Source organism: Streptomyces melanogenes, assembly GCF_014649795.1.
GTDB lineage: Bacteria > Actinomycetota > Actinomycetes > Streptomycetales > Streptomycetaceae > Streptomyces > Streptomyces noboritoensis.
Window position 1 is genome coordinate 1 of the sequence record NZ_BMTS01000026.1, and the last position, 57,671, is coordinate 57,671.

Below are 57,671 nucleotides of genomic sequence, written 5' to 3' on the forward strand. Positions count from 1 at the left end.
GTGGAGCGCCCGGTGCTCGGAAACGGGCACGCCGGGTGCGGGAAGCGGTCTGGGGAAACGGGCCGGTCGACAAGACCGGCACCGCGCCCCGGATCGACTTCACCACCCACAAGGCTGCCTGGAGCCTGGGTGCTGGCTGCGCCTTGGCCTGGCGTCAGATCAACACCGTGCACATGCGGGGCATTGACCGCGTCGACCCGTACCCGGGCCTCGTGCTCCGCTTCGAGCCGGCCACGGCCGAGCCGCTATGTTGTTGGACTTTTGGGGCGGACGGTTGGACGTTAACCCAGGGGGCGCGGTGGGGTCTTCTGGTGGTCACTCCAGGTCAGTAGCGTTCTCCCCGTACACACCTCACACGACTCAGGAGTATCAGTTGGCCACGGACAACGCAGGCGGCATCTCACGGCGGGGGCTGTTCGCACTGGGCGGCGGCGCCCTCGGCGCGGCCACGGCCGCCTCCCTGCTGCCACCCTCGCTGCAGACCGCCATGGCCGCGGGCCCCCCGGCCGGCGGCCTCGGCGCGGTCAAGCACGTTGTGATCCTCATGCAGGAGAACCGGTCTTTCGACCACTACTTCGGCACCCTGCGCGGAGTCCGCGGCTTCGGCGATCGCAATGCCCTTCAACTCCCGGGCGGCAAACCCGTGTTCGAGCAGCCGGGGCCGCTGGGCAGCACCGTGCTGCCCTTCCCCGTGCGCGGCGCCGCCGCCACCCAGCACAAGGACCTCCAGTACATAGGGGCCCTCGACCACTCCTGGAGCGGCGGGGCCAAGGCCTGGAACGGCGGCTGGATGGACAACTGGGTGTCCGCCAAGACCTCGGCGACCATGGCGTACTACGACCGCCAGGACATCCCGCTGCACTACGAGCTCGCCGACACCTTCACCGTCTGCGACGCTTACCACTCCTCCATCCACAGCTCCACCAGCCCCAACCGCAACCACCTGTGGAGCGGGAAGACCGGGTTCGAGCCGGGCGGCCAGCGGGCCGTCGGCAACGACGCCTACGACGAGGGCACCCACCCCGGGTACGACTGGGGCACCTACGCCGAGCGGCTGGAGAAGGCCGGGCGCAGTTGGAAGACGTACACCGAGTGGGAGAACTTCACCGACAACCAGATCGAGTTCTTCACCACGTTCAAGGCGATCGCGCGCAAGGCGCTGGCCAGGACGGGTGGGCACACGTTCATGGAGTCCTTCTACTCCGTCGTGCGCGACGCCCCGAGCGACGCCGAGCGCCAGCGGCTCCTCGGCCTGCTCGACCAGGGAGTCGCCACCCTCACCACGGCCGAACGCAGCCTGTTCGAGCGGGGGCTGAGGCGGGTGCCGACCGGTACGCTCGCCGACGCCTTCGGTAAGGACGTCGCCGCCGGCACCCTGCCGGAGGTCTCCTATCTGGTGCCCTCGGCGCTGGACTCCGAGCACCCGAGCGTCTCCTCGCCCGTGCACAGCGCCACCATCGTCTACAAGGTGCTCGACGCGCTCGGAAAGCACCCCGATGTGTGGCGGCACACCGTCGTCCTCATCAACTACGACGAGAACGACGGTTTCTTCGACCACGTCCCGCCGCCGGTGGCCCCTCCCGAGGTGACGGACGAGCAGTGGCAGGGCAAGCCGACCGGCCTCGGTGCGCGAGTGCCGATGCTCGTGGTCTCGCCCTGGAGCGTCGGCGGCTACGTGTGCTCCGAGGTCTTCGACCACACCTCCGTCATCCGCTTCCTGGAGCGCTGGACCGGGGTGCGTGAGCCCAACATCAGTGCCTGGCGGCGCACCGTCGCGGGCGATCTGATTTCGGCCTTCGACTTCAAGCGTGGCAGGCCGCGGCCTGCGGTGCAGCGGCCGGGTCCCATTCCGCCGATGAGCGGCCGCTGGCGTCCCGAACCGCCCGCGCGGCAGCACATGCCCGCCCAGGAGGAGGGCACCCGGCCCGCCCGGCCGCTGCCGTACCAGCCGGACGCGTACGCCAAGGTCGCGGGCGGCGCCCTCCAGGTGCAGCTCAGCAACACCGGCCGGGCCAGCGCCCACTTCGCGCTCTACCCGTACGCCAAGGAGTTCGCCGCGCCGCAGCACAAGGACGTGCGGGGCAACGACCACTGGACCGTGCCGCTGACTGGCGCCTACCGGTTCACGGTGACCGGGCCGAACGGCTTCCGGCGTGAGTTCGAGGGCGCCGGCGACGCGGACGGCGCCGAGGTGACCACCCACCTGGACCACCACGACCGGGACGTCCACCTCACCCTCCGCAACCGCGGACCGCGGCCCGTCACCTTCGTCGTGCGGCCGCTCGGCTACGCCGACGAGACCGACCTGCGGGACTGGGAGCGTTCCGTGACGGTCAAGCCGGGCCGCAGCCGCGCCGTGGTGCACTCGGCCGCCGACGCGCACGGCTGGTACGACCTGGAAGTGACCGTGGATGGCGGCAGCCCGTTCCGTAGGCGCCTGATGGGCCATATCGAGAACGGCCGCCCGAGCGTCTCCGGCTGACCGGCCCGTCCGGCGGTCAGCCGGGCGAGGCTCTGTGTGTGGGGTGTGGCGGTCGCCGCGGGACAAGGTGTGCTTGTCCCGCGGCGACCGCGCTTACCTGTGAAAACGCCGTATCCAGGCGGTCATCCTGGCCGGGCTAGGGCTGGAACCAGGTCTGCTCGGCTCCGCGGGTGCAGTCCCACTGGATCACGGGGGCGCCGGAGACCTTGCTGCTGGCTCCGACCGCCGCGCACAGGCCGTTGAGGTTTTCCAGCATCCATCCCCCCTGGTCGGGGTTCCGGACCAGTTTCCACCAATGGTCGTTCCAGTCACCGCAGGGCCATTGCATCAGCTGGGTGTTCCATGCGGTGGTGCCTCCGGGAACGGCGAGGCACATGGGGGTTCCTCTGACGGCAGTGCTGTTCGAGTTGACAACGTGGTAGTACGTCTCGCCGTTGACCACCTTGCTTGGCAGTTGGTTGAACGACCAGTACTGCTCCGTGCCCCCGTAAGTGCAGTCCCACTGGATCACGCCGGCGCCGTTGTTGGCGCTCGCGGCCCCGACGGCCATGCACTTGCTGCTGTTCGCGTTCTTGAGGAAGTAGTACGTGCCGGTGGCGGACGCGGTCGATGCTTCTGCGCCGAGGACCAGCGCGGGTATGCAGACGCACAAGGCGATGATCTTCGCACGGGCCTTGCGGAGCTTGAACATGGTTGCTGTCTCCTGACGCTGGCATCTGCTGACGGACCCAAGCGTCGTCACCGACCCTGTTGTCCGCCTTGCTCCGCCACAAGGACGCAGGTAGGCCTCGGCCTGCGGGTGGACAACGGGACTTGTCCGCGGACAACCGGCCCCGCCCTTCGGGGCTTCTACTGTCTCGCGGGTACTGGTTCAGGGCGTAGAGGCGGCTCGCCTCACAGGACGGATCTTCCCGGCCGACTGCGCCGAATCACGTAGCTCTCGTGCACACGCCAAGGACGGGACAGGGCGGCTGGGCCCGCCCCGCCCGTTGGGGTCAGGCGGCGGACGGCTGTGCGGGCAGTACATGGTCGCCGACCTTGTCGGTGCTCAGGCACAGGGAGCAGACGTGTGCGGCGTGGGTCTGGCAGGCGGCCAGGTCGGGGCGCTCGTACGGCTGGTGGCAGACGTGGCAGTCGTACGTCGTCGCGCTCGGGTTGCCCTCCTCGTCGAGCAGCGGCTCGTCGATGCCGTCGTCGGTGCGGCGCAGGTAGTACTTGCCCGAGGTGACCACGGCCATCAGTGGGGTGAGGAGGAAGGCGAGGACGGCCGCGGCGACGGGGGAGTACGGCTGGAGGGTGTCGCCGAGGGCGTGGAAGTACATGGCGATGGACAGGCCGGAGGCGACGACGAAGGCGACGGCGCCGACGGGGTTGACGGCGTAGAGCATGCCGCGGCGGAACTCGGGCTGGAGCGGGGAGAGCTTCAGCAGGTACTTGTTGATGCCGATGTCGGTGGCGACGGTGACGATCCAGGCGATCGCGCAGTTCGAGTAGAAGCCGAGGATGTCGTTGAGGAAGCTGAACATGTCGGCTTCCATCAGGGCGAGCGCGAAGCCCAGGTTGACCAGGACGAAGACCATGCGGCCGGGGTAGCGCTTGGTGACGCGGGTGAAGGAGTTGGTCCAGGCGAGTGAGCCGGAGTACGCGTTGGTCACGTTGATCTTGATCTGGCTGATGACGACGAGGGCGACGGCCAGTGGGATGACCAGCCAGGACGGCATCATCGCGTCGAAGGCGCCGCGGAACTGCCGGATCGGTTCGGTGGACGCGGCCGGGCCGACCTTGGCCAGGATGTACACGGCGAGGAAGACGCCGATGGCCTGCTTGAGCGCGCCGAGCACCACCCAGCCGGGCCCGGCCATAACCACCGCGGTCCACCAGGTGCGCTTGTTCGCCTCGGTCTTGGGCGGCATGAAGCGCAGGTAGTCGATCTGTTCACCGATCTGCGCGATGAGGGAGAGGCAGACACCGGCGCCGAGGAGCACGGAGGCGGTGTTGACGCCGCCGTCGCCGTCGGTGCCCGCGTAGTTGAGGAAACGGTCGACGGTGCCCGGGTCGGTGGAGACGAGGTAGACCAGTGGGGCGACCATCAGCAGCAGCCAGACCGGGGTCGTCCACACCTGGAGCTTGCTGAGCGCCTTCATGCCGTAGATCACCAGCGGGATCACCATCAGCGTGGAGATGGCGTAGCCCAGCGAGAGCGGGAGTCCGAGGCCCAGCTTCAGGCCCTGGGCCATGATCGAGCCTTCGAGGGCGAAGAAGATGAAGGTGAAGCTGGCGAAGATGACGCTGGTGAGGACCGAGCCGTAGTAGCCGAAGCCGGAGCCGCGGGTGATCAGGTCCAGGTCGATGTTGTAGCGGGCGCCGTAGTAGGCGAGGGGGAAGCCCGTGATGAAGATGACGACGGCGGCCACGGCGATCGCCACGAGCGCGTTGCCGGTGCCGTGGGCCAGGCCGATGCCGGCGCCGATGGAGAAGTCGGCCATGTAGGCGATGCCGCCGAGGGCCGTGGTCGCCACGACCATCGGGGTCCAGCGGCGGTAACTGCGGGGCGCGAAGCGGAGGGTGTAGTCCTCCAGGGTCTCCTTGGTCGCCTGGCTGGTCGGGGAGATCGGCGCGGTGACTGTCTGAGGTGACTCGGTGGTGCTCATGGCCAGCCCTTCGGGGGTGCGGGGGCGGAGTCGGTTGCGGTGAGCGGTGGGGCACCCGCGGTCGGCGTCGTCGGCAGCCGGGGGCCAGGGGCCGGGGTGGGAATCCCCGGGGTGTCAGAGGCGGCCTGCGTGCGGGGCCGTTTGCGTCGTGGCGCGTTGGGCGCGTTGCATCACCACGGCCATCGACACGCTGGCGTGGGTGTGCGGGTCCGGTAGCCCGTGTCGAGTGGTCCGTCGCGGACGAGGTCCATGCGCTCGATGTGTTGGTGATCGTCGTCTGCCCACCGGTCCTGGGTGAGGAGGTCGTGCATCCGCACCCGGCGGATATAGTCGCTGACCGTTGCGGGCGCGTCGGTGAGGGCCGGGGATGCCGGACGCGCGGGAGAGTTCGGTGTGGAACTTCTCGTCCTGGGAGACGAACCGCGGGTCCGGCGTCGGCAGTTGGTCGCGCATCGCGTAGCAGCGGTCCCGATGAGCCCGGTAGATGTCGGTTGGGCCGGGGACTGTCCTGGCGGTGTCCGTGACATCCCGAACCGCTTCCTCAGCCGCATCTCGGCCAGCCGCTCGCGAGGGTCGGCCGCGCCGTCGAGCACGGCCGCGCGGAGCTGGGCGTAGATCGCCTCGCACAGCGAGGAACCCGCTGACGGACCGTCGGTGTGGCGGGGGCCACCGGCTGTGCTTCACCTGCGTCCGACTGCGTATACGGCTCTGGATCCATGAGCGGACACGCTAGAAATCGCTTGTTTCCCGCAGCCCCCTGAAGTTGTGAACTGCTCGTTTCCGGGATCTCACTGGTGGCTGCGGCGAGCAATCGCCGTCCCTCAGCTCGCATCCGTACTGCAACGGTCTTTGTTTTGACGGCTTATCGGCCTCAGGTGGGGTGTAGCCGCGTCGTGTTCCTCCCTTGGGGGCAGGCAGGCGCGGGAGACGCCGGACTCGGCGGCGGCGCGAGCGATGGGGCGGGTGCGGCATCGTTCGATGGGCCTTCGGCGTCCCCTCGATGTTGAAAGGGCGCGTTCGTATCGTCACTGGAGCACCTCGGTGCTCGAGCCCTCCGTGAACACTGTGCGGAAGGGGAATGCGATGAGCAGCGCAAGGGCGATCAGGAATCCGCTCGACCACAGCGGACCGAGGTTCCCGGCTCCGGTGTTGAGGGTGGTCGCGGCGATGAGGGGGCCGCCGGCGGCGCCGACGTTGAGTGCCGCGGTCGCATACGAACCGGCCATGGCGGGGGCTCCTGCGGCCTCGTAGAGGACCCGTGTGATCAGGGTGCTGCCCAGCGCGAACGACAGAGCACCCTGGACGAACACGAGGGCAAGCAGCGCAACCGGCTCATCGGCCAGTACGGCCAGGGTCGGCCAGCCGATCAGCAGCAGCGGACCACCCACCGCGATGACCGGGCCGGGGTTCTGGTCGGACAGGCGACCGGCGACGGTGACTCCAACGGAGGAACCGATACCGAAGAGCACCAGGGCGACAGAGACCCACAGCTCACTCAGCCCGGCGGTGCCGGTCACGACGGGGGCCAGGAAAGTGAAACTGGCGAAGGTGGCTGCGTTCACGAGCGCGCCCAGCAGCATCACCAGGATCAACCGTGGCCTTGCCAACTGGGCGAGCTCCGCTCGCAAGGCCCGCCCGCCACTGGCCTGTTCCTTCACACCTCCCGCCGGGATGCCCTTGAGGATGCCGAGAGCTGCCGGCAGACAGAGCGCGGCAACGGCCCAGAAGGTGGCTCGCCATCCGAGCAGGGTGCCGAGCAGCGAGCCACCAGGGACACCGGCGATCGTGGCCGCCGTCGTGCCTGACAGCAGCACGGCCAGCGCACGTCCCTTCTTGCCGGGCGAGACCAACGTGGCGGCAGCCGTGAGAGCGACAGCGAGGAAGCCTGCGTTCGCGAGCGCGGCGACGATCCGGGTGGCGAGCAGCAGCGGGAAGCTCGTGGTGATGGCGCCCACGGCGTGAGCTGCTGCGAAAGCGAGGATGAACCCGAGCAGGCTCAGGCGCCTGGGCCAGTTGCGGGCAAGGACGGCCACAAGGGGGGCTCCGACGGTCATGCCGATCGCGAAGGCCGAGGTGAGCACGCCTGTTGTCCCGACGCTGACGTCGAGATCCGAGGCGATGTCCGGCAAGAGGCCGGCCAGCATGAACTCCGAGGTGCCCATGGCGAAGACCGCCACGGCAAGCAGGTACAGCGGAAGAGGCATCGAGTGGCTCCGAGGCGAGGAGAAGTACGAGAGGGTCATCTCGTCACCGCGGCCGGCCCCCAAGGGAGCGCCCGTCCGACCGCAGAACGCGGCGCGACGGCAGGGCTATGAGCTCAGTGGTTCAGGGGGCTGACGGCGTGACCGAAAGCCCCCGCCTTGTCTGACTCAGGACTCGACATGATCCGCACGCTACCCGACCGACGCCCGTCGGAGCATCTTGGTTTCACCGGACGAAGTCGAGTTCTTCCGGGGCGGCTTGGCCGAGGCCGCCCTCCTCGATGGCTCTGAGCGCGTGGGCGTCCAGGGTGGCGGAGTGGATGCGGCGCAGCGCGTCGAAGAACACCGTGTCGTCGGGTTCGGTACTGAAGCGCAGGCGTCCGGGCCGCTCGGGCAGACCTTGTTCCGGAGTCCAGCGATACAGGAAGCGTTCCACCAGGGGTTCGTACCCTGCGGCGCGCGCGGCGGCGAAGCGTGCCTCGGCGGCAGCCCCGGCGAAGCGACCCAGTCACGCTCCAGACTCAAGCACTGCACCGATGCCCCACCACCGAGTGGTGCCGCCGGGGCATACCCCGACGGCACCACCTCAACCTCACGCACCTGAGCGGTCAGATCAGGTTGTAGATGTTGTAGCCCCAGCCGATCTTGACGCGGTTGTCGAACGGGTCGGCGGCGTCGCCGTTGCCGGAGTAGCGCCACAGGGTGCCGTCGTTGCCGCGGGCCACCAGGTCGGTGCGGCCGTCGTTGTCGAGGTCGCCGACGGAGAGGATGCGGTTGTAGGTGTTCCAGCCGCCACCGATCCTCGTGCGCTGGTTGAACGGGTCGTTGCGGTCGCCGCTGCCCTTGTAGAACCAGAGCACACCGGCCTTGTCGCGGGCGACGATGTCGGTGAAACCGTCGCCGTCCAGGTCTCCCTGGCCGGCGATCTCGGTGTACTGCCCCCAGCCGCCGCCCACCTTGGTGCGGGCGGTGACCCGGCCGTCGGCGTAGCCGAGGTAGAGCCACAGCACCCCCGCCTTGTCACGGGCGATGATGTCGGCCTCGCCCGCACCGGCGAGGTTGCCGGGGAAGACCACCTTGTCGTACATCTGCCAGCCGCCACCGATGTCCTTGGTGTCCAGGCCGAACTCAGAGACGTGGTACGTGTAAGACAGCCGGCCGCTCGTGTCGATGTGCCAGGTGCTCTCGCCGTAGCCGTCCTTGTCGTTGTCGACGTCGCCCTCGAACACGTTGAAGCTGTAGTCGACTCCGACGTCGTAGCGGTTCTTGAAGCCGCCCTCTCGGTCAGGGAAGTACAGATACAGGTTTCCGGTCCGCTTGTCGACGGCCGTCATCGAGAACGTGGGCGTCTCCACACGCTTCTTCGCGGCGGCGCGCGGGGCGGCAAGGCCCTGGGAGCTGTGGGTGCGGTGCTGGGCCTCGGCCTGGGCGCGCAGTTCCCTGGCGTCGGCCGGGTTCCCGGCCGCGAACGCGGTACCGGCGGTGGTAGCCATGACCGTGGCGATGGCGGTCGCGGCCAGTGCGTGTGGAATGAACTTCATGAACAAGCCCCCCGGCTGTCGTGAATGGGCGCGATTGGTCTGGACCGCGCTGTACGTCGTGCACTCTATACAGGGCCTTCACGTGCCACACGCGCGGGTTCCCTGATGTTCACACAGGCGAACACGCCAGAGTTGCGTGGGTCGCCTGGGCGGAGGGCCGCTGTACGGCAGCGCGCGCGGCCAGGGATGACGTGCGTCCGTGGCAGATCGTGGCCGGGACACGCAGTCCGCCGCCGATCGCGTCATCGAGCACCTCGGCTCCAGGGTCGCGCTGGCCCCGCGCAGGCGCTTCGCCAAGGACGCGGTGCTGATCGTGGACGGGACGCTGGTACCCACCCGCGACCACCAGGTCGCCGAGCAGTCGAAGAGCTATTGCTGCTCGACCAACCACCAGGTGGTCATCGACGCCGACACCCGCCTGGTCGTCGAGTCCGGTGCCAAACGGGTGGTCGGCAACACTGCGACGATCGCGGACGGCGGCTACCTGGGCACCGGGCTGATCATGCCGCACCACCGGCGCAAGGGCGAGGAACTGCCCGGCTGGAAGGAGGCCCACAACAAGAGCCACAGACGGGTTCGCGCCTGCGTCGAGCACGCCTTCGCCCGTATGAAGACCTGGAAGATCCTGCGCGACCGCAGTTTGAGAGGCGACGGTGTGCGCCATGCGATGCACGACGTTCCCCGCCTGCACAACCTCGCTCTCACGGGATGACTCCCGCCGCATGCGGGACCTGAGAGGTCAGGGGAGACCGGCCTTGGGGAACATCGGGACAGCCGATCTCGGCTGCCCGATGTTTCCCAAGGCCGGGGACGGCTCCCCACCTCGCCGTCTCGCAGGGGAATCAGGCGAGGCAGAACTCGTTGCCCTCGATGTCCTGCATCGTGATGCACGACTCGTTGACGCCATCGGCGCGCTGCGTCAGCACGTGTTTCGCGCCGAGCGCCATCAGCCGTGCGCATTCGGCCTCGAGTGTGGCCAGGCGTTCCTCACCCACGAGCCCTGTGCCGACCCGCACATCGAGATGCACCCGGTTCTTGACGACCTTGCCTTCGGGAACTCGCTGGAAGAGCAAGCGCGGTCCCACACCCGAGGGGTCAGTGCACGCGAAGTAGATCTCATCCTCGGGCGGCAGCGAGAGGTGGTACTCCTCCCACGTGGCAAAGCCCTCCGGGACCGTCGGTACGACGTACCCCAGCACCTCGCACCAGAAGGCGGCGAGGCGCGCAGGCTCCGCGCAGTCGAAGGTTACTTGGAACTGTCTGATCGTTGACATCGGCGCACGATAACAGGGGCCCGGCTCATCTCCCCAGGTCGGGAGGTCCGCACGTTGTCGGGGGGAGGCGTCTGCTACCCGCTGCTGTGTCGTGCGGTCGCAGGGGTGAACCGAGGTCAGCGCCTCCCCTAAGGGAACCTGGGATGCGATCCCGGCCGGCCACACTCGTGCTGCCAAAGACTAGTCGCTGCGCTGGAGGCCTTCGCGGCAGTGACGGGAGATGAGGAAATGCGATCCAGGCCGACGGCTTGGCGGATCTCCTGAGTGGTGCTGCCTGTCGTCCGCTGGTCGACGACCCGCTGGCTCTCGGCAGTGAAAGAAGGTGGTCTCTGTGGACGGTTGCCGGGTATCGGTGCGGAGGCGGCGCGTCTATCGGGCAGACGCCGTGGGGGCGGCCAGAGGCAGCTGCAGGTGGAGAATCTGCCGCAGCCGGTCGGCGTCTTCGGGCTGGTGAAACGCTCGCTTGGGCAGGAAGGTCATGCACTTCTGGTCAGCGCTGAGCAGCACGAACAGGTTGGGAGTTTCCAGGTAGCGCGAGAACTTGGCCCAGGCGGACCACTGGTGTTCGTGCTGGGTCGCGGCCGTCACCCCGGAGGCGTCCACGGTGATGTAGCGCGGTCCTTGCGCCTGGCCGTGCCGGTGAGCCTGCCGGGCGCGCATCCGTGGCGCGATCACCAGGAAGAACACCAGGAGTATGGAGCCGAACATCAGTGGGCCCAAGTCCAGTTCAGCGCCTGGGTGGTCGATCCGAAGGCCCAGTGCGAGGAGCACCAGCCCCATCCCGGTAATGAGCCACTGGCTGCGCCGGCCAGCGGGGGAGGCCTTCATCAGGACGCGCATCGCCTCCTGGAACTCCGATGCTGTCGCCTGATAGGCCACCTGCACAGCCGCGACCGTGCCCAGCTGACCGTTATCCGTACTCATTGGTTTCTCTCCTGGCTTGGTGGATCGCCAGTGAGCCGAGCCGGAGCGTGCTTTCTGCCGATTTACCGGACCATTATGCGCGGCCCTTCGGCGGCTGCAGTGCGCAGCCCCGGCACGGCACAGCAGGGGTGGGGCGTGGTGTCTGCGTTATGCCACCGCTCGCCACCCAACCGTGTGCCCGGGGGACTGGAGTCAGCGCTCCATCCGCACCCGTACGACGAAGTCGTGCAGGGCGTCGTGTCCGGCGGGGGCGTCGGGCAGTAGCGACTCCGCCTGCGCCGAGTCGAGCACGCCGTGCAGCGCCTCGATGTCTCCCGCCACCCGCTCGGGGTCGAGCCCGGTCGCGGCCCCGTGCTCGGCCTCGGCCTTCACCGCGATCAGATCGGGCAGATAGGCGGGCGCGGTCACCTCGCCGAGCAGCGTGGGCAGGTCCGCCTGCACCTCGCCGCTGCGCATCAGATGGATGCCGGTGAGCAGCACGCGGAAGGTGTAGAGCAGCGGCTTCAGCTCGCCGGTCTTCTCGTACAGCCGCCACTGGGTGTTCGCGAACCCCCGGTAGTGGTGGGCGTGGTGCGAGGTCAGCACGGACGGGGCGAGCGTCACCAGCTCCGCGTGCGGGTCGGTGGTGTGCACGACCAGCGGTGAGAGCAGCTGCTCCAACACATACCCGTTGCGGCGCAGCATCAGGCGGACGAACTTGCGCAGGTCGTGGGTGACCAGGTCCATCTCGACCCCGTCCCGGTCCCACATCAGGGACCGGCTCTCCTCCGGCTCGCGCAGCCCGAGCAGCGCCTCGGCCGGGAGCAGATGGACGCCGCGCAGGTCGACGTCGGAGTCCCGGGAGGGGAAGCCGTAGAGGTGGGCGCCCGAGACCGTGGCGAAGAGCAGCGGGTCGGGCTGCTCGCGCACCACGGCTGCGAGGTCGATGGTCTGGAGATCCGTCATGGATCAAGCATCCCAGAGCGCCCCTACTGCTGCGTTCCGCAAGGCGGTACTCGAAGGGGCGTCGCAGGTGCCGGGTTGGAGGCTCGGGTCGGCCCCAGCCGGACGTTGCCCGCTGACCGCGGACGAACAGCAGCGATGTCCCCACCGGTCCGGGGGCGCTGGGGCGGACGCTCCGTCGCCGCCGCGGCCTGACCAAGTAAGTGATCCCGCCGTGTCCGGATGGGGAGATCAGACAGCGGCCAGGTTCTTCGCCATGACCCGCTCCCTGCCGACGCCATCGGGCAGAAGATCGCCGGGCTCACCCGTGTCCGTGAAACCGTGCCGCTCATAGAGCGCGATTGCCGTGCGGTTGTCCGGCATAACGGACAGCCGCAGCGCCGTGGCACCGCGCTCCGCCGCCCACCGCTCGACCGCCCGGATCAGGTGGTCACCCACGCCCTTGCCCCGAGCCGTGGGGTCGACCCACATCGAGATCAACTCCACGTTCTGTGCTCCCTCGCCCGGCACTCCGCTGGCCATGCCCACCGGAAGGCCGTCGAGGAGCGCGACCAGATCGTGCGCGCCAGGAATCGACAGGCGGGCACGCCAACGTTCCTCTTGGTCGCCGGAGCCCTGCCACTGGGCCAGTGTCGATCCGAACGCGTAGGGCGCCTCAGCAAGCGCGGCCAGTCGCAACTCACGCCAAAGGGGCCACTCGTCTGATTCCAAAGTGCGTAGTTCAAGCATGATCCAGACCATGCCTGCCCGCCGGGGCGGGCAGCAAGTTGATTACCACCATGCAACCGAGGCCGTTCAGCCCTGCGGCCAACCGAAACCGGGGAGCACATGCCGCTCGTGGTGGTCACCGCCCCTCAAACGCCTAGCCGCTCAGGAGGGCTTCGCCGGCGAGTTCTCTCACCTCCACCGGGGAGGTGGAGGTGGCCAGGGCGGCCGTGTAGCCCGGGCCGCACGCCGTCAGGGGGCGCACTGTGAGACCCGTCGGCAGGCGTACGCCGGTGTCCGGGTTCGTGTGCAGCTTCGGGGCGCTGCCCGGAATCGCGACTTCGAGGTGGCGCGCCGGGATCCGGAGCCCGGTGCCCAGGGCCTTGAGTACCGCCTCCTTCTGGGTCCAGATGTCGGTGAGTACCTGCGGCTGCCGGTCGACGTCGTGCTTGCGAACGTGGGCGGCTTCCAGGGGTGAACAGATGGCGTCCACAAGGGAGTTGGCGTCGCCCACGCGACTCAGTGACTCCACGTCCACACCGACCCGCATACCGTGGGCGACAGCTACTGCCACCCTGCCCCCGGCGTGGGAGACCGAGACGTCCAGTTCGGGGGCGTCGAGGGAGCGCGGGCGTCCGTGGTGCGCGTCGCAGTCCGGGCACTCGCGGGCGATCCGGACTTCCGTGGGCGAGAGGCCCGTATGCCTGCCCAGTGCGCTGCGCAGGAGGACGGCACCGGTCAGGAACTCCGCCTTTAGCACATCGTTGCGGTATTGCGCCAGACGTTTATTTTCCTGTGGGGAGAGGAGTCGGGAGAATTCGGGCAGTCCCTCGTCGGCCCATGCCCACCAGATCGTGACCCGGCCCTCGGTGAGGGGGAAGACCTGTGTCCGGGTAAGGCGGGAGAGAGGGGGTGAATTCATCTTCTGAACCCTAGGATCTCGACCGTCGCGGCGCGATGTGATCGCGGTCACTTGCATGGCGTGCGCTCCGGTCATAGGGTTCTGGCCAGGAGCGGGCGAGTCCAAAGGCAGCCCGGTGGGAGTTTTGGATTCCCTTTACCTTCTGTGTGCCGATCATGGTGCATATTTAAGTCCCTGACCGGGGGCAACGGGGAGAACGTGCAGTGAGTTCATCGGTACCAGAAGTTTCTTTGTACGCGGTTGTCGTCAATGACGAAGAGCAGTTCTCTATCTGGAGATCGGGGCGCGATATTCCCCCCGGCTGGCGGCATACCGGTTTCACTGGAGGCAAGCAGCAGTGCCTCTCGCACATTGCAGAGGTCTGGGTCGATATGCGCCCCGTGTCCCTCCGTGTGAACGCCTGATCGCCCTTCGAGGGTCGTCGCGGGTGCTTCGTGGTAGTCACCCGCCGGTATGTCGTGCTTGACTTCGGGGGAAGTAATGTCTGGCGATGTCGCCATTTCTGAAATGGGCCTCGATCAGCGGCGTGCACTGGAGGAGAAACTCCTGGCCGCCGCCGCCCGCAAAAGGTCGGTGAAACCGGCGGATGTTCTGCCCGAAGTACAGGGCCCGATTCCCGTCTCGCTGGCCCAACGGCGGCTGTGGTTCTTCTACCGGCTCCGCCCGCACAGCTCGCTCTATCAGAGCTCCGCGTGTTTCGAGCTGCTCGGCCCGTGTGACCGCGGGGCACTCGCCGCTGCCGTGAACGCCCTCCTGTCCCGCCATGACGTCTTGCGAACGCGCCTGGTGGAAGGGTCGGACGGGGTTCCGCTCCAGTATGTGGACGCGCCCGGTGAAGTCGAGCGGACCACTGTGGTGCCGCGCCCCGAGGGTCTGTCCGACCCGGCGTGGGAGACCGAGGTGCGCCGGCAGCTGGGCGAATTCGTCACCCAGCCGTTCTCGCTCGACGGGGAGTGGCCGATCCGGGTTTCCTGGTGGGACCTGGGCGCGACGCGGAGCATTGTCGCCGTCAGTCTCCATCACATCGTTTCGGACGGCCGATCCATCGACGTTCTGCTCCGCGACCTCCAGCATCTTTATGCCCGAGAAGCGGGTGCACGTGACGACGGCCCCGCCCCGCTCCTCGCCCAGTACGCGCAGTTCTCCCTCTGGCAGCATCAGCAGGTCGGCACCAAAGGCTGGGAAAGCCAGATCGACTACTGGAAAGAGCAGCTTTCCGGGCTTCCGGGAAGCGTGTGGATCCCTACGGATGGATCCCGGTCGGCGAATCAGTCCTTCCGTGGAAATGCCGTGCAGGTCGATCTGCCGGAACCGCTCGCGGAACGCGTGCGACGTTTCAGCGCGGAACAGTCGAGTACGGTGTTCACCACAATGATGGCCGCATTCCAGGTTCTGCTCCACCGGTACAGCGGAGAAGAATCCCTGGCCGTCGGAACACCGGTCGCCGGCCGCGGGCGCAAAGAGTTCCAGGATGCCATCGGGTTCTTTGTGAATACTCTGGCCATCCGTGCAGATTTCGGGCCTGAAGTCAGCTTTGCTGAATTGGTCCGGCAGGTCAGGGGTGCCGTCCTTGAGGGGCTCGAAAAGCAGGATGTCCCCTTTGATGTCATTGTGAATGAGCTTGGGTTGGAACGTCAGCTCTCGCACAATCCGGTCTTCCAGCACACCTTCCAGTACAACGCCGAAGGCGCTTCGGAGCTGGAGCTGCACGGCCTGGAATGCCGACGGGTATGGCCCCAGCCCCAGGCGAGCGACTTCGACCTCTCGATGTACATCAACGAGACGGCCGACGGCATGGCCGGGTGGCTCTCCTACAGCACCGACCTCTTCTCCGAAGAAACCGCACGGCGGGTGGCGCGGCACTACGTCGCGCTGCTGGAGGAGCTGCTGCGCTTCCCCGAACTGCCGGTGCGACGCGCCGGGTTCCTCGCACCGGACGAGCGCGAGGAACTCTTCGGTGATCTCGCGGGCGGCCCGAGCGGTGAGGTACCGCGCCGGTCCCTGCACACGTGCGTCGCCGAGCAGGCTCTGGCCCGCCCGGACGCTCCCGCGGTGGTGTGCGGGGACGACATCCTCACCTACGCCGAACTGTGGGAGCGTGCGGGGCGGTTGGCGGAGCGACTGCGTCGGCGCGGCGTGGGCCGGGGCGATGTGGTGGCCCTGATGCTGCCTCCCTCGACCGCTGTGAGCGTGGCCGTGGTCGCGGTGTTGCGCACCGGTGCCGGCTACCTCGGTGTCGACCCCCGCTTCGCCGGCACCTGGGTGGACCACGCGCTGGCCGACTCCGGCGCCCGGTACGTCATCACCACCGAGGAACTCCGCCCGCGCGCCGGACTCCTGCCCGCCCTGCTGGTCGACCCGCACCGCGGCACCGCGGTGGCGGAGCCCGGTGAGGGCGCCGACCCTGCCGGGGCACAGGAGCACGAACTTCCGTACGCGCCGGACGACATGGCGTACGTGGTGTACACCGGCGGCTCCACCGGGCGCCCCAAGGGTGTGGTGATCGAGCACAGGAGTCTGGAGTCCTTCATCCAGCACGGGATCGTGCCTATGGGTGTGACGGCCGCCGACCGGGTGCTGCAGTTCAGCTCGATCAGCTTCGACGCCTCCGTCGAAGAGCTGGCCGCCGCCTTCGCGACGGGTGCCGCCCTGGTCGTCAAGGACGAGATGTTCGACCTGTCACCCACGCGCTTCGCCGCATGGTGCCGGGAGCGCGGTGTCACCGTGCTGGACCTGCCCACGGCGTACTGGCACGAACTCGTCGACGCGGGTGCGAGTGCGGCTCTGGACGCCTGCCCGGACCTGCGGGTCCTGTGCATCGGTGGTGAAGGAGCCGCCCCTGACCGGGTACGGCGCTGGCAGGCGGAGGCGGGTCCCCGGATCCGCCTGCTCAACGGCTACGGCCCGTCCGAGTGCACCATCACGGCCACCTGGATGGACCTGACCGAGGCGGAGATCCAGGACGCCGTGCCGATCGGCCGCCCGGTCGGCAATCTGCGGGCCTACGTCCTGGACGCCGATGGCGAACCGGTGGCGCGCGGCAGCGCGGGCGAACTGTGTCTGTCGGGGCCGAGCGTGGCGCGCGGCTACCTGGGCCGGGGCGATCTGACGGCCGCCTCCTTCGTACCCGACCCGTATTCCGGGCAGCCGGGCGACCGGCTGTACCGGACCGGCGACCGCGCCCGTTTCCTGCCCGACGGCACGCTGGCGCTACTGGGCCGGCTGGATCAGCAGATCAAGTTCCGCGGTTACCGCATCGAGCCGGGTGACATCGAAGCCACCCTGCGCACCCATCCCGAGGTACACGACGCGCTGGTCAGACTGCGCGCCGACGACGGTGGCGAGCGCCGGCTCGTCGCCTACGTGGTGACGGACGGCACGGACCCCGGCGGGCCGGGCGGCCTGGAGGACGAACTGCGCCGCCATCTTGCGGCGCGCCTGCCCGGATACATGGTGCCGTCCGCCGTGGTGGCGCTGGCGGAGATCCCTCGCACTCCCTCGGGCAAGCTGGCCGCTGACCGGCTCCCGTCACCGCCCCGCGCCTCGGCGCACCAGGCGCGGCGCACCCCGCCGCGCGACGACCTGGAGCGTACGTTGTGCGGCCTGTGGCAGCAGTTGCTCGGCCTCGACGAGGTCGGCATCGAGGACGACTTCTTCCTTCTGGGGGGCCACTCCCTGCTCGCCGTCCAGCTCGTTCACCGCATCGAGCAGGAGTGCGCGGTCGCGATGTCCGTGTCGGTGCTCTTCCCGTCCGCGACCCCCGAGCGGGTCGCCCGGCTGGTGCGCGAGCGCGGCGAGCTCACGACGGCCGGGACGGCCGCGCTGCTGCGCGACGACGAAGCCGGCGTACTCACGGTGCTGGCGCACCCCGTCGGGGGCGACGTCACCTGCTATCTGCCGCTCGCCAGAGCCCTGCCGACTCCGGCGTCCGTGCTGGGGCTACGCTCACCTGGGCTCGAGGGGGACCTCGGACGGCTGCGTGACCTGGGTGACCTCGCCGGGCTCGCGGCGCTGTACGCGGACGACCTGGAAGCCCGTGGCACGGTGCCCCACGTCTTCGCCGGATGGTCGCTGGGCGGCCTGGTCGCCCTTGAGCTGGCCCGTGAATGGCAGCGCCGGCACGGTACGGCCCTTCCGGTGGTCGCGATCGATTCGACGTTGCGCGGCGAGCGGCCGCCTGCCGGGGGCTGGGACGAGGCACAGACGTTCGCCGCCTTCGCCCGGGACATCGGCCGCATCCTCGGCGTCGACGTCCCGGACACCACTCGTCTGACGGCGCCCGAACGCCTGCGGGCCCTGCACGACTGCCTCGCCGATGCCGGGCACATCGCCCCGGGCAGCGTCGAGCGTTCGGTGGGCCTGCGCTACGAGGTGTTCCGCGAACACCTGCGGCTCGGCGCGGCGTACGAGCCGAGCCCCTACGACGGCCCCGTCACCCTCCTGGTCGCCGAACGGCGCCCCGACGCCCACCAGGTCGTCGAGGAGTGGCGCACCGTCGCGGGAGCGCGGCTGCGCACCGAGCCGCTGCCCGCCGACCACTACGCGCTGATGACAGCGGCGCATGCGCACCGCGTCGCCGGGCTCTGGCCGCACCCTGTGAACGACCCAGAACGGAACACGCATGGCTAGCACCAACCGGTGGGGTGTACTCCGCCACAAGGACTTCAGGCTGCTGCTCGCCGGGCGGCTCACCTCGCAGGTGGGCAACTCCATCTCGATCGTGGCCCTCGCCTTCGCGGTCCTCGACGCGCTGGACTCGCCCTCCGCCCTCGGGCTCGTCCTGGCCGCCGAGGGCGTCTCCCTCGCCGTGTGCCTCCTCATCGGCGGAGTGATTGCCGACCGGCTGCCGCGGCGCACGATCATGGTCGGTGCGGATCTGGTGCGCTTCGCCTCCCAGGGGCTGCTCGCGGCCCTGCTGATCTGGGGCGACATCCGGCTGTGGCACTTCCTGGTGCTCCAGGTCGTCTCGGGAGCGGCGTCCGCGCTGTTCATCCCGGCCGTCGGCGCGGTGCAGCCGGACGTGGTACCCAAGGAGGATCTGCAGGCCGCCAACGCGCTGCGGGGTCTGGTGATCGCGATCGCGGGCATCGTGGGGCCCTCCGTCGGCGGCCTGGTCCTGCTCGTACTCGACCCGGGCCACGCGCTGGCCCTGGACTCGCTGAGCTTCCTGCTGAGCGCTCTGTGGGTGTCCCGGATCAAGGCGGGCGGTACCGCGGGCGCGCGCGGCGGCAGTGTGCTCTCCAGCCTGGCCGAGGGCTGGGGCGAGTTCCGCTCACGCCGCTGGCTGTGGACCGTCACCGTGCAGAGCGCGGTCGTGCGCATGATGGGTCTGGCACCCGTGATGGTGCTCGGGCCGACCCTGTACCACGGCGGCGACGACGCGGAGGCCTGGGGCATGGTGCTCTCCGGGATCGGTCTCGGCGCGCTCGTCGGCGGGGCGCTGTCGATGCGCCTCACGGTGCGCCGGCCGCTGCTGGTGGCCGTGGCGGGCACGTTCACCTTCGTTCCCATGATCTGGCTGCTGGCGGCGGACGCGCCCGCCGTGGCCATCGCCCTGGCCGGCGTGCTGGTGGGCGTCGAGCAGTCCCTGTACTGGACGTACTGGCAGACCGCGCTGCACAAGAACGTGCCCTCGGAGGTCCTGTCGCGGGTGAGTTCGTTCGACTGGCTGGGGGCCTACGCCTTCGAGCCGATCGGCTACGCGCTCGCCGGGCCGGTCGCGGCCCTGGTGGGCATTTCCACCACCCTCGTCGCGGGCGGCTCGGTCGTCGCGCTGGGCACGACGGCGGTGCTGATGGTCCCCGAGGTCAGACAGCTCCAACTGGAGAAGGACCCCGTCGAGAACGAGGCGGAGAAGAGCGCCAGCGGCGCCTGACGGCGACTGTTTCCCACCGCCCCCGAGGGAGCGGTGGCGAGCGCCACCTCCCCACAACGGCCCACGGCCGACCGCGTACCGCCGTCGGCCCGGCCGACGCTGCCCGCGCACGGGGCCGTGCCCAATCCCCGTACGGCCCGCCCCCGAACCCCTTTCCCGATCGCGCAAGGAGACAACTGTGGAATCCGGCGACCGACTCGATCGGCTCTCCGCTGAGCAGAGGCGGCTGCTGGAGGCACGCGTGCTCAACCGCCGCGGGCGCTCCAGAGCCGACGACGGCATCCCCGGCGTCGCGGGCGACAGCGGCCCGCTCTCCTGGGCCCAGCAGGGCATCTGGCTCACCCAGCAGATCGCCCCGGAGTCCGCCGCGTTCCATCTGACCCTCCACACCCGACTGACCGGGCCGCTCGCAGCCGACCGCATGGCCGCTGCCTTCGCCCGGGTCGTGGCGCAGCACTCGGCCCTGCGGACCCGCTTCCCGGTGGACGAGGACGGGACCCCGCGCCAACTGGTGTGCGAGGACGTGACGGCCCGGCTCGAACAGTCCGATCTGTCGGGGCGGTCCGGTGCGGAGCGCGACGAGGCGGTGCACCTGCTGGCGCAGTCGGTCTCCGACGAGCCCTTCGACCTCGCCGCAGGTCCGCTGGTCCGCGCGCATCTGGTGCGGCTGGACGACGAGGAGCACCTTCTGCTGCTGACAGTCCATCACATCGTGTGTGACGGCGGCTCCGCCGGAATCCTGCTGCGCTCGCTCCTGTCCGCGTACGAGCAGGACGAGGCGCCCCCGGCCGCCGGAACCCGGCACCTGGACTACGCCGCCTGGCACCGTGCCAAGCACCGCGAGGACGACGGGCAGGCGGCACAGGCGGACAGCGGCCCCGCGTTCTGGCAGCGGCACCTGGCCGGTCACAGCGGGCTGCTGGAGTTTCCCACCGACCGCCCCCGCCCGGCCCGCTTCGGCTTCCACGGGGCCCGGCTGCGGCTGCGGCTGCCCGCGGACCTCGTCGCCCGGCTGCGCCGCGTGGGCTCCGAGCGCGGGGCGACGCTGTTCATGGTGCTGCTCGCCGGGGTGTACGCGACGGCCGCGCGCTGCTCGGGGCAGAGTGACATCATCGTGGGCACACCCGTGGAGAACCGCGACCACGTTGCGCTCCAGGACCAGGTGGGGCTGTTCGTCAACACGCTTCCCCTACGGGTCGACGTCTCGGACGATCCCGCCTTCGACCAGCTCCTCGACCGGGTCAGAACACTCAGCCTGGAAGCGCTGAGCCACCGCGACGTGCCGTTCGAGCACATCGTGCGCGGCCTCGGGCTGCGCCGTGACGCCAGCGTCTCCCCGCTCTTCCAGCTCGCTTTCACCTTCCAGGAGGCGCCGGGCTTCTCCCTCACCTCCCAGGGGCTGTCCCTGGAGCTCGCCGACTTCGGCACCCGCACCACGAAGAACGATCTGACGTTCTGTCTGATCGGCGCCGAGGACGGGCTCGACGGATACCTGGAGTACAACACCGAGGTCTTCGACGCCGCCCGCGTCGCCGACCTCGCCCTGCACTTCGAGACGCTGCTGCGCGCGGCGGCCGACACCCCCACCGCTCCTGTCGGCGCGCTGCCCGTCCTGACCGACGAACAGCGCGAGCGCTTCCTCGCCCACGGACGCGGGCCGCAGGGATCCGGCGCCGCACTCCCGCTGGTGCACGAGCTGTTCGCCCGGTGCGCGCGCAGCCACACCGAGCGCATCGCCGTCACCGCTCGGGACGGCGAGCTGACCTACGGGGAACTCGACCGGGCCGCCGAGGACCTCGCGCTACGGCTGAGGAACCGCGGCGTGGGGCCCGAGTCCACCGTCGCGCTGGTCCTGGGCGAGTCGACGCGCGACCTCGTCGTCGCGGTGCTCGGCGTCCTGAAAGCCGGCGGAGCGTATGTGCCCGTCGATGTGACCCAGCCGGCCGTCCGCATGGCGCGGATCATCACCACGGCGGGGGCCCGTGTCGCGGTGACCAACGCCGAGTTCGCCGCCCAGGTGCCCGAGGCCGCCGCGGTGGACGTGGTCCGGCTCGACACCGACGACCAGGCCGAGGCCGGCGCGGCGCCGCGGCCCGGCGCGGTCACCCCGGCCAACGCGGCGTACGTCCTGTTCACCTCGGGCTCCACCGGGGTGCCCAAGGGCGTGGCGGTCGAGCACCGCAACCTGTCCGCCTATCTGGCCGCGGTCCTCAAGGACATGGACCCCGCTCCCGGCGACGGCCACGTCATGGTGCAGTCCCTGTCCGTGGACAGCTCCGTGACCGCGCTGTGGCCGCCTCTGCTCACCGGCGGCCGGGTGCACCTGGTGCCGCGCCAGGACGCGGCCGACCCCGCCTTCATGCGGGAACTCTTCGCACGGCACGCCGTCGACCATCTGAAGATCACTCCCTCGCACTTCGCGGCACTGCCCGGTCTGAGCCCGCGCAGGACGCTGATCGTCGGCGGGGAGAACGCGGACGCCGCCCTGCTGGAGGCCGTCAAGCGGGACAACCCCGGCTGTGTGGTGATCAACGAGTACGGCCCCACCGAGACCACGGTCGGCGTCGTCAGCCACATCGTGCGGGAGGGCACGCGCTCCACCTGGGCGGCGACTCCCGCCGGGACGGCCATGGCGGGCGTGCGCGCCTACGTCCTGGACGAGCGGCTCCAGCCGGTGCCGTCCGGCGCGGTGGGGGAGATCTGCATCGGCGGCGACCTCGTCGCGCGCGGATACCTCGGCCGCCCCGAGGCCACCGCGCAGGCCTTCGTACCGGACCCCTTCCGAGGCGTACCGGGCGCCCGCATGTACCGCACCGGGGACCTCGGGCGCTTCCTTCAGGACGGCACGCTCCAGTGCCTGGGCCGCGCCGACGTCCAGATCAAGGTACGGGGTTTCCGCATCGAGCCCGCCGAGGTCGAGGGCGCCCTGGGCGAACACGAGGACGTGGCGGCGGCGGTGGTCGACGCACGCGCGGTGCCCGGCGCCGCCGACCGCATCCTCGTCGCCTACGTCCAACCCGTCCCCGGCGCCCCGTTCGACGTGGACGCGCTGCGCCGCCACGTCGCCGAACGGCTCCCGGCCCAGATGGTGCCGACCGCGTTCGTGGAGATCGCCGCGGTGCCGCGCACCAGCAACGGCAAGGTCCGGCGCGAGGAGCTGCGCGACCCCGCCACCGACGATCTGGCGCGGTCCGCCGCCACGGAGGGCGCGACGGCGCCCGCCGACCAGATCGACGACTTGATGGCGGGCCTGTGGACGGAGTTGCTCGGGGTGCACCCGGTGCCCCGCCGGGCCGACTTCTTCGCCCTGGGCGGGCACTCCCTGCTCGCCACCCGGATGCTCTCGCGCATCAAGGCGCTCTTCGGCGTGGACATCGCGCTGCGCGACATCTTCGACGCGCCCACCCCGGACGGGGTGGCCTCCCTGGTCCGCTCGGCGCTGGCGGAGGCGGGCACGGCGGGAGGCACGGCCCGGCCCATCGAATGCCAGGACCCGACCCGCGACCTGCCGATGTCCCTGGCCCAGCTGCGGCTGTGGTTCCTGAGCGCCTACGACCCCGGACTGCCGCTGTACAACGTGCCCATCGCGCTGCGGGCCGAGGGCGAGCTCGACACCGGGGCCCTGGGCCGCGCCCTGACCCGGCTGACCGAGCGCCACACCGTGCTGCGCAGCGTCTTCCCCCAGGTGGCCGGTGTGCCGGTGCAGCGGATCAACGCCGTGGCCCAGGTCGGCATCGACGTCCAGGACTTCACCTGCCCCGACGTCGCGGCGGCCCGCGCACAGGCGTCGGGCTGGCTGCGCCGGCAGATGGACCTGCCGTTCGACCTGGCCCATGGGCCGCTGCTGCGCGCCCACGTGGCGCGGGTCGCGGACGGGGAGGCGCTGCTCCTGGTCAATCTGCACCACATCGTCTTCGACCGGTGGTCGCAGGAGAACTTCCGCACGGAGGTCTCCGAGCTGTACCGCGCCGAGCTGGAGGGCCGCGAGGCCGTCCTGCCCGAACTGCCCGTGCAGTATGCCGACTTCGCGGTCTGGCAGCGGGACACGCTCACCACCGAGGCGATGCGCGGCCAGCTGGAGCACTGGCGCAGGCAGCTGCGCGACCTGCCCGCCCCGCTGGAGCTGAACGGCCAGCGCGAGCGGCCGCGAAAGCGCTCGCACAAGGGTGACTTCGTGACGTTCACGCTCGGCGCGGACACCCGGGAGCGACTGGTCGAACTGGCCCGCAGCGAGGGCTGCACGCCCTTCATGGTCCTCATGGCCGCCTACCAGCTCGCCCTGCACCGCGCGGGCGGCGGCGAGGACCTGCTGGTCGGCATTCCCATCGCGGGCCGGCTGCGCCCGGAGGTCGAACCGCTCATCGGGTTCTTCGTGAACACCCTGCCGATCCGCGCGGACCTCTCCGGAGCACCGGGCTTTCGCGAGGTGCTGGCGCGGGTACGGCGCACCGCGCTGGACGCCTACGCCCACCAGGAGATCCCCTTCGACCACCTGGTCGGCGAGCTGCGGCCGCCGCGCTCGGCCAACCGGGACCCGTTCTTCGACGTCCTGTTCGCCTTCCAGAACGTCCCGATGGGCGACGGGCTGGAGCTGAACGGGGTGCGGCTGACCCCGCTGCCCTTCGACGAGTGGATCGCCAAGCGGGATCTGACCCTGCGCGTCGAGGACGAGCAGAACGCCTACCAGGGCGTCCTGGAGTACGACACCGAGCTGTTCGCGCGCTCGACCATCGAGGAGTTCGCCCGGGACTTCGCCGCCGTGGTGGACGCCGCGGTCGCCGACCCCGAGGTGCGGCTCACCCACGCGGGCCCCGGCGGCCCGCGATCCATCCGCACGACGACGAGGAGGTCCGGCATGTCGGCCGGTCAGAAGCCGAAGGCAGGCGGGCGGGCGGCGTTCGCCCAGATGAAGGGCGTCAAGCCGGAGAAGGTCCGGGCGGGTGCGGCGCCCTCGGTCCGGCAGGAGTTCCTGCCCGGCCACGAGAACGGGCTGCCCGCCGTGGTGCGGGCCCTGGGCCCGGACGCCGATCTGTCCCTGTGGAGCCAGGAGAACGGCGAGCTCGTCCAGAAGCTCCTGGCCGAACACGGCGCCGTGCTGTTCCGCGGCTTCGCGGTGAACGAGGCCGCGGCCTTCCGCCGCTTCGCCGCCGGGCAGATCGCCGAGCTGATGGACTATCAGGAACGCTCGACACCCCGCCACCAGGTCGACGAGAACAACGTCTACACCTCGACCGAATACCCCAACGACCAGCACATCGAGCAGCACAACGAGATGTCGTACTCGCATGTGTGGCCCGCGCGCATCGCCTTCTTCTCGAAGGTCGCGGCCACCGAGGGCGGCGCCACGCCGGTCGCCGACTCCCGGGCGGTCTACCGCGCGCTGCCCGAGCACATCCGGGCGCCGTTCGAGGAGAAGGGCGTGATGTACGTCCGCAACTACGGCGCGGGCGTCGACCTTTCGTGGCAGGAGGTCTTCCAGACGTCCGACCGGGCGGAGGCCGAGCGGTACGGCCGTGACTCGGGCATCGAGTTCACCTGGCTGGACGGGGACGGTCTGCGCACCCGCCAGGTACGCCCGGCCGCCGTGGACCACCCGGTCACGGGGGAGCGCGTGTGGTTCAACTCGGCGCACATGTTCCACGTCGCCGCCTTCGAGCCGGCCGCGCGGACCAGTCTGCGCTCGCTCTTCGGAGAAGAGGGACTGCCCCGGCACGCCTACTACGGCGACGGCACGCCCATCCCGGACGAGGTGATCGAGGAGATCCGCGCCCTGTACCGCACCCTCGCTGTCGCGTTCCCGTGGCGCCAGGGCGACGTGATGCTCCTCGACAACATGCTCGCCTGCCACGGCCGGGAGCCCTACCGGGGCGACCGGGAGGTCCTGGTCGCCTTCGGTGACCCGCAGCAGGCCACGCGCTAGCGGCCCTCGGGGCCGCGCCAGGCCCGGCCCGTACGCACCGACTTCCACGCACCACACAGGAGAGACCAGGGAATGCGAACCGACTCAGACGTCATCGAGGGCTACCCCCTGTCCGAGCAGCAGCGCCGACTGTGGCACCTCGGCGGCCGTTCGGTGAACGCCCCCTCGGCCCGGCTGGTCCTCGACATCGAGGGACAGCCGGACACGGCCCGGCTGCGTGCCGCGCTCCGCGCGGTCGCCGCCCGGCACGAGGCGCTGCGCACCCGGTTCGCGACGGCGTCGGACGCACCCGGCGCGCTGCCGGTGCAGGTCGTGGCGGATGAGGCGACGCTGGTGTGGGGGGATGGGGAAGCCGCCGGTGACGGGGTGCTGGCCGCCGTGTTGAGGGAGATCGGCCCCCGGCGCCACCGGCTGGAGGTCACCGTGTCGGCCCTGTGCACCGACAGCACCGGCCTCTCGGTGATCGCCGAGGATCTGGCGGAGGCCTACCGGGGCGTCGAGCTGCCGGAGGCCGTGTCCTACGCGCAGTTCGCCGCCTGGCAGGACGTGGCCGCCGAGGAGGCGGGGCAGGACCGGCCGGTGCCGGGCGAGCTCCCCGAGCCGGCCCGGCTCACCGCAAACGGCCCGCGCGCCGCCTTGCCGGAGTTGGCCCTCGCGGCCGGCAGCTCCTCGGCGGTGCTCACCGCCGACGAGCTGGAGCCGCTGGCCCGGCTCGCCCGGGAACGCGGGCTGCCGCTGGAGCAGGTGGTCGCGGCGGCCTGGGCGGTCGTCCTGGGCCGTCGGACCGGCCGTACGGACGTGGTGCTCGGAGTGGTCCGTGACGGGCGCGGCTTCGAGGAGCTGGAGTCGGTCGTCGGCCCCACGGCCCGGACCCTGCCCGTCCTGGTGGACACCGCCCCCGGGCGGGGCTTGGGCGAGGTTGCCGCGACCCTGGCGGAGGCGGCTGAGGTCTTCGGTGAGTATGCCGAGTCCGGCGTCTGGCCCGCCGGCGCGGGTGACGCTCCCGCCGCCTCCTCGCTGCTGCCGCTGCAGTTCGAGTGGCTGCGCGCGGCCCGGATTCCGAGCGCGGACCTCGCCTTCACCGTGGTCGAGTGCACGGTGGACGCCGAGCCCTACGACGTACGCCTGGTGGCAGTTGAGCAGGACGGGGCTGCGGTGCTGGAGCTGCGCGCCGGAGCGGATGCGCAGGCGTCGGCCGAGGACCTCGCCCAGGCACTGCGGGCCTTGGTCGCCCAGATCACCGACCTCGACCAGGACGTCAGTGACCTCGACTGCATGGGCGCGGCCGAGCGCGACCGCCTCCTCGGGCTGCCCGCCGCGGCCCACACGCCCGACCCGCGCCCCGTGCACACCGTCTTCGCCGAAGTGGCCGCGGTCTTCCCCGACGCGCCGGCCCTGGTCGGCGCCGAGGAGCGGCTCACCTATGCCGAGTTGGACGCCCGGGCGAGCCGGGTGGCACACGGGCTGGTGGCGCGCGGGGTGCTGACGGGACAGCGCATCGGCATCCGCGCGGATCGGACGGTGGACGCGGTCGTCGCCATGCTCGCCGTCCTGAAGGCGGGCGCCGCCTTCGTGCCGGTCGACTTCGACCAGCCCGACGAACTCCTCGCCCATGTCGTGCACGACGCGGGTGTCGCCCTGATGCTGCTTCCCGTACCGGACGCCGTCGACCGCCTCGACGCGCTGGGTCTGCCGTGGGCGGATCTGGCCGCGCTCGCCGACGGCAGCCCCGCGACCGGCCCGGCCGTGCCGGTGGGGCCGGACGACCTGGCGTACGTCGTGTTCACCTCCGGCTCGACGGGCTGGCCCAAGGGCGTCGCGATCACGCACGGCAACCTCACCCACTACACCGCGGCGGCCGCCGACCGCCTGGGCTTCCAGCCCGGCTGGAACCACGCGACCATCGCGGCGCCCTCCGTCGACCTCGGCTACACCGCCCTGTTCGGGGCGCTGCTGACCGGTGGCTGCTTCCACCCGGTGGACCGCGACAGCATGCTCGACCCCCGGGCCTTCGCCGAGCTGGTGCGCGACCGGGAACTGGACTGCTTCAAGACGACGCCCTCGCACTTCCGTTCCCTGCTCGCCGCGGGCGGCGGGAGCGGTGCCTTCCCCCGGCAGCTGCTGATCCTGGGCGGTGAGTACCTGGACCCGCGGTGGGCAGCCGAACTGGTCGCCGCGGCCGGGCAGTGCACGCTGGTCAACCACTACGGGCCCGCCGAGACCTGCGTCGGCGCCAGCGCCTTCGTCCTGCCGCGCGAGTGGTCCGCCGCGTACGCCGACGGTGGCTCCGTCCCACTGGGCACCGGTCTGGGGGCGACCCGGCTGCTGGTCCTCGACGAGGCTCGGCGCCCGGTGCCGGTCGGCGTTCCGGGCGAGGTGTACATCGCGGGGCCCGGCGTCGGCCGGGGCTACCTGGGCCGCGCCGAGCTCACCGCCGAGCGTTTCGTGCCCGACGGGAGAGACCCGCGCCCCGGCGCGACGCTCTACCGCACCGGGGACCTGGCCCTGCTCCGGGCCGACGGGCTGCCCGTCTTCCTGGCGCGGGCCGACGAACAGACCAAGATCCGCGGCTTCCGGGTCGAACCGGGCGCCATCCGCTCGCAGTTGCTGGAGCACGAAGCCGTCGAGCAGGCCCTCGTCGTCCCGCGCGAGCTGGCCGACGGCACCACCAGCCTGGTGGCGTACGCGGTGCCGAGCGCCGACTACTGCGCCGAGCGCACCCCGGTCATCGATCAGCAGCAGGTCGGCGAGTGGACGCAGGTCTTCGAGAGCGTCTACGGCGCCGCGGACGCCGACACCTTCGGCGACCCCCTGCTCGACCTCACCGGCTGGAACAGCAGCTACACGGGCGAGGAGATGACCGAGGGGGAGATCCGCGAGTCGGTCGACGGGATCGTGGCACGGGTGGCCGCGCTCGCCCCCGAGTCCGTCATCGAAGTGGGCTGCGGCACCGGCCTGCTGCTCTACCGGCTGGCGCCGGGTACTCGCCGCTATGTGGGCACGGACATCTCCGGGGAAGTGCTGGCCACGCTGCGGCGCACCCTGGACGCCGACGCTGAGCGGTTCGCGTCGGTGAGCCTGGAGCAGCGGGAGGCGGCGGACTTCCGCGGCTTCGAGGACGACAGCGTCGACCTGGTGCTGCTGAACTCCGTCATCCAGTACTTCCCCTCGGCGGAGTACCTGCGCGAGGTGCTGCGCGAGGCCGTGCGCGTCGTACGGCCCGGCGGCCACGTCTTCGTCGGGGACGTACGCGACCTGCGGCTCCTGGAAGCCTTCCAGATGTCCGTCGCCGTCCACCAGGCGGACCAGGACGCCACCGCGGGCGAGCTGCTGCGGCAGGCCGTCGCGGCGGCCGAGGACGAGGGCGAACTCCTGCTCACCCCGGCCTACTTCGCCGCCCTGGGCTCCGAACTGCCCGGAGTCGCCGGTGTGAACGTGCTGCTCAAGCGTGGCCACATCGCCAACGAACTGTCGAAGTTCCGCTTCGACGCCCTGCTGACGGCCGGCGAGAAGCCCGAGTCGGTCGCCTCCGTGCCGGACAGCGCCGCGGAGCGGACACCGCGGGCTCTGGAGCGGTGGCTGGCGGCCGGTGAGCGTCCCCCGCTGCTGCTGCGCGACGTGCCCGACGGCCGCACCCGGCTGGATGTGGAGACGTGGCGTGCGGCGGGCGCGGGCGCCGACGAGCGGCCCGCCCGCGAGCTGTCCGGCAGCCCGGCCGAGGGGGGCGGGCCCAATCCCGAGGAGTGGTGGGCCCTGGAGGCGCCCCACGGGGTCGGCGTGGCGGTGCAGCCGGCCCGTTCCGGCCGCCTGGGCCACTACGACGTCCTGGTCACCGAGCCCGGCACGAGCGCCGTGTGGCACCCCGATGCCCGTGTGGCAGCCGCCTCCCCGCAGCACAACGAGCCGTTCCGGCGCAAGCTCAACCGTGAACTGGGCCAGGACCTGCGCCAGTTCCTTGCGGGTCGGCTGCCCGAGTACGCCGTGCCCTCCCACATCGTGGTCCTGCGGGCGCTGCCCATCGCCCCCAACGGCAAGCTCGACGCGGCCCGGCTGCCCGTGCCCGCGGCGCGCGCCGCGGCCCGGGCCGAGCACGTCGCACCGCGCACGCCGCTGGAAGAGGCGGTCGCCGGGGTGTGGCAGGACGTGCTCGGCGTGCAGCGGGTCGGTGTGCTGGACGACTTCTTCGTGCTCGGGGGCCACTCGCTGCTCGCCGTACAGACGGTGTACCGCATCGGTGAGGAGCTGGGTGTCACCGTCTCGCTCCAGGAGTTCTTCGCGCGCCCGACCGTGGCGGAGCTCACCGTCCTGGTGGCCGAACGGATGCTGGCCGAGCTGGAGTCGGCCGAGGCGGACGGGGCGGACCTGTGAGCGCGACCGAGCGGGTGGACTGGCCGCTGTCCTGGTCCCAGCGCGCCATGTGGCACGTGTACCAGCTGGCACGGGAGAGCTCCGTCTACCACATCGCCCTGCGTGCCGATGTGCTCGGTGATCTGGACGCCGCGGCCCTGCGCACGGCGCTGCAGGCGCTGGTGGACCGGCACCCGGCCACCCGCACCACGGTGTCGCTGCGCGGCGAGGACCAGAACGCCGTCCAGACCGTCCACGCGGCCCTGGCCGTCGACTTCGGCGACCACGAGGGCGCCGTGGGGGCCACGGATCTGGACGCCGCCGTGCTCGCTGAAGCCAACCGCCCCTTCGACCTGACCCGACAGCCCCCGCTGCGCGTACGTCGGTTCGAGGCCGACGGGCAGGAGGTGCTGCTGTTCGTCTTCCACCACATCGCCTGGGACTTCGAGTCGGTGCTGCTCGCCTTCGAGGAGCTGGCCGTGCTGTACCGGTCGGCCCTTCAGGGCACCGAGGCCGAACTGCCCGCACCGGGCACCCCCTTCGCCGAGCACGGCACGTGGGAGGCCGGCTTCTTGGAGGGTCCGGCCGGGCGGCGCGGCCTGGAGTTCTGGGACGCGCAGCTTGCGGACCTGCCGCCGGTCGCGGACCTGCCCGCGGACCGGCCCCGCCTCCCCGCGCGCTCCTACCGCGGCGGTGTGCACCACCTGCCGCTGCCCGCCGAGCTGGCGGAGGAGGTGGAGCGGGTGGCCAAGGAAGCGGGCGTCACCCGGTACGTGGTGCTGCTCGCCGCGTTCAAGGTGTTCCTCGCCAAGATGACCGGACAGCGTTCCGTGGTGCTGGGCACGGCCGGTTCGCAGCGGATGCGCCCTCAAGTGCGCCGCACGGTCGGGAACTTCGTGAACCCGCTGGTGCTGAGTACGGAGGTGACCGGGGAGCTCGCCTTCAGCGAGCTGCTCCACCAGCTGAGCAGCTCGGTGCTGCGCGCCATGCGCCACGGCAGCGTGCCCTTCCCCGCGCTCGTGGAGCGGCTGCGGCCCGAGTACGACCCCAGCAGGTCCCCGCTGTTCGACACGCTCTTCGTGTACGACCGCCCGCAGGACCGCCGACGTGACGGGGTCGCCAAGTTCGTCTCCGGAAACGGTTCCGCGGACGTGGGCGGCCTGCTGCTGCGCAGCACGCCGCTGGCGAACACCAGCGCGGTCTACGACCTCACGCTGTACGTCTTCGACGCGACCGACGCGCTGACGCTGCGCTGGGAGTACAACCGCGACCTGTTCGACGCGTCGACCGCGACCCGCTTCGCCGCGCACTACACGGCCGTCCTGCGGCAGTGCCTGCGGGCGAGCGGGAGGCCGCTCGCCGAGCTGGACGGCCTGCCGGACGCCGAGCGCCGCACCCTGCTCACCGAGTGGAGCGGCACGTCCCAGGACTGGCCGGGCCCCCGCCTGCTCCACCAGCTGGTGGAGCAGCAGGTGGACCGCACACCGGATGCCGTCGCCGCGGTCTTCGAAGGCCGCTCGCTCACCTATCGTGAGCTGGACCGCCGCGCCGACCAGCTGGCCGCCCGGCTGCGCCGTGAGGGAGTGGGGCCCGAGTCCCGGGTCGGTGTCTGCCTGCCCCGGTCCCTGGAGCTCGTCGTCGCGCTGCTGGGTGTACTGAAGGCGGGCGGCGCCTACGTACCCATGGATCCGGAGTACCCGCACGAGCGGCTGCGGCATCTGCTGACGGACTCGTCGGCCCAGGTCTTGCTCACCTGCCCGTCCGGCGGTCTGCCCGACGACCTGCTCGCGGCCTTCCCGGGCACGGTGGTCGTCCTGGACGAGGACCTCGCCGTCCTGGACGGCGAAAGCGCCGAGCGCGTCGACTCGGGAGTGCGGCCGCGCAATCTGGCGTACGTGATCCACACCTCCGGCTCCACGGGCCTGCCCAAGGGGGCGATGAACGAGCACGAGGGAGTCGTCAACCGGCTGCGCTGGATGCAGCAGCGCTACGGGCTCGACGCGAGCGACCGCGTGCTGCAGAAGACCCCGTTCGGATTCGACGTGTCCGTATGGGAGTTCTTCTGGCCCCTGGCCAGCGGCGCGCGACTGGTCCTGGCCCGTCCCGGCGGCCACCGCGACGTGCGCCACCTCGTCGAGCTGTGCCGCGCTGAGGAGGTGACGACCGTTCACTTCGTCCCCTCGATGCTCCAGTCGTTCCTCGACAGCGGCGACCGTGCGCCGCTGCCCGCCCTGCGCCGGGTCCTGTGCAGCGGCGAGGCGCTCACCCCGCGACTGGCGGCCGCCTTCCACCGTGCCTTCGACTGCGAGCTGCACAATCTGTACGGCCCCACCGAGGCGGCCATCGACGTGACGGCACGCCCGTGCCTGGCCGGTGAGGACGCGGCCACCGTGCCGATCGGACGCCCGGTGGCGAACACCGCCATCCGCATCCTCGACGAGGACCTCCAGCCGGTTCCCGTGGGTGTGCCCGGAGAGCTCTACATCAGCGGTGTGCAGGTGGGACGCGGCTATCTCGGCCGCCCGGACCTGACCGCCGAGCGGTTCCTGCCCGACCCGTTCGCGCCCGGCAGGATGTACCGCACCGGCGACCTCGCGCGCTGGAACCGCTCCGGGGAGATCGAGTACCTGGGCCGCGAGGACGGTCAGGTCAAGATCCGTGGCTACCGGGTGGAGCCCGAGGAGGTGCGCCACGGACTGGAGGCCGTGCCCGGGATCGCCGAAGCGGTGGTCGGCGTCCACCGGGTCGCGGAGGAGCCCCGGCTGCTCGCCCATGTCGTCCTGGACACGCCGGGCGCGCTGACGACCACCGCGATCCGGGGCGCGCTGCGCGGCCGCTTCCCGGAGTACATGATTCCCGCGGGCATCGTCGCCGTGGATGCCCTCCCCGTCGGCCCGCACGGGAAGATCGACCGCGGTCGGCTCCCCGAGCCGGGCCCCGAGGCCTGGATCCACCAGGCCGAGCACGTACCGCCGCGCAGCCCGCTCGAAGAGGAACTGGCCGAGATCTGGGGTGAATTGCTGGGCGTGGTGCGGGTCGGCGTGCACGACAACTTCTTCGACATCGGCGGCCACTCGCTGCTCGCCGCGCGGCTCGTGACGCTGGTCGCCCACGCCTTCGCGGTGCGGATGCCGGTCTCGGACATCTTCACCCACCCGACGCTCGAAGCCTTCACGGAGTGCCTGCTCACCCGGGTGCTGGAGGACGAAGACACCGCGCAGGGAGCCGCGCTGTGACGGACACGAGGAGAACACCCATGGACACCACCGACTGGTGGGGCGCCCACCTGCTGCACCGCGGCCGCCCCGACACCCCCTGGGCGCGGGTCACCGACCCGGTACCACTGGGCCGGCTGCGCGAGCGGGTGGCCGAGGCCCGGGCCCTGCTGGCCGCCGAGGGGGTGCGCCGCGGCTCCTCGGTCGCCCTGCAGATGCCGCCCGGCCTGACGGTCCTGCAGGTGATGCTCGCGACCTGGTCGCTGGGGGCACAGGTCATGCTCCTCGACCCGCGCCTGAAGCAGGCCGAGACGGACCGGCTGCTCGCCCGGTGCGAGCCGCAGTTCCTGATCACCTCACCGCAGCTCGGGCAGGTCGTCGCGGGTATCGTCGAGAGTTGCGACGTGGTGGTCGCCGCGCGGGCCTCGGGCCGCCCGGCCCAGGACGAGGTGTGCCTGGTCCAGTTCAGCTCCGGCTCCACCGGTCTGCCCAAGGTGATCGGCCGCACCCCGCAGTCCCTGCTCGCCGAACTGGACAGCTACACCGCCCTCGCCGGCATGCCCGGGGCCGGAGAGCGGATCGTGCTGCTCAACTCGGTGCTGCACACCATGGGCCTGATCGGCGGTGTGCTGCACGGACTCAACGCGGGCGTGGAGATCGTCCTTCCACCGCGCGCACAGCCGAGCGACATCCTGCGGGCCGCCGTCGAGACCCGAGCCGAGGCCGTGTTCGGTGTCCCCGTCCACTTCGACCTCCTCTCGCGGGTGACTTCGACACCGCTGCCCGCGCTCAGGGTCGCCGTCTCCGCCGGAGAGGTGCTCGCCCACGAGGTGTACGACCGATTCGCCGAGACATACGACGTCGCCATCAGCCCCGTATACGGATCGACCGAGACCGGGATCATCGCGGCCGACCTGGCCGGGAGCACACGTCCGCCGGGCGTGGGAACGCCCGTGTCCGGCATCGCTGTCCGGGAGGCGGACGGCGGGCTGGAGGTGGCGCTCGCCCGGTCGCCCTATCTGCTCGACGACGGGGTGGACCGGTATCGCGACGGCTGGCTGCGCACCTTCGACCGGTGCCGGATCGACGCCGTCACCGGCGCCCTGGAGATCCTGGGCCGGGCCGACTCGGTCGCCGTCGTGGGCGGCCTGAAGGTCGACCTGGTCGAGGTGGAGGCCGTCCTGCGGGAACACCCCGCCGTGCACGAGGCCGTAGTGCTGGCCGGAGACGTCATCGAGGCGCACGTGGGCTGCGAGCCGCAGCTGGAGAGCGGCGAACTGGTCCGCTGGTGCCGCGAGCGGCTCAGCGACTACAAGGTGCCCCGCCGCTTCTACCCGGGGCCCGCGGTGCCCCGCAACAGCAACGGAAAGATCATCCGCAGCAGGGAACTCCTCCACGCTGCCTACGCCACCAGCGGGAGCTGACATGCATGAGGAAGTCCGCGCGTTCGTGCGCGCCGCCCTGGAGGCCATGACCGGCGAGCCGGTCGACGCCGCACTGCCCGACGACACGCCACTGGGCGCCGGAGGGCTGGAACTGGAGTCGCTCTTCCTGCTCCAGCTCGCCACCCAGCTGGAGCAGGAGTACGGGATCGCCTTCCCGGACGACCTGGGGCCGCTGCCCCGCTACACCATCGGCGAACTCGCCGCGCACGTCGCCGAAGAAACCACTCAGGACACGGGAGCGAACCACTGATGATCACCACTGCCGACATCCGCGCCATCCTCGTCGAGAACACCACGATCGGCCTGCCCGCCGACCTCGGCGACGACACCGAGCTGGTCGTCGACTCCTTCGCGCTGACCTGGCTCAAGCACGCCTTGGAGAGCCAGTACGGGCTGGTCATCGACCCCACCGGTGAGGACCTCGCAGGCTTCACCTCGGTGCTGGCCATCCATGACTACCTCCAGCGCACCCACCCGGACGCGGTGGCATCCCCGCAGGGCACCAGCGATGGCCGCTGAGACAGTCGTCATCACCGGCGCCGGAGTCCGCTCGGCCTTCGGCCCCGGTGAACAGCGCCTGCTGGACGGGGTGTTCGCCGGCCGGCACGCCTTCGCGCCGGTGACCCGCTTCGACACCTCCCGCTCACGCGGCAACGTGGCGGCCCTCTACGACGACGGGCGCGGGCAGCCCGGCCAGGCGCAGGTTCTCGCGGAGTGCGCCCGCACCGCCCTGGACACCGCTGGGATCCGGGACGTCTCGGCGCTGCCGGTACTCATCGGCACCAAGGGCGACTTCCAGGGGGTGCACACCTTCTGGCGGGACACGGTGACGGGGGACCGGCCGGACCCCGCGGCGACCGCGCAGAGCCTGGCGGGGCACGTCGTCGAGGAGCTCGCCACCACTCTGGGCCTGGGCCGGCCGCGGACCGCCTTCACCAACGCCTGTGTGGCCGCGGCGGACGCGCTCGCGCACGCGTGCCGACTCGTCCGTACGGGCCGTGCGGAGGCGGTCCTGTGCGGCGGCGCCTATCTGGTCGACCCGGAGGTCTTCGCCAAATTCGACCAGGCGCGGGCCCTGTCGTCCGACGGCCGGGTCCGCCCGTTCGCCAAGGGACGCTCCGGGCTGCTGCTCGGTGACGGTGCGGCGGTGTTCGTCGTGGAGTCGGCGCGCCGGGCGTGCGAGCGCGGCGCGCGGCCGCTGGCCGTGGTCTCGGGCTGGGCGCTGACCAACGACGCGCACCACGTGGTCCACCCCCACCCCCAGGGCGCGGGACTGGCCGCGGCTGCGGAAGCCGCCCTGCGCATGGCCGGAGCCGATCCCGCCTCCGTCGACTACGTCAACGCCCACGGCACCGGAACCCCGTTGAACGACCCCGCCGAGACGAAGGCGCTGTACCGCGTGTTCGGCGAGCGGGCACGCACGGTTCCGGTCAGCTCGACCAAGAGCATGACCGGGCACGCGCTGGAGGCCGCGGGAGCACTGGAGGCGGTGATCTGCCTGCTCGCCCTGCGCGAGGGGATCGTCCCGCCCACCGCCGGATTCACCGAACCCGACCCGGAGTGCGACCTGGACTGCGTACCGGAGGGGCCCCGGCACCTGGACGTACGACGGGTCCTCTCGCTCAACGCCGCTTTCGGCGGCGTCAACTCGGCCCTTGTACTGGAGCGTCCGTGACAACGCAGCACCCCACCCAGAAAGCGGCACCCCCGGCCGTCCCGGGCGCGCTGGCCGTCGTCGGCTCCGGCTTCAGCGCCGTGGACGGCGACGGCAAGGCACCCCGGCTGCCCGGTTTCGTGGCGTCCCCGTTCGCGCCGCTGGTGTACGACGCTGTTCGCCGTTGCCTGGGAGCACCCGACAGCGAGGACAGCCCGGTGGCGCACCGGGGCGAGCGTACGGCCATCGTGCTCGGGAGCCTGGCCGGCGACGCGGTCACCGCCGATCTGGCGGGCGAGAAAGTCGCCTGTGGCGGTGTCGCCGAGCCGGTGCTGTTCCACCAGACCGTCACCACCGCCGTGTTGGGCGTGATCGCCCGTGACTACCGCATCACCGGTCCGGTGACCTGTGTCAGCGCGGTCCGCGACACCGGCGCCGCGCTCCTGGACTCCGCCGCGCTGCTCCTTGAGGCCCAAGAGGCCGAGCAGGTCCTGGCCGTCCTCGTCGAGCTCGCCGCGGGCCCGCGCACCCTGGCGGCGCTGGCGGCGCCGACCGCCGACCCGCTCGCCGCGCCCGCCCCCCACCGGTCCACCGCGGTGGCGCTGCTGCTGCGCACTCCCGGCGACGAGCCCGTCGCCCCTCGCGTCTGCGCGCCGCCGGTCCCGGCCACCGCCACCGCCCGTCTCTTCGCGTACGCGGCGACCGCCGCCGACAGAGGTGTCCGTTGAGAACACTGATCATCGACAACTACGACTCGTTCACGCACAACCTGTACCACTACATCGGACAGACCACCGGCACCGAGCCCGTCGTCGTCCGCAACGACGACCCCGCCTTCGTCCTCAACCGGCTGCGGGACTTCGACAACGTGGTCATCTCGCCGGGTCCCGGCAGTCCCGACCGGCCGGCTGACTTCGGTGTGTGCGCGGACGTCATCCGCGACGCGCGCATCCCCGTGCTCGGCGTGTGCCTCGGCCACCAGGGCATCTGCCACGTCCTGGGCGGCCGGGTCGAGCCGGCCCCCGAAGTCCGCCACGGCCGCAGCTCGAAGGTCGAGCACAACGGCCAGGACCTCTTCGAGGGCCTCCCCTCGCCCTTCGAGGCCGTGCGCTACCACTCGCTGATAGCCGCCGCGCTGCCCGAGGAGATCGAGCCGGTCGCGTTCGCCGACGACGGCGTGCTCATGGGGATCCGGCACCGCACCCGCCCCTTGTGGGGCGTGCAGTTCCATCCCGAGTCGATCTCCACGGAGCACGGACTGCGGCTCATGGCGAACTTCGCGTCGCTGACCCGCCGTTGGCAGCAGAGCACCGGTACGCGCCCGGCCGCTCCGGCCGCCGCCCGCACTGAGCCGCCTGCCGCCGCTGACCGGCCGTACACCCACCGGGTGATCGCCCGCAGACTGGAAGGGGGCCCGGCGCTCGACCCGGAGGTGGTGTTCGCCGAGCTGTACGGGGACACGGACCGCTCCTTCTGGCTCGACAGCAGCCTTCACTCCAGCGCCCAGGGCGGCCGGTTCTCCTTCATGGGAGATGCCCGGGGGCCCCTGGCGCGGACCGTCGCGGCGGACGTGTGGGAGGGCTCGGTCACCACTGAGGGGAGCGCGGGCACGAACCGCGCGGACGGTGCGTTCTTCGACTGGATCCGGGCCGACCTGGCCACGCGCCGTGTCGAAGTGCCCACGCTGCCCTTCGGTTTCGCACTCGGCTGGGTGGGATACCTCGGCTATGAGCTGAAGGCGGAAACGGGCGGGGACCGCGTCCACCGCTCGCCGCACCCCGACGCGGGAATGATCTTCGCGGACCGGGCCGTCGCGTTCGACCACGCCACCGGCGATACGTATCTGCTCGCGCTCGCCGAGGCACCGGACCCCGAACCGGCCGAGGACTGGCTGCGCCGGACCGAGGAGCGGCTGCGCCCGCTCGCCGGCCGGGTCCTGCCCCGGGCGCCCCGAGCCGCCGGGGACTTCGCGCAGCCACGGCTGCGCCACGCCAAGGACCGCTACCTCGACCTGGTGGCCGCCTGCCAGAAGGAGATCGAGGCGGGCGAGACGTACGAGGTGTGTCTGACCAACATCGCGGGCGTGGACGGCGCCCTCGACCCGTGGGCGGGATACCGGGCGCTGCGCCGGGCCAATCCGGTCCCGTTCGCCGCACTGCTGCGCCTGGGCGGCCTCTCGGTGCTCAGCTGCTCGCCCGAACGCTTCCTCCAGGTCACCGCCGAGGGAGTCGCCGAATCGAAGCCGATCAAGGGCACCCGGCCGCGTGCGGCCGACCCCGTCGACGACGAACTCCTGCGCACGGACCTGGCGAACAGCGTCAAGGACCGGGCCGAGAACCTGATGATCGTGGACCTGGTCCGCAACGACCTGGGCAGCTGCGCCGAACTGGGCTCCGTGACGGTCGACCCGCTCTTCGCCGTGGAGAGCTTCACCACCGTCCACCAGCTCGTCAGCACGGTCAGGGCCCGGCTGCGGCAGGAGAGCACCGCGGTGGACTGCGTACGGGCGGCCTTCCCGGGCGGCTCGATGACCGGGGCACCCAAGATACGCACGATGCAGATCATCGACCGGCTCGAAGAGGGACCGCGCGGCGTCTACTCCGGCTCCATCGGGTACTTCTCGCTCTCCGGCGCCTGCGACTTCAACATCGTCATCCGCACCCTCGTCACCCACGGCGACCGCGTGGAGTTCGGTGTCGGCGGAGCGGTGATCGCGCTCTCCGACGCGCAGGAGGAGTTCGAGGAGACCGCCGTGAAGGCGACCGCCCCGCTGACACTGCTCGGCCTGACCTTCCCCGGCCGCGACCGCACCGAACCCGACGCCGTCCATCCCCTCGCACCGACCGCGGAGGCAACGCGATGACCCTCGAACTGGGCGACAAGCTGCTGCGCCTGAACCAGGCCAGCGAGACCCGGCCGTCCTCCTTCCACCTCCTGGGACGCGAATGGGACCTGCTGGACGGCGTGTTCGCACCCGTCTACTGCTTCTCCACCCGCCTGTTCGCGTCCTGGATCCCCTACCGCGAGGGCGGCAGCCTCCTGGAGATCGGCTCGGGCACCGGTGTCGTGGCCGTCACCGCCGCGCTGAACGGCTGCAGCCGGGTGACCGCGGTGGACATCAGCGCCGCCGCCGTCGAGAACACCCGCCGCAACGCGCTGCGCCACGGCGTCGAGGACCGGGTGCGGACCCTGCGCAGCGACCTGTTCGCCGCGCTCGATCCGGAGGACCGCTACGACACCATCTTCTGGAACTCCAGCTTCATCGACCCGCCCGCGGACCACGTCCAGGAGACCGACCTGCACCGGGCCATCTTCGATCCCGGGTACCAGGCACACCGCGCCTACCTGCGCGACGCGGCCCGCCACCTGGCCCCCGGCGGGCGGTTGCTGCTCGGCTTCAGCAACCTCGGCAACGACGAGCGCCTGCGGACCCTGGCCGAGGAGGAAGGTCTGGAGATCGTGCCGCTGGAGTCCTCGGGCACCACCCTCGTGCCCGGCGTCGAATACCGCCTCCTCGAACTCGTCTCCCCGCCCGGAAAGTGACCGTGACCGTGACCACCACCTCCATCCTCATGCCGCCGCACCTGCGGGCTCGCATCGCGGGGGACCCGGCCGTCGGCGCGGGCAACGTCCTGCGCACCGCCCTGGAGACGAGCCCCGCCCCCGAAGCGCTGTGCCTGACCGCCGAGCGGCCCGTCACCGACACCGACGGCAGCGCCCGCACCGACTTCAGCCTCCGGGCCATCGACGCCCTGGTCGAAGCCTGGTCCTGCCACTACAGCGACCGCGGCGTGATGCCGCGCGACCGCGTCGCCGTATGGGTCGACGACTCCTTCGAGGACCAGCTGCACTACTTCGCGCTCTCCCGGATCGGCGCCATCGCGGTGCTCATCAACGGAGGCCTGGATGCCGACGTGGCCGCCGGGCTCATCCGCAGGACCGCGGCGGTGGGCGTCCACACCGACGAGCGCCGCCGCCCCCTGCTGGAACGCGCACTCGACGACGACGCGGCAGCGCCGCGCTGGATCCACACCGCGGACCTGCCCAACGGCTACGGGGGGCGCACGCTCCCGGCGTCGGCCCGCTACCGCCACGCCGACGCCGATCCCGTTCTGATCTGCCACTCCTCGGGTACCACCGGCGTACCGAAGCCGGTCGTGTGGACCCACGGCCAGGCCATGGCCGGCATCCGCCACCACCTGCCCGGATTCCTGGAGCAGAAGGAGGCACGGCTGCTCTCGGCCCTGCCCCAGTCCCATGCCTCCGCGGTCGGCTACACCTGTATGGCTCTGCTGGCCGGTGTACCGCTGACCGTGCTGTCCGGCCGCGGCGGAGCCCACCTGGCCCGCGCCATCGACACCCACCTGCCCACCACGGTCGTCGCGTTCGCCGGCAGCTACGCCGAACTGGCCACCCTGCCCGAGGACCCCGGACCGCTGACCTCCGTGCAGACCTGGATCAGCATCGGCGACGCCTCCCACCAGGCCCACATCAAACGTCTGACCGCACGCGGCAGCCATCTGCGCGGCGGCCGGCCGCACCCCGGCTCCATGTTCGTCGACGGCTTCGGCGCCTCCGAGCTGGGCTGGGGCGGAGTGCTGGGCCAGGTCACGGTCCCCGGCACCACGGGCCACAGCCGGTGCATCGGCAGGCCGCAGCCCTACGCCGACATCGCCGTCCTGCGCGCCGACGGAAGCCCCGCCGAGGACCAGGAGGTCGGCCTCCTCGGCGTCAAGGGACCGACGATCACGCCCGGTTACTGGGGCGACTCGGACACCACCTACCGCTCGCAGCTCGCCGGCTACTGGCTCTCCGGGGACCTCGTCTACCGCGACCGGCTGGGGCGCTTCCACCACGTGGACCGGGCGGTCGACGCGATCTCCACCCCGACGGGCCCCGGATACTCGATCCTCATGGAGGAAGTGCTGCTCGCGCACCTGCCGGACGTGGACGACTGCGCGGTCGTCGAGGCGCACGTCAACGGCGGCCCGGCCGCCGTCGCCCTGGTCACTCCGCGCGGCGCGCTCCAGCCGAACGCCCTGGAACGGGCGAACGAGGCGCTGCGCGCCGCCGGTCAGCCCGAGATCGCCCGGCTGACGACGGCCGAAGGCGAGTGGACCATCCCCTTCGGCGCGACGGGCAAGGTGCTCAAGCGAAGGCTGCGGGAGAGGCTTGCCGACGCGCTCGTCGGCCCCGCCCTCTGAGGGGCGGGGTATGTACGCGCCTGCAGGCCCCGACAGCGGACTGCTCACCCCGGTCCGCGCGGGCACGAGAGTGGAACGGATCACCGACGGCGGCGCCTGGCTCCAGGCCGTCCTGGACGCCGAGACGATCTGCGTCCGCGCACGGGCACGGCTGGGACTCACCCCGGCGGCACACGCCGAGCTGATCGCGGCGACGGCGTGCGCGGACCGGTTCCCGCTGGCCGAACTGGCCCGCCGCGCCAGGGGAGCGGCCAACCCGGTGGTCGTCGTGGCTGAGGCGCTGCTCCTGGCGGTGGCGGAACAGGACCCGACGGCGGCCCAGGCACTGCACTGCGGCTACACCAGCCAGGACGTCCTGGACACGGCCACGATGCTGGTGGCCCGGCGGGCGCTGGACGTCATCCGCGCCGATCTGGACCACGCCGCGCAGGTCCTGGCAGACCTTGCGGAGGAACACCGGGCCACGCCCTTGCCCGCGGGGGCCCTCGGGCGCGAGGTGATGCCGGTAACCGTCGGTCTCAAAGCGGCGGGCTGGCTTTCCGGGCTGCTGACGGCGGCGGAACACCTGGACCGCACCGCGGCGGGACTGCCGGTACGTCTGGGCGGCGCGGCCGAGGTACTTGCGGGCTGTCTGGAGCAGGCCCGTCCCCACCCCGGGCCCGGCCTCACCGACCACGACCTCGTCGCCCGCGCACAGCGCCTGATGGCGGCCCGTGCCCATGAAGCGGGACTCGCGGGGGGCCTGACCTGGGCCGCCGGCCGGTTTCCGGTCGCGGAACTGGGCGCGACGCTCGCCTTGGTGGCGGCGGCACTGGGAGAGATAGCCGTCGGAGTACAGGCACTGACCCGGCGGGAGACCGCCGAGGCGTCCGAGCCGGGAGCGATCGCGCACGGCGCCTCCGCGGCGATGCCCTACGAGCGGAACCCGGCTCTCGCCGCGATGGTGCGCGCCGCCGCGCTCCAGGTCCCGGCGCACGCTCTGCTGCTCTTCCAGTCGCTGGCGGCCGAGGAGGAGCGGCCGGGCGGGGCCTGGCACGCGGAGTGGCCGCCGCTCAGGGAGTGCCTGCGGCTCACCGGGGGAGCGGCGGAGGCCATGGCGCACCTCCTCGACGGCGTACGCCCGTACGTCACCGCGATGCGCCGCGCGGCCGAGGGCGGCGGAGCCGAGGCGGAACAGATGGGCCCGCCGGGCCCGTTGTCCCACATGGGCGCGTCCGCGGTACTCACGGACCACCTGGTCGCGCACTACCGCGACCGATCGGCGCCGTCGGGGCAGACGCGGAAGCCTTCCTCATCGCCCGAGCCTTCGTCGGAATGGACGGCCCGGTTCGTGGGGTGAGCGAGCCCCGAACGGCGGCCCAACCGAATCGGTCCTGCTCACGGCTCGGCGGGTGCGATAGCCGCTGTCGGTCCAGGTCCCGTGGTGGTGCTCCGTGAGCCGGTGTGTTCGCACAGCTGCGTTCAGGCGGGCTATTGCTGCTTGTGTGGATGGGCCAGACTCTGTGGGGACGTGTTCCACCTCACTGGAGAGGAGCCGGGCATGGCGAAGCACGGTGACGGCAAGGGTGGGTCCGACGGGGACAAGCAGCAGTCGCCCAAGGAGAGTGACGGGCAGTGGAACAAGCCGGTCAGCGAACCGCCGAAGAAGAAGTGACGGCGTCGTGAGCACTCCGGAGCGGCTGCGGGAGATCCTGGTCAACAAGGGGGCTCTGGCGGCGGGCTCGCCGTGGGAGCGGGCAGTGCTTGAGGTGCCGCGGGCTGTGTTCCTGCCGGATGTGGTCGAGACGCTGCAGCGGGTCATCTCCCGCAGTACGGCCCCAGAACGGTGGCTCACTGCCGTGTACGGTGACCTGCCACTCACCACGCAGGTCAATGACGGGCGGCCGGTCGAGGAGGGCGCCTACGAGCTGCCCACCTCATCGAGCTCGATGCCGTCGGTCATGGTGGAGATGCTGGACCTGCTCGATGTCCGTGACGGGCAGCGGGTCCTGGAGCTGGGAGCCGCTACCGGGTACAACGCGGCGTGGCTGTGCCACCGCCTGGGGGACGCGTGGGTGACCACCCTTGACATCGACCCGGTGCTGGCCGAGCAGGCCGGCGTCAATCTGAAGTCGGCCGGCTACAGTCCGCGGGTGGTGGTGGGCGACGGAGCGGCGGGCTGGTCCGACGGCGCCCCCTACCAGCGGCTGATCGCCACGTACACGGTCCCCGAGATCCCCTACGCGTGGGTGGAGCAGGTCCCCTCAGGGCGGATCGTGGCGCCCTGGGGCGGCAGTTGGTTCTCGCACTCCTTCGCCGTGCTGGAGACCGCCGACGGGATCGGGCAGGGGCGGTTCACCGGCTACCCCGCGTTCATGCGCAGCCGTACCGGACGCCCACACCGCGGCTACCTGTCCGACTTCCTGCACCACACCGAAGACGCCACGACCACCCACACCATGCTTTCCCCGCGCGTGCTGGTGGGCGACAGCGACGCCCTGTTCTTCAGCGGACTCGCCCTGCCCGATGCCTGGTACCTGCTGGCCGAGGCGGAAGACGGCAGCGAGGAGGCGACGCTGTGGCTCCTGGCGGATGACCGTGTTTCCTGGGCGGCGGCCGAATACGTGCCCGGGCACGATGTGTTCGAGGTCGATCAGTACGGGCCGCGCCGCCTGTGGGACGAGGCCGAGAGTGCCTACCGGCGGTGGCAGGAGCACGGCGCCCCGGCCCGCGACCGGCTCGGCCTGACCCTCACTCCCTCCGGGCAAACCGTGTGGCTGGACACCCCCGAACAGCCTCTGTGACCGCGGTGCGCCTGCCGGGGGTCCGGCGCCACCGAGCCTTTTCCGAAACCCGCGTGCTGGAGTGAACGAGGCCCTCCTCCGCGCCGCCGTCAGCGATCGTCCGCCACCCGGTGCACCACATGCACGGTGCCGTCTGCCCCGTCCTTGAACGCCATCCGATCGCCCGACTCGCTGACATGGCCGGTATACGCATGAGGTTGGGCCCCGCTGGTGATCAGCCGGACGGTGTGGCCATGGGTGCGGTACGTGCCCTTGATCACGGCGAGCTTGAACATGGGGCAGACCTTCTGGTTGCACCAGGCGTTGTCGAAGCGCGTGAAGTGGCCGTCTGCGGTGAACGTCAGATCCTGTACGTAGAAGGTGATGCCGGGCTTGTCGCGGCGGAGGGTTTCCGTCCAGCGCCCGACCACGTTCGCCTGCCCACGCGATGTGTGGCCGACCGGGCTCGGTGCCGCGGTCGGCTGAGCCGCGACGGGTGTGGCGGCTGCCGCCAGGAGCAGGATGGCCGCGCCCAGCACCGCTCCTACTTCCGTGCGCACTCTCGCTCCCGCCCCTGAAATCGTCTTCATGGCGCCAGTGTCGACCACTGCTCCGGGGCGGCGACCGGACGCGCGCGGCCAGTCACCCGAACGGGACCAAGGGTGCGCGGTACCCCTGCCGAGGCGCCCGGTCGGGACGCGGTGTGTCGGTGGACCTCGCAGTGGGGTACGCCGAAGCCGGGTACAGACGGCCGTCCGTGGGCCTCGTCAGAACCGCACGGGGCCGATGTCGCGGACGGTCTGGGCGAGGGCCCGGATGAGTTCGTTCTCGGCGTCCCTGCGCCATACCAGGGCGTAGGGGATGGTCCCCATGTCGGGGACGGGGACGAAGCGCACGTGGGACAACGTGTTCCAGTAGCGGGTGACGTGTGAGGGGAAGGGGTGGACGATCTCGCCTGTGATCACCAGGTGGATCAGTTCGTCGGCATTGGTGACCTGCTCGATACGCTCCAGCGTCGTGCCCCGGGGTGAGTAGAACGGCAGGTAGCCGTCTTCCCAGTAGTCGGGCATCTCGGGGGGCATGGCGTGGGCGAAGTCGGCCAGCGCCTCGACCGGCACGGCGGTTCTGCCGGCGAGTTCGTGGACCGCGGAGACGGCCAGGACGCGGCGGTCGTGGAAGAGGACCGGGCCGACGGTGAGATCGGGTTCGTCCACCGGCAGCCAGGTGATGAATACGTCTATGTCGCCCTCGCGGAGTCTTGCGAAGGGGTCGACGTAGGGCGCCCTGCGGATCTGCAGCTCCCACTGGGGGTGGCGGGCCTGGAACGTCTTCCAGAAGTGGTGCAGGTCGAGCACGTTGAAGGGCATCATGCCGACGCGCAGGCGGGCGGACTTGCCGCGGGCGGTCATCCGGGCGCGTTCGAGGCTGTCGCGCAGGCTGGCGTAGACCGGCAACAGGTCGGTACGCAGTTGGCTGCCGAGCGGCGTCAGGCGGATCTGGCGGCGGTTGGAGCGGTCGAACAACAAGCCCCCGAGTTTGCGCTCCTGACGGCCGATCGCCTGACTGATGCGTGCCTGCGTGAGGTGCAGCCGTGCTGCCGCACGGCCGAAGTGCAGTTCCTCCGCCAGCGTCAGGAATATCTCGATGTCACGTACTTCCACGTGTAGCCGACCCCCGTCATAAGCCTGAGTTATCGGATCTTACTGATCTTCGGCGTTGATGGGCGCGGCAGGAAGCTGAAGGATCGACATCGGCCCGGAGCCGCTGCCTGGTGACGGTGACACCGCACTGTCAGCGGGCCGCCGGCGGCCCGCTGGAGCGTGCCCGGACGGGAGACAAGTCCCGGTTGTACGGGGACGCCCCCGCACGCCCACACACTCAGGGAGGAAAACCATCATGAAGCCGCTCGTCGCCGGCGTCGCCGTTCCCGAGGAGGACGTAAGCGCCGTTGTCAGGCTCGTCGCGCAAGTCGAATACGCCCAGCAGAACGGACTGCCGGACGCGTTCACGGAGCTGTTCGGCCAGGAGGCCGTGTGGACCGTTCCGCACGGCGACCCGCTGACCGGGTTGGCGGCGATCAGCGCCTTCGCCCGCAGGTCGCTGCCCGCCACGGTCCACCGGCCGCTGACCGTCACGTGTGAAGCCGAGTCCATCGTGTTCGTCCGGCCCGACCTCGCGGTGGTCAAGATCCGTCAGCGGCCGATCACCCGTGACGGGCGGCGCCTCGATGAGGTGCTCCGCGGTCACGACGGTCCGGGCCTGCGCAGCAGCCGGTGCGACAGACCCAGCGCGGCACAGCGCCGATGGGCATCCGTGGTGGCCGCCCACCCTGACGTGGCACCCGGCACCCCGGTGTACGTCCTGACCAAGGACGACACCAAGGACGACGGCCGATGGCGGATCGCCCTCGCCCAGAGCACCGCCTCCATCGATCACGACGCCTTCGAGGCGGACCGAACCCTACCGACCGGAGCACACTCATGACGATCGCGGACACCACGGAGAGACCCGCCACGCGCGACGACGAGCGGGTACCGCTCACCAGATGGCTCGCGGTCGTCGCCATGGCGGTCGGGACGTTCGCCTTGGTCACGGTCGAATCACTGCCTGTCGGGCTGCTCCCCTTCATCGGAGAGTCCCTCGACGTCTCCGAGGGGACCGCCGGGCTGATGGTGACGGTACCCGGCCTGGTCGCCTCCGTCACGGCGCCGCTGTTCCCGGTGGTGATCGGTCGGCTCGACCGGCGGGCCGCCCTGATCGGACTGATCACCCTGATGGTGTTGGCCAACGGACTGTCGGCCGCAGCGCCCGACTTCGTCGTGCTGCTGGGCTCGCGCTTCCTCGTCGGAATCAGCATCGGCGGATTCTGGGCACTCGCCGTGGGCCTCGCCGTGCGGCTGGTGCCGGAACGGTCCGTGCCCCGGGCCGTCTCGCTCGTCTTCGGTGGCGCGACGGCGGCCAATGTCCTCGGCGTCCCGGCCGGGACGCTGATCGGGGGACTGGCGGACTGGCGCACGGCCTTCGTGGCCGCGGGCGCACTGGGTCTCCTCGTCCTGGTGGCCCTGCTCTTCCTGCTGCCTCCCCTGCCCGCCCAACAGGTCGTCCAACTGCGCACGCTGCCACGGCAGTTCCGCAACCCCGTAGTGCGCGCCGGCGTCCTCTCCACCTTCCTCCTGGTCGGCGGTCATTTCGCCGCCTTCACCTTCGTCAGCCCGATCCTGCGCACCACCGCCGGGATCGGCGAAGGCGCGATCGGCCCGCTCCTCCTCGGCTTCGGCGTCGCCGGTATCCTCGGCAACTTCCTCGCCGCGGCGGCCTCGGAGCGCAACGTCCGCACGACCATCCTCACTGTGAGCGTCCTGCTGACCGCGATCCTCGCGGTCTTCCCCTTCGCCGGCCGCACTCCGGTCGGCGGGGCCCTGCTGCTGATGGGATGGGGTCTGGCCTTCGGCGGCGTGCCGGTGGCCGTCCAGACGTGGATTCTCAAGGCGGCACCCGACTCGACCGAGGCAGCCACCGCCCTGAACACCTCCGTCTACAACCTCGCCATCGCACTCGGCGCCCTCTTCGGAGCCATCGTCGCCACCCACCTCACCCTCAACGGTGTGCTGATAACCGGGGCCGTCTTCACCCTCCTCACCTCCCTGGCCGTGCGGAGCGCGCGCAGGAGCTGACCGGCGGACCGGGCACGCCCCCGCACGCACCCACCCGTAACACCGACACACCCCACCCGGCGGACCGAACCGGGTACCTCACCTCCCAGACAGGAGCCGCGCACATGCACACCCCAGCCGACACCACGAGCCGCGTCTGGTTCATCACCGGCGCCAGCCGGGGCCTCGGCCACGCCTTCGCCGAAGCGGCGCTGAGGAGCGGCGACCGCGTCGCAGGCGCGGCCCGCACCACGGCCCCGCTGGAGGAGCTCGCGGCCGCCTACCCGGGGCAGGTCCTGCCCCTAGGGGTGGACGTGACCGACCGCGACGCGGTGTTCGCCGCCGTGACCGAGGCAGTGGGCCACTTCGGCCGGCTCGATATCGTCGTCAACAACGCCGGAATGCTGTCGATGGGCATGGTCGAGGAGTTCACCGAGGCCGAGGCCCGGGCCCAACTGGACCTCAACTTCTTCGGCGCGCTCTGGGTCGCCCAGGCCGTCATGCCCGTCCTGCGGAAGCAAGGCTCCGGCCACCTCGTGCAGGTCTCCAGCATCGCCGCTCTGGGGGGCTTCCCCAGCACCGGCCTCTACAGCGCCAGCAAGTTCGCCCTGGAAGGCCTCAGCGAAGCCCTCGCCGTGGAGGCAGCCGGCTTCGGGGTGAAGGTCAGCATTCTCCAGCCCGGCGGCTACTGGACGGACCTCTACACCGCCATGCGCAGCACCAGCCCCTTGGAGCCGTACGCGCCGCTGCGGGAGGAACTGGCCAGGCAGTTCGCCGAGGGGTCGGTCGACAGCGATCCGCAGCTCGCCGCGGCGGCGCTGCTCAAGCTGGTCGACAGCGATGATCCGCCGCTGCGTCTTCTGCTGGGGAGCATGGTCTATGACCTCGCGTTCGACATCGCCCACACCCGCATGGACACCTGGGCGGCATGGGAGCACGTCAGCCGCGCCGCCGAACACGCGATTCCCGCGCCCGCGGTCGCGGATGGGGAGACCGGCTCGCAGCGGGAAACGCGATGAACCGGCGGCACCGAGGCCCGGGTCAGGACGGACGGGCAGGGCGAACCGATCATTTCAATCCCGAGGGGGTCGCGACATGTCGTTCCGTACCACGGCCGAGGTCGTCCACCGCTTCAACCGCGCCTTCATCGACCATGACGCCTCCTCGCTCGGCGACCTGATCGCCGATGACTGCGTGATGGAGGCGAAAGAACCGGCCCCCGACGGGACCCGCTACGAAGGCCGCGCCGCGTGCCTGGAGTTCTGCCGGGCACTCGCCGAGGACCGTACGGGCCGGTTCGACCCGGAGGCCGTCGTCGTCACCGGTGAACGGGCGACGGTCCGCTGGCGGTACCGCTTCGGCGACGGACCGGCCGACTCGATCCGGGGCGTGACGCTCGTGCTCGTACGGGACGGGTTGATCGTAGAGTCCCTCGGTTACGGCAAGACCACCGGCGACCTCCCGTCGGCCGGGGCCGAAGTCCACGAAAAGCAAGGGACGTCCTGACGTGCGCGTCGGTGTGCGTCCGCCCGGAAGGTACGCCCCCGCCGGGGCAGGGACCAGACCTTCAGATCCGTCATATCAACGTTCACGAAGATCACATCGGGGGAGTCATCAATGTCGGTGAGTGCAAGAAGTCGGACGTGGACACGGGCGTCCGGCCGTGAGGTACCGGTGGCCGAGAGGTTCGACTGGTTCACCGAGACGGTGTGCACGGACCTGTTGCCCGTGGAGATCAAAACCGATCGGGCGCATGACTTCCACGCCGACATCGGGGCAGTCGAGCTGGGCGCGCTCACGGTGTCGACGCTCGAGTTCTCGCCCGTATGGTCGCGCCGCACTCCGGCGCACATCAGGCGGGGCGACCCCGAGCAGTACCAACTCGCGCTGGTTGAGGACAATGCGATGAAGGCCTGCCAGCTCGGCCGGGACTCCGGCCTGGTCGTCGACGGCTTCATCGTCAGCAACACCTCGGCCCCGTTGGAGTGCGACACCGACCGCGGGGGCGGACCGGTCCGCGTGATCGTCCTTCAGATCCCGAGATCGGAGCTGCCCCTACAAGCCAGGCGCGTCGACCACCTCGTTGCCCGTCGGCTTCCGCGCACCGGCCTCGGGGCGGTGATGGCCGACTTCCTGACGAGCCTTCGCGACAACGGCCCGGATTGCCGGAGCGAGGAGCTCCCGGCTCTCGGGCGGGTGGCCCTGGAGGTGGCCACGGCCTACCTGGCCGAGCAGCTCGGCACTCTGGAGTGCACCGCACCCGAGATCCGTGCCCGTGCTCTTCTCGAGCGGGCGAAGGTCTTCATCGAACGCAATCTGGGTGACCCCGAGCTAACCCCCCGAGCGGTCGCCGACCACCACAGCATCTCGCTGCGCGGCCTCTACGCGCTGTTCGGGGACGAGCCCGAGGGCGTCGCCGCCCTCATCAGGACCCGCCGCCTCGATCGCTGCCGCGCCGATCTCGCGCGGCGCGAGCTGTCCGCGCTGTCCGTTCAGTTGATAGCCGCCCGCTGGGGCTTCTCCAACGCCACCGTGTTCGGCCGCGCCTTCCGCCAGGCCTACGGCCTCACTCCGGGGGAGTACCGCAGCCACGCGCTGGGTCCCGGCTCTGCACGTGAAGTCGAGAGATCGTGCACGCTGCGGCGACCGAGGCAGACCGTGCGCGCCTAGATTCGATTTTGTCGTTGGTGAGGCGGGGAACACCCGCTTCAACTTGTCGAGGAGCAAAGGGGAGTGGGACGTGAAGGTCCTGGTGCTGGGTTCCACCGGCTACATAGGGTCGGCCGTGGTGCAACGGCTCGCGGCGGAGGGCCACCAGGTGGTCCACTTCATGAAGGACGCGAGCCGGCCGCCGACCGACGCGACGATGGTGGTGGGCGACCTGACCGACCCGGCCTCGCTGCGGGCGGCCGTCACCGATGACATCGACGCCGTGGTGAACCTCGCCACGCCGACCGGCGACGAGGCAGTGGACACGGCGGCCGTGGACGCGCTCACCGAGCGGCTGCGCGGCACCGGACGCGCCTTCGTCTACACCAGCGGTGTGTGGGTGCTCGGCGCCACCGGCGACGCGGCGGTCGACGAGGACGCGCCCACGAACGCGATCACCATCGTCGGCTACCGTCCGCGCATCGAGCAGCGGGTTCTGGCCACGGGCGGGGAGGACGTACGAGCCGTCGTCGTGCGGCCCGGCATCGCGTACGGCCGGGGCGGCGGCATACCCGCTCTGATGACCGGCTGGGCGCGCGAGCACGGCACCGGCCGTTACGTTGGATCGGCCGCGACCCGCTGGCCGATGGTCCACGTGGACGACCTCGCCGACCTGTTCGTGCTGGCGGTGGCCAAGGCCGGTGCGGGCAGCGTGCTGCACGGCGTGGCACACGAGGCGGTACCGGTCGCGGCGCTGGCCGCGGCGGCCGACGTCGCCGCGGGCGGCACCGGCCGGGCCGAACCCTGGCCGCTGGAGCAGGCTGCCGAGGCCGTGGGCGGCCCCTTCGCCGAGGCCCTGGGCCTGAACCAGGTGGTGTCCGGGCAGCGTGCCGTCGCTGAACTCGGCTGGCACCCCAGCCGTCCGTCCGTCCTGACCGAGCTGGCCGGAGGCTACCGTGGCTGACCTCACCGGATCGACACTGCCCATCTGCCGCACCTGCGGCACGCAGTACGCTGCCCCGCGCCCCGACTGCCCGGTCTGCCTGGACGAGCGCCAGTACGTGGGACGCGACGGCCAGCAGTGGACCAGCCTCGCCGAGCTGCGCGCCGAAGGCCACCAGGGCCGCTTCGAGGAGCAGGGTCCAAACGTCCTCGGGATCGGCTGCACCCCCGAGTTCGCCATCGGCCAGCGCGCCCTGCTGCTGCGCACGGACGCCGGCAACGTGCTGTGGGACTGTGTGCCCTACCTCGACGACGCCATGATCCGGGAGATACGGGAGCTCGGCGGCATCACCGCGATCGCCATCAGCCACCCCCACTTCTACTCGGCCATGGTCGATTGGGCGCACGCCTTCGACGCCCCCGTCTACTTGCACGAGGCCGACCGCCGCTGGGTCGGTCGCCCCGACCCCGCCCTGCGCTTCTGGAGCGGGCAGACCCACCGGCTGACCGACGAACTGACGCTGATCAACCCGGCCGTCCACTTCCCGGGAAGCACCGTCATGCACTGGGAGAACGGGCAGGGCGCGCTGTTCACCGGCGACATCGTCAACGTCGGCCCCGACCCCCGCTGGGTCAGCATCATGTACAGCTACGCCAACCACATCCCCGAGCGCCCCGACGCCGTCCGCGCCGCCGGCAAACTGCTCGCCGGGTACCGCTTCGACCGGATCTACGGTGCCTGGTGGAACCGCGTCGTCACCGCCGACGGCAACGAGGTCCTGGCACGGTCGGTAGACCGCTACCTGCATTTCGAAGAGGGACTGCCGACGGAGAGCGGTTCATGACCCCCTCCGCGTGGGGATGTCAGCCGAGGACCTGGACTTCGGCGAGGGAGAGGGGACGGTCGGAGCCGACGAGCTGGACGCGTATGTAGCGGGCGCTCTGGCCGACGGGGAGGGTCAGGGTGCTGCCGACAGCGGTGGCCCGGTAGGTGTTCCGGACGCCGGCCTGGGTCTTGGTGACGTCGGGGTCGGTGGAGGTGAAGGGGGTGTCGGAGGTGAAGACGTAGAAGTCGTGCAGGCGCCCGGAGCAGCAGTCCGTGCGGTTCCACAGCTTGATGGAGTCGACGTACTGGCTGGAGCCGAGGTCGACTTGCCACCAGGGGTTGGTGTCCAGGGGCTTGTCGGTGGTGTGGGTGACCGACCCCGCGAAGTAGTTGCCGTTGGTGTTGCCGTCCACGGCCCTGTCCGCGGTGGAGCGGGTGGTGTCCAGCGTGCTGGACTGGGTGGCGGGCCTGCCCAGGGCCAGGTTGGTACCGGTGCCGTCCATGTACAGGGCGAAGGTGGAGATCGCCGGGGGCAGGGCCCGCGAGCCGGTGATCCGCAGGCGGACCTTGCTGGTGGTGACCTTGTTGGAGAGCTTGAGCAGGCGGCGGTGACCGATGGTGGTGGAGTTGCCGGCCTGCTGCCAGGACGTGCCGTTCCAGGTGTCGACGGCGAAGCTCCGCACGCGCTGTCCGACCTGGAGGTTCTCCTGCAGGTCCACGGTGTTGAAGGTCTTGGGGGAGCCGAGGTCGAGCACGAGGCCGCCGGTCGTCCCGGTGGGCTGCCAGGCGGTGGCGTCGTCGGTGTCCAGGACGTTGGCGGGGTTGTTGCCGTTGGTGTTGGTGGTGCCGGTGTCATTTCCGGCGGTCGCTCCGGCCGCATAGTTGACAGCGTGGAGAGCCTTGATCCACTGCCCGAACTCATGCATGCGCGTGACCGCGTCCGCAGGCATGCGGCCGGTGTTGTCCGGGGCGACGTTCAGCAGGAGCTGGCAGTTCTTGCCCACCGAGCCGTAGTACATGTTCTGCAGGGTTCCCAGCGAGACCGGAGTGGTGCCCGGGTGCCAGAACCAGTTGGGGGCCTGCAGTCGCCCGTCGCACTCGGCCGGCTGCCACCGCAGTAGCCTCCACGCGCTGCTGCCGTTGCTCTGCCGGGTCAGCTGGGCATCGTTGCCCAGGTTCAGGTCGGAGTTGCCGTCGGGCACGTTCAGCATCGTGTCGGCGGCGGTCGCCGGGTCGGCCGGCTTGTCGGCGTAGTCGGTGTTGTACGGGAGTGTGGACCACTCGCTCGCGCGTTGGGTGAGGCCCTCTTCGTTGCCGACCCAGCGGACGTCCGGGCCCCGGTCCTGGAAGATGGCGGCGTCCGGCTGGAGGGTGCGGATCATCTTGACCCAGTCCGCGAAGTTGTAGTTCTGGGTGACCTGATCGGCCCACGGGTTGGCGCCGTCCAGCCAGACCTCGGAGATCGAGCCGTACTTGGTGAGCAACTCGTACAGGGTGTTCATGTAGTAGCGGTTGTAGTCGTCGGCGGTGAAGTCGAAGACCGTACCGTTGCCGCCGCCGATGCTGGGGATCCGGGTGGCCTTGGGCGTGCTGCCGTTGCCGTAGGTGCCGGTGGTCGTCCTGGTCTCGAACTCGTGGCCGTCGGCGGGCGACAGGTAGACGCCGACCTTGATGCCGTACTTGCGGGCCGAGTCGGTGAACGACTTGAAGACGTCGCCCTGGCCGTTCATCCAGGCGCTGGACGACACTCCGTGGCGGGAGTAGGCCGACTGGAACATGAGCATGCCGTCATGGTGCTTGGCGGTGAAGACGAGCTTCTTGAAGCCCGCGTCCTTGAACGTCGCCATCCACTGGTCGGTGTCCAGGTCGGTCGGGTTGAACACGTTCGGGTTCTCCTTGCCGGAGCCCCACTCGACACCGGTGAAGGTGTTCGGGCCGAAGTGGACGAACCCGGTCAGCTCCTCGCGCTGCCATGCGAGTTGTCGGCGTGACGGTGTCAGCGTCGCCGCTTTCTCGAGGATCTGCGCGGAGGTGTCGGTCGGGCTGATCGCGACGACGGGATTCGGGGTCGGCGCGGCCGCGGCTGCGGGCACGGCGCAGACGAGGCTGCCACCGAACGCCGCGAGCACACCGAGCCCGGCGATTGCGGACCGCCACGTGCTGCGGTGTGGTGCTGGTTGGTCCATGGGCTTTCTGGACATGCCTTGCTCCTCTGAGGAGGCGTGCAGTTGGCCGGACGGCGCCACCGTAGGGCACGTCAGACATCCGATCAATGCCCTGAGTTCATCGCGTTTATTTGGCCAATATTCGGTGATCGCCCATTGTCTGGGCTAACTGATCGGGTCTCTACGTGCAGCGAGGCCATCTGTTGTCGGGTCTAGCCCCGGACGTTTGGCGCCGATCCGGCGTGACCGCCGACTCGGCCGAGTACGCCACGCTGAGCCCCGAGCACGAGGTCTACCGGCGAGCCCGGATCACGCAGCGATGAGTTTCCCGTGCCGCGCTGGTCTATCCGCCGGACACCCACGAACGGAAGGCTGGGCCGTGCGGAAACTGATCTACGGCATGAACCTGACCCTGGACGGCTACATCGCCGCGGCCGGCGACGACATCGGCTGGAGCGGACCGCCGAGCGACGAGCTGTTCCAGTGGTGGCTCGACCACGAGCGGGCGTGTGACCTGTCGCTGTACGGGCGCAGGCTGTGGGAGACGATGAGCTCCTACTGGCCGACCGGCGACCAGCAGCCGGGCGCCACCCCGGCGGAGATCGAGTTCGCGCGGAACTGGCGGGACACGCCGAAGGTGGTGTTCTCCTCGACGGTGCGCAAGGTCGACTGGAACACCCGCCTGGTCACCGGCGACGCGATCGCCGAGATCACCCGGCTCAAGGCCGAGGACGGCGGCCCGATGAACATCGGCGGCGCAACGCTCGCCGGGGCGGCCATGCGCGCCGGGCTGATCGACGAGTACGCGATCGCCGCCCATCCGGTCCTGGTGGGCAGCGGCACACCGTTCTTCACCGCGCTGGACAGCTGGGTGAACCTGAACCTGGTGGAGACGCGGACGTTTCCCGGCGGTGTGGTCCTGACCAGGTACGAGACGAGGCTCTGAGCAGCAGCACCCAAGCGCTAGTCGTGCAGGCCTGCGGATGGCGCGCTGCCTGAGGCATGCGCTCTCCCCCTGTCGTCGACTCCGTCAAGGTGGGTGCTGCTTTCCCAGACCCCGTACAGGGAGCCCCCAGTGCCGTGGCCCGTAGTGACAGAACGTAATGTCACCGGTTGCCACTCCCTGGGGGTCTCTGTACCTTCGGAGCCGAGATCAACCCCTTGCGATCCCGCAGCGTCGGCTCAGCCGCGCCGTGTCGGATCCTGGCGCCGACAGCCGTGCGCACGGGCAGTGTGTTGCCGGATCGCAGCCAGCGGTCAGTGGACGTTCCAAGCCGCTCGTATTCCCCGCCACGTGCCAGGGGCGGCCGCTCAGGGTCCGAAGGGATCTGCCCGCCGGTCGAGGCGGCGACACGCTCTCCGTAGAGAGGTCCGTGATCATGCGAGCAATGCGCTTTCTAGGGCGGGGAATGCCGCTGCGGCTGGCAGAGGTGGCCGATCCCGAGCCCCGGCCGGGTTGGGTTGTTGTCGACATCGAGGCGGCGGGGATTTGCGGCTCCGATGTCCATATCGTTCGTGGGAAAGGCGACGATTGGACTGTGGCTGTGCCCGTGCCCCTCACCCTCGGACACGAAGGTGCCGGAGTGATCTCGGCCCTGGGTGACGGGGTCGAGGGGTTCGCGGTGGGTGACCGCGTAGGCGTCGCGACCATCGCCCATCCGATGAGCGTGCCGTACGGGGTGGGCGTGGATGGAGCCTTCGCGGAGCAAATGCTGGCTGATGCCCGGACTCTGTTGCCTATACCGGAGAACGTCCCGTTCGCTCAGGCGGCGGTGGCCACGGATGCCGTCGCCACGGCCTATCGAGCTGTGCGCACCGTGGGCAGGGCCTCTCTCGACGACGTTGTCGCGATTATCGGCCTCGGGGGTCTTGGCCTCAACGGTGTTCGGGTTGCGACGCTGTGCGGGGCCACCGTCTATGGAGTCGATGTCAACCCACACACGTTCGGCGCGGCATGGGCAGCTGGGGCGAAGGATTGCTTCCTCGACCCCGACGCCCTGCTACCGGTGGAGCCTGACCTCGTGGTGGACTTCGCCGGCATGGGCGACACGATCGCAGCGGCGGTACGGGTGGTCCGCCCCGGCGGCCGAGTGGTCCTGGTCGGCCTCGGCCGTGATACCTCGACCTTCAACACCGCAGAGCTGGTCATGAAGTATGTCGACCTTCGCGGTTCGATCGGGGCCAGCAAGGAGGAGATAGAGCGTGTGTATGCACTTCTGTCACAAGGCGCGATCAGGCCCGAACTGAGCGAAACACCGTTCACCGAGCTCAACGATGCCATCAAGGCACTGGCTCTGGGCAAGGTCACCGGCCGACTGTTCACCCGTCCCAGGGCGTGAACTCCCCGACATGCCCCTCCACCAGAGGTGTTGCCCCGCGCCTGGCCGGTGGAGTCGGCTGTACGGCTGACAAGGCAAGTTGGGCCCGGAGCGGCTCTCGTGCGATTCCTGAGGTCTCCAAGTCGTACAGACCTTCGACTCCCCTCGCCTGCCCCCGTATACAGTGGGGCAAGATCCCGCATTTCACCAGGGATGCGGGGGCTAAAGATCGATCGAGTGGGGGGCCTGACATGGCACTGTTCGGAAACGCGCACACCGTCGACCCGGCGAAGGCGCAGAGCGAGTACGGGCGGCTGCTCGGCCACGGCGAGCAGGTATACGCCGCGTACACGCTGATACGCGACACCATGCTGTTCACCGACCGTCGCCTGATCATGGTCGACAAGCAGGGGATCACCGGCAAGAAGGTCGAGTACCACTCGGTGCCGTACCGCAGCATCACCCACTTCTCGGTGGAGACGGCCGGGCACTTCGACCTCGACGCGGAGCTGAAGATCTGGATCTCCAGCAACCCGACGCCACTGCAGAAGACGTTCACGAAGGGGGTCGACATCTACGAGGTGCAGGCGATCCTCACGCAGTTCGTGGCCCGCTGACGGCCCCATCCTGCAGGAGACAGCCGTGAACCCCGGGGGACTCCGTGGGTGATCAGACCGATGCCCGGGCAAGTACCAGCTTTCGCAGGGGTTCGGTGTCGGGCTGGTCGGCGACCGTCGCGTCCAGGGCCGCCTCAAGCAGGCCCTCGAAGTCGTCCGTCGGGTAGCTCGGGGCGGCCGGGTGGGACCAGGAGAGCTGCCAGCGAAGGGCGCCACCCGCTGCCAGTTCTACGGTCACCAGCTGGTTCAGGGCGCGCCGCACGACGGGGCGGGCGAACTCGCGGGCCGCGTCGCCCGTCGCGGCTGCCGCCTGCTCGGACTTGGGGAAGCGGTCGGCGATCCGCCAGCGCACCGCCGGGTCGGCGTCGATCGCGTCAAGGAGGGTGACGAGGCCGGGGCCAGCGCCCTCGGCCGCGCAGGCCTCGCGGATCTCCTGG

41 protein-coding genes and 2 pseudogenes (1 of these 43 running past the window's edge) are annotated in these 57,671 nt (G+C 70.6%); 29 read left to right on the top strand and 14 right to left on the bottom strand.

What is annotated here, in order from left to right; all coding sequences use genetic code 11:
• Together IE252_RS43565 and IE252_RS35925 are read left to right on the top strand one after the other, a co-directional pair.
• A partial coding sequence (locus tag IE252_RS43565) for a hypothetical protein (protein ID WP_229849007.1) occupies nt 1-332 on the top strand: 332 nt, incomplete at its 5' end.
• Nucleotides 333-397: 65 nt separating this feature from the next.
• Nucleotides 398-2,482 carry a phosphocholine-specific phospholipase C gene (locus IE252_RS35925; RefSeq protein WP_229849013.1) on the top strand — a complete coding sequence of 695 codons (2,085 nt, stop codon included), beginning with the start codon at nt 398-400 and terminating at the stop codon, nt 2,480-2,482.
• A gap of 136 nt (nt 2,483-2,618) precedes the next feature.
• Here IE252_RS35925 and IE252_RS35930 read toward each other — a convergent pair whose 3' ends face one another.
• From IE252_RS35930 to IE252_RS35955, 5 genes and pseudogenes are all read right to left on the bottom strand, one after another.
• The gene (locus IE252_RS35930) at nt 2,619-3,173 is read right to left on the bottom strand and encodes an RICIN domain-containing protein (RefSeq protein ID WP_190093674.1); all 555 of its coding nucleotides are present in this window, start codon (nt 3,171-3,173) and stop codon (nt 2,619-2,621) included.
• A 304-nt stretch (nt 3,174-3,477) separates the two neighbouring features.
• Complete coding sequence (locus IE252_RS35935; protein ID WP_190093675.1) at nt 3,478-5,133, bottom strand: purine-cytosine permease family protein; 1,656 nt, start codon at nt 5,131-5,133, stop codon at nt 3,478-3,480.
• 1,025 nt (nt 5,134-6,158) lie between these two features.
• Nucleotides 6,159-7,337, bottom strand: a complete 1,179-nt coding sequence (locus IE252_RS35945) for a Cmx/CmrA family chloramphenicol efflux MFS transporter (protein WP_190093676.1) — start codon at nt 7,335-7,337, stop codon at nt 6,159-6,161.
• Nucleotides 7,338-7,569: 232 nt separating this feature from the next.
• A pseudogene (locus tag IE252_RS35950) lies at nt 7,570-7,824 on the bottom strand (GNAT family N-acetyltransferase); the annotation flags it as partial.
• Nucleotides 7,825-7,942: 118 nt separating this feature from the next.
• Nucleotides 7,943-8,875, bottom strand: coding sequence for an FG-GAP repeat domain-containing protein (locus tag IE252_RS35955; protein ID WP_190093677.1), 933 nt, complete (start codon nt 8,873-8,875; stop codon nt 7,943-7,945).
• Nucleotides 8,876-9,095: 220 nt separating this feature from the next.
• Between IE252_RS35955 and IE252_RS35960 the strand changes: the two are divergent.
• Nucleotides 9,096-9,587 (top strand): annotated as a pseudogene (locus IE252_RS35960) (transposase); the annotation flags it as partial.
• Nucleotides 9,588-9,717: 130 nt separating this feature from the next.
• On the opposite strand, the gene IE252_RS35965 reads toward IE252_RS35960, so the two are convergent.
• From IE252_RS35965 to IE252_RS35985, 5 genes are all read right to left on the bottom strand, one after another.
• A complete protein-coding gene (locus IE252_RS35965) occupies nt 9,718-10,149 on the bottom strand; it encodes a VOC family protein (protein WP_190093678.1) in 432 nt (143 codons plus the stop codon).
• Nucleotides 10,150-10,518: 369 nt separating this feature from the next.
• Nucleotides 10,519-11,073, bottom strand: a complete 555-nt coding sequence (locus IE252_RS35970) for a YcxB family protein (protein WP_190093679.1) — start codon at nt 11,071-11,073, stop codon at nt 10,519-10,521.
• Nucleotides 11,074-11,265: 192 nt separating this feature from the next.
• Nucleotides 11,266-12,018, bottom strand: coding sequence for a nucleotidyltransferase domain-containing protein (locus tag IE252_RS35975; protein ID WP_190093680.1), 753 nt, complete (start codon nt 12,016-12,018; stop codon nt 11,266-11,268).
• A gap of 228 nt (nt 12,019-12,246) precedes the next feature.
• Nucleotides 12,247-12,744, bottom strand: coding sequence for a GNAT family N-acetyltransferase (locus IE252_RS35980; RefSeq protein WP_190093681.1), 498 nt, complete (start codon nt 12,742-12,744; stop codon nt 12,247-12,249).
• A 133-nt stretch (nt 12,745-12,877) separates the two neighbouring features.
• Nucleotides 12,878-13,642 carry a 4'-phosphopantetheinyl transferase family protein gene (locus IE252_RS35985; RefSeq protein WP_190093682.1) on the bottom strand — a complete coding sequence of 255 codons (765 nt, stop codon included), beginning with the start codon at nt 13,640-13,642 and terminating at the stop codon, nt 12,878-12,880.
• 203 nt (nt 13,643-13,845) lie between these two features.
• Here IE252_RS35985 and IE252_RS35990 point away from each other — a divergent pair, with 203 nt between their 5' ends.
• The 16 genes from IE252_RS35990 to IE252_RS36065 all read left to right on the top strand — a co-directional run bounded on the left by IE252_RS35990 (nt 13,846) and on the right by IE252_RS36065 (nt 44,085).
• Nucleotides 13,846-14,046 (top strand): MbtH family protein, encoded by a 201-nt coding sequence (locus IE252_RS35990; protein WP_190093683.1) that lies wholly within the window; start codon nt 13,846-13,848, stop codon nt 14,044-14,046.
• Between the two features lie 103 nt (nt 14,047-14,149).
• On the top strand, nt 14,150-18,271 hold the full coding sequence (locus IE252_RS35995) for a non-ribosomal peptide synthetase (protein ID WP_229849014.1): 4,122 nt from the start codon (nt 14,150-14,152) through the stop codon (nt 18,269-18,271).
• Nucleotides 18,264-19,517, top strand: coding sequence for an MFS transporter (locus IE252_RS36000; RefSeq protein ID WP_190093685.1), 1,254 nt, complete (start codon nt 18,264-18,266; stop codon nt 19,515-19,517). The genes IE252_RS35995 and IE252_RS36000 overlap by 8 nt, the downstream gene beginning before the upstream one ends.
• A 178-nt stretch (nt 19,518-19,695) precedes the next feature.
• The gene (locus tag IE252_RS36005) at nt 19,696-25,437 is read left to right on the top strand and encodes a non-ribosomal peptide synthetase (protein ID WP_190093686.1); all 5,742 of its coding nucleotides are present in this window, start codon (nt 19,696-19,698) and stop codon (nt 25,435-25,437) included.
• A 72-nt stretch (nt 25,438-25,509) separates the two neighbouring features.
• A complete protein-coding gene (locus IE252_RS36010) occupies nt 25,510-29,805 on the top strand; it encodes a non-ribosomal peptide synthetase (protein WP_190093687.1) in 4,296 nt (1,431 codons plus the stop codon).
• Complete coding sequence (locus IE252_RS36015; RefSeq protein ID WP_190093688.1) at nt 29,802-33,020, top strand: non-ribosomal peptide synthetase; 3,219 nt, start codon at nt 29,802-29,804, stop codon at nt 33,018-33,020. Before IE252_RS36010 ends, IE252_RS36015 begins: the two co-directional genes overlap by 4 nt.
• 20 nt (nt 33,021-33,040) lie before the next feature.
• Nucleotides 33,041-34,423 (top strand): class I adenylate-forming enzyme family protein, encoded by a 1,383-nt coding sequence (locus tag IE252_RS36020; RefSeq protein ID WP_190093689.1) that lies wholly within the window; start codon nt 33,041-33,043, stop codon nt 34,421-34,423.
• Between the two features lies 1 nt (nt 34,424).
• Nucleotides 34,425-34,694, top strand: coding sequence for an acyl carrier protein (locus IE252_RS36025; RefSeq protein WP_190093690.1), 270 nt, complete (start codon nt 34,425-34,427; stop codon nt 34,692-34,694).
• On the top strand, nt 34,694-34,963 hold the full coding sequence (locus tag IE252_RS36030) for an acyl carrier protein (protein WP_190093691.1): 270 nt from the start codon (nt 34,694-34,696) through the stop codon (nt 34,961-34,963). The genes IE252_RS36025 and IE252_RS36030 overlap by 1 nt, the downstream gene beginning before the upstream one ends.
• Nucleotides 34,953-36,119 (top strand): beta-ketoacyl-[acyl-carrier-protein] synthase family protein, encoded by a 1,167-nt coding sequence (locus tag IE252_RS36035; RefSeq protein WP_190093692.1) that lies wholly within the window; start codon nt 34,953-34,955, stop codon nt 36,117-36,119. Before IE252_RS36030 ends, IE252_RS36035 begins: the two co-directional genes overlap by 11 nt.
• Nucleotides 36,116-36,826, top strand: coding sequence for a beta-ketoacyl synthase N-terminal-like domain-containing protein (locus IE252_RS36040; RefSeq protein WP_190093693.1), 711 nt, complete (start codon nt 36,116-36,118; stop codon nt 36,824-36,826). The genes IE252_RS36035 and IE252_RS36040 overlap by 4 nt, the downstream gene beginning before the upstream one ends.
• Nucleotides 36,823-38,961 carry an aminodeoxychorismate synthase component I gene (gene pabB, locus IE252_RS36045; protein WP_190093694.1) on the top strand — a complete coding sequence of 713 codons (2,139 nt, stop codon included), beginning with the start codon at nt 36,823-36,825 and terminating at the stop codon, nt 38,959-38,961. The genes IE252_RS36040 and pabB overlap by 4 nt, the downstream gene beginning before the upstream one ends.
• Nucleotides 38,958-39,641 carry a methyltransferase gene (locus tag IE252_RS36050; protein WP_190093695.1) on the top strand — a complete coding sequence of 228 codons (684 nt, stop codon included), beginning with the start codon at nt 38,958-38,960 and terminating at the stop codon, nt 39,639-39,641. The genes pabB and IE252_RS36050 overlap by 4 nt, the downstream gene beginning before the upstream one ends.
• Nucleotides 39,642-39,649: 8 nt before the next feature.
• The gene (locus tag IE252_RS36055) at nt 39,650-41,302 is read left to right on the top strand and encodes a class I adenylate-forming enzyme family protein (protein WP_190093696.1); all 1,653 of its coding nucleotides are present in this window, start codon (nt 39,650-39,652) and stop codon (nt 41,300-41,302) included.
• Nucleotides 41,303-41,312: 10 nt separating this feature from the next.
• A complete protein-coding gene (locus tag IE252_RS36060; RefSeq protein WP_190093697.1) occupies nt 41,313-42,641 on the top strand; it encodes a lyase family protein in 1,329 nt (442 codons plus the stop codon).
• A 322-nt stretch (nt 42,642-42,963) separates the two neighbouring features.
• On the top strand, nt 42,964-44,085 hold the full coding sequence (locus tag IE252_RS36065) for a methyltransferase domain-containing protein (RefSeq protein WP_190093698.1): 1,122 nt from the start codon (nt 42,964-42,966) through the stop codon (nt 44,083-44,085).
• A gap of 89 nt (nt 44,086-44,174) precedes the next feature.
• On the opposite strand, the gene IE252_RS36070 is transcribed toward IE252_RS36065, so the two are convergent.
• Both IE252_RS36070 and IE252_RS36075 read right to left on the bottom strand, forming a co-directional pair.
• A complete protein-coding gene (locus IE252_RS36070) occupies nt 44,175-44,603 on the bottom strand; it encodes a hypothetical protein (RefSeq protein ID WP_190093699.1) in 429 nt (142 codons plus the stop codon).
• 228 nt (nt 44,604-44,831) lie between these two features.
• Nucleotides 44,832-45,725, bottom strand: coding sequence for a LysR family transcriptional regulator (locus tag IE252_RS36075; protein WP_190093700.1), 894 nt, complete (start codon nt 45,723-45,725; stop codon nt 44,832-44,834).
• 235 nt (nt 45,726-45,960) lie between these two features.
• On the opposite strand from IE252_RS36075, the gene IE252_RS36080 reads away from it, so the two are divergent.
• The 7 genes from IE252_RS36080 to IE252_RS36110 all read left to right on the top strand — a co-directional run bounded on the left by IE252_RS36080 (nt 45,961) and on the right by IE252_RS36110 (nt 52,153).
• On the top strand, nt 45,961-46,548 hold the full coding sequence (locus tag IE252_RS36080; protein WP_190093701.1) for an SgcJ/EcaC family oxidoreductase: 588 nt from the start codon (nt 45,961-45,963) through the stop codon (nt 46,546-46,548).
• The gene (locus IE252_RS36085) at nt 46,545-47,738 is read left to right on the top strand and encodes an MFS transporter (RefSeq protein WP_190093702.1); all 1,194 of its coding nucleotides are present in this window, start codon (nt 46,545-46,547) and stop codon (nt 47,736-47,738) included. Before IE252_RS36080 ends, IE252_RS36085 begins: the two co-directional genes overlap by 4 nt.
• A 104-nt stretch (nt 47,739-47,842) precedes the next feature.
• The gene (locus IE252_RS36090) at nt 47,843-48,736 is read left to right on the top strand and encodes an SDR family oxidoreductase (protein WP_190093703.1); all 894 of its coding nucleotides are present in this window, start codon (nt 47,843-47,845) and stop codon (nt 48,734-48,736) included.
• Between the two features lie 76 nt (nt 48,737-48,812).
• A complete protein-coding gene (locus IE252_RS36095; protein WP_190093704.1) occupies nt 48,813-49,223 on the top strand; it encodes a nuclear transport factor 2 family protein in 411 nt (136 codons plus the stop codon).
• A gap of 168 nt (nt 49,224-49,391) precedes the next feature.
• Nucleotides 49,392-50,387 carry an AraC-like ligand-binding domain-containing protein gene (locus tag IE252_RS36100; protein ID WP_229849009.1) on the top strand — a complete coding sequence of 332 codons (996 nt, stop codon included), beginning with the start codon at nt 49,392-49,394 and terminating at the stop codon, nt 50,385-50,387.
• A gap of 70 nt (nt 50,388-50,457) precedes the next feature.
• Nucleotides 50,458-51,330 carry an NAD-dependent epimerase/dehydratase family protein gene (locus tag IE252_RS36105; RefSeq protein WP_190093706.1) on the top strand — a complete coding sequence of 291 codons (873 nt, stop codon included), beginning with the start codon at nt 50,458-50,460 and terminating at the stop codon, nt 51,328-51,330.
• Nucleotides 51,323-52,153 carry an MBL fold metallo-hydrolase gene (locus IE252_RS36110; protein WP_190093707.1) on the top strand — a complete coding sequence of 277 codons (831 nt, stop codon included), beginning with the start codon at nt 51,323-51,325 and terminating at the stop codon, nt 52,151-52,153. The genes IE252_RS36105 and IE252_RS36110 overlap by 8 nt, the downstream gene beginning before the upstream one ends.
• 19 nt (nt 52,154-52,172) lie before the next feature.
• Here IE252_RS36110 and IE252_RS36115 read toward each other — a convergent pair whose 3' ends face one another.
• A complete protein-coding gene (locus IE252_RS36115; RefSeq protein ID WP_190093708.1) occupies nt 52,173-54,335 on the bottom strand; it encodes an alpha-L-fucosidase in 2,163 nt (720 codons plus the stop codon).
• 343 nt (nt 54,336-54,678) lie between these two features.
• Here IE252_RS36115 and IE252_RS36120 point away from each other — a divergent pair, with 343 nt between their 5' ends.
• The 3 genes from IE252_RS36120 to IE252_RS36130 all read left to right on the top strand — a co-directional run bounded on the left by IE252_RS36120 (nt 54,679) and on the right by IE252_RS36130 (nt 57,234).
• Nucleotides 54,679-55,245, top strand: a complete 567-nt coding sequence (locus IE252_RS36120; RefSeq protein ID WP_190093709.1) for a dihydrofolate reductase family protein — start codon at nt 54,679-54,681, stop codon at nt 55,243-55,245.
• Nucleotides 55,246-55,708: 463 nt separating this feature from the next.
• A complete protein-coding gene (locus tag IE252_RS36125; RefSeq protein ID WP_229849010.1) occupies nt 55,709-56,638 on the top strand; it encodes an alcohol dehydrogenase catalytic domain-containing protein in 930 nt (309 codons plus the stop codon).
• Nucleotides 56,639-56,868: 230 nt separating this feature from the next.
• Entirely contained in the window at nt 56,869-57,234 is a 366-nt protein-coding gene (locus tag IE252_RS36130) for a PH domain-containing protein (protein ID WP_190093710.1), read from the top strand.
• A gap of 52 nt (nt 57,235-57,286) precedes the next feature.
• Here IE252_RS36130 and IE252_RS36135 read toward each other — a convergent pair whose 3' ends face one another.
• Nucleotides 57,287-57,671: the final stretch of a M48 family metallopeptidase gene (locus IE252_RS36135; protein ID WP_373298670.1), read on the bottom strand. Its footprint extends 1,208 nt past the window's final position; 385 of the gene's 1,593 nt are visible here — the last part of the coding sequence; its start codon lies beyond the right edge, outside the window; its stop codon occupies nt 57,287-57,289.

What these genes read in the sequence shown, in the direction of transcription:
- IE252_RS35930 (WP_190093674.1), bottom strand. Translation starts at nt 3,173, where the DNA reads ATGTTCAAGCTCCGCAAGGCCCGTGCGAAGATCATCGCCTTGTGCGTC.
- IE252_RS35935 (WP_190093675.1), bottom strand. Translation starts at nt 5,133, where the DNA reads ATGAGCACCACCGAGTCACCTCAGACAGTCACCGCGCCGATCTCCCCG.
- IE252_RS35945 (WP_190093676.1), bottom strand. Translation starts at nt 7,337, where the DNA reads ATGCCTCTTCCGCTGTACCTGCTTGCCGTGGCGGTCTTCGCCATGGGC.
- IE252_RS35955 (WP_190093677.1), bottom strand. Translation starts at nt 8,875, where the DNA reads ATGAAGTTCATTCCACACGCACTGGCCGCGACCGCCATCGCCACGGTC.
- IE252_RS35965 (WP_190093678.1), bottom strand. Translation starts at nt 10,149, where the DNA reads ATGTCAACGATCAGACAGTTCCAAGTAACCTTCGACTGCGCGGAGCCT.
- IE252_RS35970 (WP_190093679.1), bottom strand. Translation starts at nt 11,073, where the DNA reads ATGAGTACGGATAACGGTCAGCTGGGCACGGTCGCGGCTGTGCAGGTG.
- IE252_RS35975 (WP_190093680.1), bottom strand. Translation starts at nt 12,018, where the DNA reads ATGACGGATCTCCAGACCATCGACCTCGCAGCCGTGGTGCGCGAGCAG.
- IE252_RS35980 (WP_190093681.1), bottom strand. Translation starts at nt 12,744, where the DNA reads ATGCTTGAACTACGCACTTTGGAATCAGACGAGTGGCCCCTTTGGCGT.
- IE252_RS35985 (WP_190093682.1), bottom strand. Translation starts at nt 13,642, where the DNA reads ATGAATTCACCCCCTCTCTCCCGCCTTACCCGGACACAGGTCTTCCCC.
- IE252_RS35995 (WP_229849014.1), top strand. Translation starts at nt 14,150, where the DNA reads ATGGGCCTCGATCAGCGGCGTGCACTGGAGGAGAAACTCCTGGCCGCC.
- IE252_RS36000 (WP_190093685.1), top strand. Translation starts at nt 18,264, where the DNA reads ATGGCTAGCACCAACCGGTGGGGTGTACTCCGCCACAAGGACTTCAGG.
- IE252_RS36010 (WP_190093687.1), top strand. Translation starts at nt 25,510, where the DNA reads ATGCGAACCGACTCAGACGTCATCGAGGGCTACCCCCTGTCCGAGCAG.
- IE252_RS36020 (WP_190093689.1), top strand. Translation starts at nt 33,041, where the DNA reads ATGGACACCACCGACTGGTGGGGCGCCCACCTGCTGCACCGCGGCCGC.
- IE252_RS36025 (WP_190093690.1), top strand. Translation starts at nt 34,425, where the DNA reads ATGCATGAGGAAGTCCGCGCGTTCGTGCGCGCCGCCCTGGAGGCCATG.
- IE252_RS36030 (WP_190093691.1), top strand. Translation starts at nt 34,694, where the DNA reads ATGATCACCACTGCCGACATCCGCGCCATCCTCGTCGAGAACACCACG.
- IE252_RS36035 (WP_190093692.1), top strand. Translation starts at nt 34,953, where the DNA reads ATGGCCGCTGAGACAGTCGTCATCACCGGCGCCGGAGTCCGCTCGGCC.
- IE252_RS36050 (WP_190093695.1), top strand. Translation starts at nt 38,958, where the DNA reads ATGACCCTCGAACTGGGCGACAAGCTGCTGCGCCTGAACCAGGCCAGC.
- IE252_RS36060 (WP_190093697.1), top strand. Translation starts at nt 41,313, where the DNA reads ATGTACGCGCCTGCAGGCCCCGACAGCGGACTGCTCACCCCGGTCCGC.
- IE252_RS36080 (WP_190093701.1), top strand. Translation starts at nt 45,961, where the DNA reads ATGAAGCCGCTCGTCGCCGGCGTCGCCGTTCCCGAGGAGGACGTAAGC.
- IE252_RS36085 (WP_190093702.1), top strand. Translation starts at nt 46,545, where the DNA reads ATGACGATCGCGGACACCACGGAGAGACCCGCCACGCGCGACGACGAG.
- IE252_RS36090 (WP_190093703.1), top strand. Translation starts at nt 47,843, where the DNA reads ATGCACACCCCAGCCGACACCACGAGCCGCGTCTGGTTCATCACCGGC.
- IE252_RS36095 (WP_190093704.1), top strand. Translation starts at nt 48,813, where the DNA reads ATGTCGTTCCGTACCACGGCCGAGGTCGTCCACCGCTTCAACCGCGCC.
- IE252_RS36115 (WP_190093708.1), bottom strand. Translation starts at nt 54,335, where the DNA reads ATGTCCAGAAAGCCCATGGACCAACCAGCACCACACCGCAGCACGTGG.
- IE252_RS36125 (WP_229849010.1), top strand. Translation starts at nt 55,709, where the DNA reads ATGCCGCTGCGGCTGGCAGAGGTGGCCGATCCCGAGCCCCGGCCGGGT.
- IE252_RS36130 (WP_190093710.1), top strand. Translation starts at nt 56,869, where the DNA reads ATGGCACTGTTCGGAAACGCGCACACCGTCGACCCGGCGAAGGCGCAG.